51 protein-coding genes and 1 other RNA gene (2 of these 52 only partly in view) are annotated in these 57,671 nt (G+C 56.8%); 30 read left to right on the top strand and 22 right to left on the bottom strand.

The genetic code is table 11. The annotated features are described in order from the left end of the window. On the top strand, positions 1–184 hold the end of the coding sequence (locus V6L79_RS12015; protein WP_261741724.1) for an MATE family efflux transporter. Its footprint begins 1,217 nt before the window's first position; the window shows 184 of its 1,401 coding nt (coding positions 1,218–1,401); the start codon falls outside the window, past its left edge; its stop codon occupies positions 182–184. A 155-nt stretch (positions 185–339) separates the two neighbouring features. Here the strand turns inward: V6L79_RS12015 and tusA are convergent, their stop codons facing one another. Together tusA and rlmM are read right to left on the bottom strand one after the other, a co-directional pair. Beyond that, positions 340–588 carry a sulfurtransferase TusA gene (tusA, locus tag V6L79_RS12010; RefSeq protein WP_261741723.1) on the bottom strand — a complete coding sequence of 83 codons (249 nt, stop codon included), beginning with the start codon at positions 586–588 and terminating at the stop codon, positions 340–342. Between the two features lie 14 nt (positions 589–602). Further along, the gene (rlmM, locus tag V6L79_RS12005; protein WP_261741722.1) at positions 603–1,679 is read right to left on the bottom strand and encodes a 23S rRNA (cytidine(2498)-2'-O)-methyltransferase RlmM; all 1,077 of its coding nucleotides are present in this window, start codon (positions 1,677–1,679) and stop codon (positions 603–605) included. A 204-nt stretch (positions 1,680–1,883) separates the two neighbouring features. Here rlmM and acnA point away from each other — a divergent pair, with 204 nt between their 5' ends. The 3 genes from acnA to V6L79_RS11990 all read left to right on the top strand — a co-directional run bounded on the left by acnA (position 1,884) and on the right by V6L79_RS11990 (position 7,348). Next, positions 1,884–4,628, top strand: a complete 2,745-nt coding sequence (gene acnA / locus V6L79_RS12000) for an aconitate hydratase AcnA (protein WP_321836773.1) — start codon at positions 1,884–1,886, stop codon at positions 4,626–4,628. Between the two features lie 249 nt (positions 4,629–4,877). Then, positions 4,878–5,669, top strand: coding sequence for a type II CAAX endopeptidase family protein (locus V6L79_RS11995; protein WP_321836117.1), 792 nt, complete (start codon positions 4,878–4,880; stop codon positions 5,667–5,669). Positions 5,670–5,782: 113 nt separating this feature from the next. Then, on the top strand, positions 5,783–7,348 hold the full coding sequence (locus V6L79_RS11990; RefSeq protein ID WP_261741719.1) for a methyl-accepting chemotaxis protein: 1,566 nt from the start codon (positions 5,783–5,785) through the stop codon (positions 7,346–7,348). A 46-nt stretch (positions 7,349–7,394) separates the two neighbouring features. On the opposite strand, the gene V6L79_RS11985 is transcribed toward V6L79_RS11990, so the two are convergent. From V6L79_RS11985 to V6L79_RS11975, 3 genes are all read right to left on the bottom strand, one after another. Continuing rightward, a complete protein-coding gene (locus tag V6L79_RS11985; RefSeq protein WP_338580312.1) occupies positions 7,395–8,711 on the bottom strand; it encodes an autotransporter outer membrane beta-barrel domain-containing protein in 1,317 nt (438 codons plus the stop codon). A 139-nt stretch (positions 8,712–8,850) separates the two neighbouring features. After that, positions 8,851–9,807 (bottom strand): hypothetical protein, encoded by a 957-nt coding sequence (locus V6L79_RS11980; protein ID WP_338580275.1) that lies wholly within the window; start codon positions 9,805–9,807, stop codon positions 8,851–8,853. Positions 9,808–10,094: 287 nt separating this feature from the next. After that, positions 10,095–10,790: an alpha/beta family hydrolase gene (locus V6L79_RS11975; protein ID WP_338580274.1), complete on the bottom strand. Its 696-nt coding sequence runs from the start codon at positions 10,788–10,790 to the stop codon at positions 10,095–10,097. 73 nt (positions 10,791–10,863) lie between these two features. On the opposite strand from V6L79_RS11975, the gene ccoN (V6L79_RS11970) reads away from it, so the two are divergent. The 18 genes from ccoN (V6L79_RS11970) to V6L79_RS11885 all read left to right on the top strand — a co-directional run bounded on the left by ccoN (V6L79_RS11970) (position 10,864) and on the right by V6L79_RS11885 (position 27,225). Continuing rightward, a complete protein-coding gene (gene ccoN / locus V6L79_RS11970; protein WP_019826669.1) occupies positions 10,864–12,288 on the top strand; it encodes a cytochrome-c oxidase, cbb3-type subunit I in 1,425 nt (474 codons plus the stop codon). Between the two features lie 10 nt (positions 12,289–12,298). Then, on the top strand, positions 12,299–12,907 hold the full coding sequence (gene ccoO / locus V6L79_RS11965) for a cytochrome-c oxidase, cbb3-type subunit II (RefSeq protein ID WP_261741716.1): 609 nt from the start codon (positions 12,299–12,301) through the stop codon (positions 12,905–12,907). Between the two features lie 15 nt (positions 12,908–12,922). Continuing rightward, the gene (locus tag V6L79_RS11960) at positions 12,923–13,114 is read left to right on the top strand and encodes a cbb3-type cytochrome c oxidase subunit 3 (protein WP_019826673.1); all 192 of its coding nucleotides are present in this window, start codon (positions 12,923–12,925) and stop codon (positions 13,112–13,114) included. Continuing rightward, positions 13,111–14,049, top strand: a complete 939-nt coding sequence (gene ccoP, locus V6L79_RS11955; protein ID WP_338580273.1) for a cytochrome-c oxidase, cbb3-type subunit III — start codon at positions 13,111–13,113, stop codon at positions 14,047–14,049. Before V6L79_RS11960 ends, ccoP (V6L79_RS11955) begins: the two co-directional genes overlap by 4 nt. 479 nt (positions 14,050–14,528) lie before the next feature. Then, a complete protein-coding gene (ccoN, locus tag V6L79_RS11950; protein ID WP_261741714.1) occupies positions 14,529–15,971 on the top strand; it encodes a cytochrome-c oxidase, cbb3-type subunit I in 1,443 nt (480 codons plus the stop codon). Further along, the gene (gene ccoO / locus V6L79_RS11945; RefSeq protein ID WP_261741713.1) at positions 15,971–16,582 is read left to right on the top strand and encodes a cytochrome-c oxidase, cbb3-type subunit II; all 612 of its coding nucleotides are present in this window, start codon (positions 15,971–15,973) and stop codon (positions 16,580–16,582) included. The genes ccoN (V6L79_RS11950) and ccoO (V6L79_RS11945) overlap by 1 nt, the downstream gene beginning before the upstream one ends. Positions 16,583–16,587: 5 nt before the next feature. Then, positions 16,588–16,779, top strand: coding sequence for a CcoQ/FixQ family Cbb3-type cytochrome c oxidase assembly chaperone (locus V6L79_RS11940; protein WP_003447209.1), 192 nt, complete (start codon positions 16,588–16,590; stop codon positions 16,777–16,779). Further along, the gene (ccoP, locus tag V6L79_RS11935) at positions 16,776–17,753 is read left to right on the top strand and encodes a cytochrome-c oxidase, cbb3-type subunit III (protein WP_261741712.1); all 978 of its coding nucleotides are present in this window, start codon (positions 16,776–16,778) and stop codon (positions 17,751–17,753) included. The genes V6L79_RS11940 and ccoP (V6L79_RS11935) overlap by 4 nt, the downstream gene beginning before the upstream one ends. A gap of 141 nt (positions 17,754–17,894) precedes the next feature. Next, positions 17,895–18,146, top strand: coding sequence for a type II toxin-antitoxin system Phd/YefM family antitoxin (locus tag V6L79_RS11930; protein ID WP_261741711.1), 252 nt, complete (start codon positions 17,895–17,897; stop codon positions 18,144–18,146). After that, a complete protein-coding gene (locus tag V6L79_RS11925) occupies positions 18,146–18,556 on the top strand; it encodes a type II toxin-antitoxin system VapC family toxin (protein ID WP_338580272.1) in 411 nt (136 codons plus the stop codon). The genes V6L79_RS11930 and V6L79_RS11925 overlap by 1 nt, the downstream gene beginning before the upstream one ends. A 215-nt stretch (positions 18,557–18,771) precedes the next feature. Beyond that, positions 18,772–20,187 carry a cytochrome c oxidase accessory protein CcoG gene (ccoG, locus tag V6L79_RS11920; RefSeq protein WP_261741709.1) on the top strand — a complete coding sequence of 472 codons (1,416 nt, stop codon included), beginning with the start codon at positions 18,772–18,774 and terminating at the stop codon, positions 20,185–20,187. Positions 20,188–20,198: 11 nt separating this feature from the next. Then, complete coding sequence (locus V6L79_RS11915) at positions 20,199–20,741, top strand: FixH family protein (RefSeq protein WP_261741708.1); 543 nt, start codon at positions 20,199–20,201, stop codon at positions 20,739–20,741. Between the two features lie 80 nt (positions 20,742–20,821). Further along, on the top strand, positions 20,822–23,272 hold the full coding sequence (locus tag V6L79_RS11910; RefSeq protein ID WP_261741707.1) for a heavy metal translocating P-type ATPase: 2,451 nt from the start codon (positions 20,822–20,824) through the stop codon (positions 23,270–23,272). Positions 23,273–23,292: 20 nt separating this feature from the next. After that, positions 23,293–23,523 carry a cbb3-type cytochrome oxidase assembly protein CcoS gene (gene ccoS, locus V6L79_RS11905; protein WP_261741706.1) on the top strand — a complete coding sequence of 77 codons (231 nt, stop codon included), beginning with the start codon at positions 23,293–23,295 and terminating at the stop codon, positions 23,521–23,523. Next, the gene (locus V6L79_RS11900; RefSeq protein WP_261741705.1) at positions 23,516–24,199 is read left to right on the top strand and encodes a sulfite exporter TauE/SafE family protein; all 684 of its coding nucleotides are present in this window, start codon (positions 23,516–23,518) and stop codon (positions 24,197–24,199) included. Before ccoS ends, V6L79_RS11900 begins: the two co-directional genes overlap by 8 nt. Before the next feature lie 190 nt (positions 24,200–24,389). After that, entirely contained in the window at positions 24,390–25,772 is a 1,383-nt protein-coding gene (gene hemN, locus V6L79_RS11895; RefSeq protein ID WP_261741704.1) for an oxygen-independent coproporphyrinogen III oxidase, read from the top strand. 119 nt (positions 25,773–25,891) lie between these two features. Beyond that, on the top strand, positions 25,892–26,626 hold the full coding sequence (gene fnr, locus V6L79_RS11890) for a fumarate/nitrate reduction transcriptional regulator Fnr (RefSeq protein ID WP_261741703.1): 735 nt from the start codon (positions 25,892–25,894) through the stop codon (positions 26,624–26,626). Between the two features lie 53 nt (positions 26,627–26,679). Continuing rightward, positions 26,680–27,225 (top strand): adenine phosphoribosyltransferase, encoded by a 546-nt coding sequence (locus V6L79_RS11885; protein WP_261741702.1) that lies wholly within the window; start codon positions 26,680–26,682, stop codon positions 27,223–27,225. 94 nt (positions 27,226–27,319) lie between these two features. Here the strand turns inward: V6L79_RS11885 and recR are convergent, their stop codons facing one another. From recR to V6L79_RS11845, 8 genes are all read right to left on the bottom strand, one after another. Then, entirely contained in the window at positions 27,320–27,922 is a 603-nt protein-coding gene (gene recR, locus V6L79_RS11880) for a recombination mediator RecR (RefSeq protein ID WP_261741701.1), read from the bottom strand. Positions 27,923–28,040: 118 nt separating this feature from the next. Beyond that, positions 28,041–28,379 carry a YbaB/EbfC family nucleoid-associated protein gene (locus V6L79_RS11875; RefSeq protein ID WP_019826710.1) on the bottom strand — a complete coding sequence of 113 codons (339 nt, stop codon included), beginning with the start codon at positions 28,377–28,379 and terminating at the stop codon, positions 28,041–28,043. Between the two features lie 80 nt (positions 28,380–28,459). Continuing rightward, positions 28,460–30,511 carry a DNA polymerase III subunit gamma/tau gene (dnaX, locus tag V6L79_RS11870; protein ID WP_338580271.1) on the bottom strand — a complete coding sequence of 684 codons (2,052 nt, stop codon included), beginning with the start codon at positions 30,509–30,511 and terminating at the stop codon, positions 28,460–28,462. A gap of 225 nt (positions 30,512–30,736) precedes the next feature. Then, positions 30,737–30,833: signal recognition particle sRNA small type (gene ffs / locus V6L79_RS11865), an RNA gene on the bottom strand. A 257-nt stretch (positions 30,834–31,090) separates the two neighbouring features. Then, entirely contained in the window at positions 31,091–33,448 is a 2,358-nt protein-coding gene (ligA, locus tag V6L79_RS11860; RefSeq protein WP_338580270.1) for an NAD-dependent DNA ligase LigA, read from the bottom strand. A 94-nt stretch (positions 33,449–33,542) separates the two neighbouring features. After that, complete coding sequence (gene zipA / locus V6L79_RS11855; RefSeq protein ID WP_261741698.1) at positions 33,543–34,421, bottom strand: cell division protein ZipA; 879 nt, start codon at positions 34,419–34,421, stop codon at positions 33,543–33,545. A 258-nt stretch (positions 34,422–34,679) separates the two neighbouring features. Beyond that, positions 34,680–38,168, bottom strand: a complete 3,489-nt coding sequence (gene smc / locus V6L79_RS11850) for a chromosome segregation protein SMC (RefSeq protein ID WP_321836110.1) — start codon at positions 38,166–38,168, stop codon at positions 34,680–34,682. Positions 38,169–38,170: 2 nt separating this feature from the next. After that, positions 38,171–38,830, bottom strand: coding sequence for a GntR family transcriptional regulator (locus V6L79_RS11845; RefSeq protein ID WP_261741696.1), 660 nt, complete (start codon positions 38,828–38,830; stop codon positions 38,171–38,173). Positions 38,831–39,054: 224 nt separating this feature from the next. Between V6L79_RS11845 and xdhA the strand changes: the two genes are divergently transcribed. From xdhA to guaD, 4 genes are read left to right on the top strand one after another with little or no spacing between them, the layout of a single operon-like run. Continuing rightward, entirely contained in the window at positions 39,055–40,512 is a 1,458-nt protein-coding gene (xdhA, locus tag V6L79_RS11840) for a xanthine dehydrogenase small subunit (RefSeq protein WP_338580269.1), read from the top strand. Next, complete coding sequence (gene xdhB, locus V6L79_RS11835) at positions 40,505–42,955, top strand: xanthine dehydrogenase molybdopterin binding subunit (protein ID WP_338580268.1); 2,451 nt, start codon at positions 40,505–40,507, stop codon at positions 42,953–42,955. Before xdhA ends, xdhB begins: the two co-directional genes overlap by 8 nt. Next, positions 42,948–43,805 carry a xanthine dehydrogenase accessory protein XdhC gene (gene xdhC, locus V6L79_RS11830; protein ID WP_261741693.1) on the top strand — a complete coding sequence of 286 codons (858 nt, stop codon included), beginning with the start codon at positions 42,948–42,950 and terminating at the stop codon, positions 43,803–43,805. Before xdhB ends, xdhC begins: the two co-directional genes overlap by 8 nt. Before the next feature lie 8 nt (positions 43,806–43,813). After that, positions 43,814–45,112 carry a guanine deaminase gene (guaD, locus tag V6L79_RS11825; protein WP_261741692.1) on the top strand — a complete coding sequence of 433 codons (1,299 nt, stop codon included), beginning with the start codon at positions 43,814–43,816 and terminating at the stop codon, positions 45,110–45,112. Positions 45,113–45,308: 196 nt separating this feature from the next. Here the strand turns inward: guaD and V6L79_RS11820 are convergent, their stop codons facing one another. Continuing rightward, entirely contained in the window at positions 45,309–46,076 is a 768-nt protein-coding gene (locus tag V6L79_RS11820; protein ID WP_261741691.1) for a GntR family transcriptional regulator, read from the bottom strand. Between the two features lie 228 nt (positions 46,077–46,304). Here V6L79_RS11820 and V6L79_RS11815 point away from each other — a divergent pair, with 228 nt between their 5' ends. After that, positions 46,305–47,495, top strand: a complete 1,191-nt coding sequence (locus V6L79_RS11815; RefSeq protein ID WP_261741690.1) for a benzoate/H(+) symporter BenE family transporter — start codon at positions 46,305–46,307, stop codon at positions 47,493–47,495. Between the two features lie 4 nt (positions 47,496–47,499). On the opposite strand, the gene V6L79_RS11810 is transcribed toward V6L79_RS11815, so the two are convergent. Next, positions 47,500–48,261, bottom strand: a complete 762-nt coding sequence (locus V6L79_RS11810; protein ID WP_261741689.1) for an SDR family oxidoreductase — start codon at positions 48,259–48,261, stop codon at positions 47,500–47,502. A gap of 195 nt (positions 48,262–48,456) precedes the next feature. On the opposite strand from V6L79_RS11810, the gene V6L79_RS11805 reads away from it, so the two are divergent. Then, positions 48,457–49,461 carry an NADP-dependent oxidoreductase gene (locus V6L79_RS11805; protein WP_338580267.1) on the top strand — a complete coding sequence of 335 codons (1,005 nt, stop codon included), beginning with the start codon at positions 48,457–48,459 and terminating at the stop codon, positions 49,459–49,461. Between the two features lie 48 nt (positions 49,462–49,509). Here the strand turns inward: V6L79_RS11805 and pyrF are convergent, their stop codons facing one another. Next, positions 49,510–50,208 (bottom strand): orotidine-5'-phosphate decarboxylase, encoded by a 699-nt coding sequence (gene pyrF / locus V6L79_RS11800; RefSeq protein WP_261742401.1) that lies wholly within the window; start codon positions 50,206–50,208, stop codon positions 49,510–49,512. A gap of 228 nt (positions 50,209–50,436) precedes the next feature. On the opposite strand from pyrF, the gene V6L79_RS11795 reads away from it, so the two are divergent. Together V6L79_RS11795 and V6L79_RS11790 are read left to right on the top strand one after the other, a co-directional pair. Beyond that, positions 50,437–50,604, top strand: coding sequence for a DUF2897 family protein (locus V6L79_RS11795; RefSeq protein WP_019826736.1), 168 nt, complete (start codon positions 50,437–50,439; stop codon positions 50,602–50,604). A gap of 139 nt (positions 50,605–50,743) precedes the next feature. Then, positions 50,744–51,307: a TetR/AcrR family transcriptional regulator gene (locus tag V6L79_RS11790; protein ID WP_261741687.1), complete on the top strand. Its 564-nt coding sequence runs from the start codon at positions 50,744–50,746 to the stop codon at positions 51,305–51,307. A gap of 66 nt (positions 51,308–51,373) precedes the next feature. On the opposite strand, the gene V6L79_RS11785 is transcribed toward V6L79_RS11790, so the two are convergent. From V6L79_RS11785 to V6L79_RS11760, 6 genes are all read right to left on the bottom strand, one after another. Beyond that, positions 51,374–51,703, bottom strand: coding sequence for a helix-hairpin-helix domain-containing protein (locus V6L79_RS11785; protein ID WP_321836107.1), 330 nt, complete (start codon positions 51,701–51,703; stop codon positions 51,374–51,376). Positions 51,704–51,812: 109 nt separating this feature from the next. Beyond that, the gene (locus tag V6L79_RS11780; RefSeq protein WP_338580266.1) at positions 51,813–53,810 is read right to left on the bottom strand and encodes a nucleoside-diphosphate sugar epimerase/dehydratase; all 1,998 of its coding nucleotides are present in this window, start codon (positions 53,808–53,810) and stop codon (positions 51,813–51,815) included. A 112-nt stretch (positions 53,811–53,922) separates the two neighbouring features. Continuing rightward, complete coding sequence (locus V6L79_RS11775) at positions 53,923–54,942, bottom strand: glycosyltransferase family 4 protein (protein WP_338580265.1); 1,020 nt, start codon at positions 54,940–54,942, stop codon at positions 53,923–53,925. Positions 54,943–54,980: 38 nt separating this feature from the next. Then, positions 54,981–55,973 carry an SDR family oxidoreductase gene (locus V6L79_RS11770; RefSeq protein WP_321836759.1) on the bottom strand — a complete coding sequence of 331 codons (993 nt, stop codon included), beginning with the start codon at positions 55,971–55,973 and terminating at the stop codon, positions 54,981–54,983. A 41-nt stretch (positions 55,974–56,014) separates the two neighbouring features. Further along, the gene (locus tag V6L79_RS11765; protein ID WP_338580264.1) at positions 56,015–57,142 is read right to left on the bottom strand and encodes a glycosyltransferase family 4 protein; all 1,128 of its coding nucleotides are present in this window, start codon (positions 57,140–57,142) and stop codon (positions 56,015–56,017) included. 311 nt (positions 57,143–57,453) lie between these two features. Beyond that, positions 57,454–57,671 carry the 3' portion of a glycosyltransferase gene (locus V6L79_RS11760; RefSeq protein WP_338580263.1) on the bottom strand. It continues 880 nt past the right edge of the window, so only the last 218 of its 1,098 coding nucleotides appear in the window; its start codon lies off the right edge, out of view; it ends in the stop codon at positions 57,454–57,456.

The following is a 57,671-nucleotide window of genomic DNA, read 5'->3' as shown; positions in this document are numbered from 1 at the left end:
GTTTGCTTACTGGGGGATTGGTTTGCCGGTGGGTTATGCCTTGGGGCTGACCGACTGGTTCGGCGCAGCCAATGGCCCGAGCGGGCTATGGCAAGGTTTGATCGTGGGCTTGACCTGCGCCGCGCTGATGCTCGGCGTACGGCTGGCGCGTAGTGCGAAAAAGCATATTCGCCGCGCCGGGTAACCTGTAGCAGCTGCCGAAGGAACGAGGCTGCGTTCGGCGGCGCAGCCGTCGTAAAACCTGAGTCCGCAGTTTAACTGACAGACCGTGGACTCAGGTTTTACGATCGCTTCGCAATCGAACGCAGCCTCGCTCCTTCGGCAGCGGCTACACAAATTTCAATCCAGCTTTTTACGGATCCAGTACAGGTACTTGCCCGCCTCTTCCTGCTGCCCCACCAGTTCATGGTCCAGAAACACGCAGAACTTGGGAATGTCGCGGCGGGTCGAAGGGTCTGTGGCAATGACTTTCAGCAAGCCGCCCGGCGCCAGGTCGCGAATGTGCTGGTGCAACATCATCACCGGCTCAGGGCAGTTGAGGCCGGTGGCGTCCAGAGTGCCGTCAACCGGCAGGTCAGTAAAACTCATCAGTAACTCCCGAATCAGCGAGATTTAGGTTTTTTAACGTCCAGTCGACGCAGATGACAGGTCACTTCTTCACGGTCGTGGTACAGCTGCTTACAGCCGATTTCAACCTGGATGCCCCGCGCCTTGAAGCCGTCAGCGATGCGATCAAGCAAACGTCGCACTTCGGCATAGCGCTGTTTCATCGGCAATTTCAAGTTAACCACCGCTTCACGGCAATGGCCTTCGCCGATCCACTCTTCCAGCATCGCCGCATTGCGCGCCGGTTTCTCGACGATATCGCAGACCATCCAGTCCACTGGCTGCTTGGGCTTGAAGGTAAAGCCGTCGGCCATCAAGTGCTGCACCAGACCAGTATCCATCAGGCTTTCAGCCATCGGGCCGTTGTCGATGGCGGTCACGATCATGCCGCGATTGACCAACTGCCAGGTCCAGCCACCCGGGGCGGCGCCCAGGTCAACGCCGGTCATGTCACTGTGCAAGCGCTCATCCCATTGATCACGGGGGATAAAGTGATGCCAGGCTTCTTCGAGCTTGAGGGTCGAGCGGCTCGGCGCTTCGCGCGGGAACTTCAGGCGCGGGATGCCCATGGGCCACATGGCACAGTTATCGGACTCCGCCAGGCCGAGGAACACTTCGCGGCCGCTTTTAAAGGTCAGCAGCAGACGCGGCTTGTGCGCGTCGTCTTCAACCAGTTTGCCAGCCTTGATCAACGCCTTGCGCAAATGCGCTTCGAACTTCTTGCAGAAGTTGGACAGCTCTTTGCCATCGTTGGTGTCGACGATTTCCAGCCACAGACTGCCACACACCGGAAAATCGGCCATGTGCTCAAGGATGACGCTGATCCGGTCGGTTTCCGGCAGATCGACAAAGCTGCCCCGGGCCCATTGGCGCGGAAAGATCAGCTCGGCAAATCGCAAATTGTTCATAAGGCGTGCAGTGCCGCCTTCTTCGGTGCACACAAACTCGGCGCAGGCAGTGCTCGGCTTGGCCTTGGCATAGCCAGACACGTTAAGGCGAGCGGCATGCTCGGCGATTTCCGAGCAGACTTCGCCTTCAAAACCGGGGCGGCAGTGCATAAAAAGGGTGTTCATTGAATTACTCCTGGGCAACTGGCGGGAATTGGCCTGCTGCGCAACCTTGCTTTGGAGCAAGGCGTGTCACGAAAAGGCGGGCATGATAACTGACTTCGGAACCTTGAACCCGCATAGACAGTCCAGTTATTAGCCACAGCCCGGAATCAGAGCTAGGTTAGAAGCTCTGCTTTAACCCCGTGATCCGTCTAAAGGAGTCATTTCATGTCCTCCCTCGATAGCCTGAACACCCTGGCCACACTAAAAGTCGACGATAAGACTTATCACTATTTCAGCCTGCCGCTCGCCGCCAAGTCACTGGGCGATTTGAGCAAGTTGCCGATGTCGCTCAAAGTACTGCTGGAAAACCTGCTGCGCTGGGAGGACGGTAAAACGGTCACCGAGCCCGACCTAAAGGCCCTGGCCGCTTGGCTCAAGGAACGGAGCAGCGACCGGGAAATCCAGTACCGCCCGGCCCGGGTACTGATGCAGGATTTTACCGGAGTACCGGCCGTGGTCGACCTGGCGGCCATGCGCGCCGCGATGGCCAAGGCAGGCGGCGACCCGCAGCGGATTAACCCGCTGTCCCCCGTGGATCTGGTGATTGACCACTCGGTGATGGTCGACCGGTTCGGCAGCGCCAGCGCTTTTGAACAAAACGTCGATATCGAGATGGAACGCAACGGCGAACGCTATGCGTTCTTGCGTTGGGGGCAGAATGCCTTCGACAACTTCAGCGTCGTACCGCCCGGCACCGGGATTTGCCATCAGGTAAACCTGGAATACCTGGGCCGTACAGTCTGGACCAAGGATGAAGACGGCCGCACCTATGCCTTCCCCGACACTCTGGTAGGCACCGACTCCCACACCACCATGATCAATGGTCTTGGTGTATTGGGCTGGGGCGTGGGTGGGATTGAAGCCGAAGCCGCAATGCTCGGCCAGCCGGTGTCGATGCTGATCCCGGAAGTAGTGGGGTTCAAACTCAGCGGCAAGCTTAAAGAAGGCATTACCGCCACAGACCTGGTGCTGACGGTCACGCAAATGCTGCGCAGCAAGGGGGTAGTCGGCAAGTTCGTTGAGTTTTATGGCGATGGCCTCGCGGATTTGCCGCTGGCAGACCGTGCCACGATTGCCAACATGGCTCCGGAATATGGCGCGACCTGCGGCTTTTTCCCAGTTGATGACATCACCCTGGACTACCTGCGTTTGTCCGGGCGCCCTGACGCCACCGTGAAACTGGTCGAGGCCTATTGCAAAGCCCAGGGCCTGTGGCGCAACGCAGGCCAGGAGCCGATCTTTACTGAAACCCTGGCACTCGACATGGGCACGGTCGAAGCCAGTCTGGCCGGACCAAAACGTCCGCAGGACCGAGTTTCGCTGCCCAACGTGGCGCAAGCCTTCGAAGACTTTCTCAGTTTGCAGTTCCAGCCGAGCAACAAGAAAGAAGTAGGCCGACTTGAGAGTGAAGGCGGTGGCGGCGTGGCCGTGGGCAATGCGGACTTGATCGGCGAAGCGGACTACAGTTTTGAAGGCCATACCTATCGCCTGAAAAACGGCGCTGTGGTCATTGCTGCCATCACCTCGTGCACCAACACTTCCAACCCCAGCGTGATGATGGCCGCCGGACTGGTGGCAAAAAAAGCCGTCGAGAAGGGCCTGACGCGCCAGCCTTGGGTCAAGACCTCACTGGCACCGGGCTCCAAGGTGGTGACTGATTACTACAAGGCCGCAGGTCTGACCCAGTACCTCGACCAATTGGGCTTTGCCCTGGTGGGCTACGGTTGCACCACGTGCATCGGTAACTCGGGGCCACTGCCTGAGCCGATTGAAAAGGCCATAACCCAATCCGACCTGACCGTGGCTTCAGTGCTGTCGGGCAACCGCAACTTTGAAGGTCGCGTACACCCCCTGGTGAAAACCAACTGGCTGGCCTCCCCGCCGCTGGTGGTGGCCTATGCCTTGGCTGGCACGGTACGCATTGATATCAGCCGAGATCCGCTGGGCACAGGTAAAGACGGACAGCCGGTATACCTGCGTGATATCTGGCCAAGCCAGAAAGAGATCGCCGACGCCGTGGCACAAGTCACCACCGGAATGTTCCACAAGGAATACGCCGAAGTGTTTGCCGGTGACGAACAGTGGCAAGCCATCGAGGTGCCGCAAGCTGCAACCTATGTCTGGCAGGAAGACTCGACCTACATCCAGCATCCGCCGTTCTTTGATCAAATCAGCGGGCCGCTGCCGGTGATTGCTGACGTTAAAGGCGCGAATATTCTGGCGCTGTTGGGCGACTCGGTGACCACAGACCACATCTCCCCGGCCGGCAACATCAAGGCCGACAGCCCTGCCGGGCGCTACCTGCGCGAGAAAGGCGTCGAACCACGGGATTTCAACTCTTACGGCTCACGTCGCGGCAACCATGAAGTAATGATGCGGGGCACCTTTGCCAATATCCGCATTCGCAACGAAATGCTCGGCGGCGAAGAAGGCGGCAATACGATCTACATCCCTAGTGGCGAAAAACTGCCGATTTACGATGCGGCCATGCGCTATCAGGCATCCGGTACGCCACTGGTGGTGATTGCCGGTCAGGAATACGGCACCGGTTCAAGCCGTGACTGGGCGGCCAAAGGCACCAATCTGCTGGGGGTCAAGGCAGTGATTGCCGAGAGCTTCGAGCGCATCCACCGTTCAAACCTGGTGGGCATGGGCGTTCTGCCATTGCAGTTCAAGCTGGATCAGAACCGCAAAAGCCTGAACCTTACAGGCAAGGAAACCCTGGATATCCTCGGGTTAACGGATGCCGAGCTGCAACCACGGATGAATCTGACACTGGTGATCACTCGCGAGAATGGCAGCCAGGAGAAAGTAGAGGTGCTGTGCAGGATCGACACTCTCAACGAGGTGGAATACTTCAAGGCGGGGGGAATTTTGCACTATGTGTTGCGTCAGCTGATTGCTTCTTAGCCATAAGCTGTTTTTTGTAGCCGCTGCCGCAGGCTGCGATGGGGTGCGAAGCAGCCCCGAACCTTGACCGGGAGCGAAGGTCCTGCGGCCCTTATCGCAGCCTTCGGCAGCGGCTACAGGTTGCAGGTTGCAGGTTGCAGGATGAAGACAACCGTCGTTCCCACAAGAACCCGTGGATTCATTCGAATCGTTATACTTGCGCACCCTGGACTGAATCCGGGGTGCTTTTTAACGATTCAAAGGATTTTCATGATTGCTTTGCCATGGCCTTATCTGGCACTTCTGACCCTCGGCTACGGCCTTGCCCTAAGTTACGGGCAATTGGGCCTGCAAACCCTGATCGCGCTCGCCCTGCTGACTGTCAGCGGGCTCGCCGTACTCCAGCGTAAAAACCATTACCTGCGTTATGCCGGCCACGGATTGTTTGTACTGTTGGCCCTCGCGCTTGCACTGCATTGGCTACCCGGTTTCCATAACGGTCGAGCCATCAGTCCTACCTGGCTGACACCGGATGCCGTGCCATTCTCTATGTACTTCAACCTGGACAAACCGCTGATTGGTTTTTGGCTGCTGCTGGTGTGCCCGTGGATTGCCCCCCGGTTTGCCTGGCGCGCATCGCTTGGTGCCACTGTAATGGGGCTGGGACTGGCCGCCATTGTGGCGCTGGGCGGGGCGATGCTGCTGGGCATGATTGCCTGGGCGCCGAAATGGCCGCACCAGAGCACAATCTGGTTGTTGAATAATCTGCTGCTGGTGACCCTGGTTGAAGAAGCACTGTTTCGCGGCTATATCCAGGGCGGCCTGAGTCGCAGGCTCAAGTTATTGCCCTATGGCCAGACCATTGCGCTGGTGACCGCCTCGCTGCTGTTCGGCCTGGCCCATGCCGCAGCGGGCTGGCAATGGATGTTGCTGGCCGGGTTGGCGGGGGTCGGCTATGGCCTGGCGTACCGCTTTGGCGGTCTAGGTGCGGCAATTGCCACACACTTTGGGCTCAACGTGCTGCACTTCGTGTTCTTCACCTATCCGATGCTCGCCCCCTAAAGCGCTACATCTCTTCGCCGGGCTGTGCAGTGCCAGCCCGGCATCTGAAATATAAATTAAACAATTCCTTACGTGTGCCGAAAGCCTGTCAAAGTCTTGCGGATTGAAACGACATGCGTAATAACCAGCCCATCACTCAACGCGAACGCACATTTCCTGCGCAACAACGGTTGATTTCCACAACCGATGCCAAAGGCGTTATTTCCTACTGCAACGATGCTTTTATCGAAATCAGCGGGTTCTCGGGTGAGGAGCTGATACGCGCACCGCACAACCTTGTGCGCCATCCTGATGTGCCGTCCGCAGTGTTTGAGCACATGTGGAGCACCCTGAAAAAGGGCGCGCCATGGATGGGTATCGTGAAAAACCGCTGCAAGAACGGCGACCATTATTGGGTCAATGCGTACGTAACCCCGATCTTCGAGAACGAGCGCGTGGTGGGGTATGAGTCGGTACGGGTCAAACCGACCGCTGAACAAATCCGCCGTGCCGAAGCCCTGTACTCACGCATCAATAGCGGCAAATCGCCAGTGCCTCAGCGGGACAAGTGGCTGCCGGTGATGCAGGATTGGCTGCCCTTTATTCTGGTCAGCCAGTTGAGCTTCACCATTGGCGCCCTGCTCAATTCCAGCTGGGGTTTTGCCCTCGCCGCCTTGCTGTCGGTTCCGCTGGGGCTGCTTGGCTTGAGCTGGCAACAACGCGGAATCAAGCGCCTGTTGCGCCTGGCCGAGCAAACCACCTCCGACCCGTTGATCGCACAGATGTACACCGACAGTCGTGGCCCGCAAGCGCGTCTGGAAATGTCCATCCTCAGTCAGGAAGCCCGCCTGAAAACCTGCCTGACACGCCTGCAGGACACCGCTGAGCACCTGAGCGAACAGGCTCGTCAATCGGACATCCTGGCGCACAAGAGTTCTACCGGGCTGGAACGCCAGCGCGTCGAAACCGAGCAGGTGGCAACTGCGGTCAACCAGATGGCCGCGACCACTCAAGAAGTTGCCAGCCATGTGCAACGCACTGCGGACGCCACCCAAGAGGCCAATCGCCTGACCAGCCGTGGTCGCGATATTGCCGGGGAAACCCGTGAAGCCATTGAACGCCTGTCGGTGGTGGTAGGAGAAACCGGGGCCACGGTCACGCAACTGGCCAAGGACAGTGATGAGATCGGCGGCGTGGTTGATGTGATCAAGGGCATTGCCGATCAGACCAACCTTCTGGCCCTGAACGCGGCGATCGAAGCGGCGCGGGCCGGTGAAATGGGCCGTGGCTTCGCCGTGGTGGCTGATGAAGTGCGCCAACTGGCACAACGCACCAGCACCTCGACCGGGCAGATTCACAGCCTGATTGCCAAGCTGCAACAGACTGCCGCCACTGCCGTGCAGACCATGAACGCCGGGCACCGTCAGGCCGAAGAAGGTGTGGCGCGCGTACTGGAAGCCGATCAGGCGCTGGTGGGCATCAGCGAAGCGGTGGCCAACATCACCGACATGACCACCCAGATCGCAGCGGCAACCGAAGAGCAAAGTGCGGTGGCAGAAGAAGTCAGCCGTAACATCAGCACCATCGCCGACCTGGCGGACCAAACCTCGGAACAGGCGCAGCACTCCGCGCAGTTGAGCGAAGAACTGACCCAGACCGTGAATATCCAGTACTCGCTGGTGGAGCGGTTTAACCGCTGATGTAAAAAAGCCAGCGAGTAACTCGCTGGCTTTTTAGTTTTATCCTTCAGTCAAACGCGTATCGAAGACCAACGTTCGCGCCCCAAGGCTGTTCAATACTTTGACCATTCATGTATTCGAAGTCAGCGTGTAATTGCAAATTACTAGCAACTGACAGGGCCAGGCCAACACCCAACTCACCCCGAGTACCATGCAGGTCATTCTTGAAGCGGTTGCCATTGACCTTGATTTCATTGTCACGGGCAAATTCCTGGGCCAGCGCAACCTTGATGTAAGGGCTCGCCCATTCGTTACGATGCTCAAGGGTCATGCCCACTTTGCCGAGCAAAGAGCGGGTCATCGCATTCTCGGCCTGCAGTTCGGAGTCCAGACTGAAAGACTTGCCTTGCACCGCGACTACGGAAGCTTGAGCGAAAGGCTCGACGAACAGGTGTTCTGTCAGCTGAATAGTGCGACCCACCTCCAGCGAAGCACCCACACCATAATTGCGATAATTGCCTTTGGCCTTGCTGAAGTCGCTCATCACGACGTGCGCCCGGTTCTGGAATTGGTTAAGTTTGAGCACGCCATCGACGTAGTAGCCGTCGTCACGCATCCAGGTGCCGTAAGTCCCGACATAAAAGCTATCGACAGTGCCCGACGAACCTCGCGACTGCGACAAGTCAGATTTGCTGTAGCCCGCGAGCAGGCCGACCAAAAGCACGCCATCGGCACTCACCAGCGGCGCATCAACGCCCAGTGACAGACCTGTTTGATTTTGCCGATAGCCCAGCCCGTCGCTGCCCGAAACCTGATATTTGTTACCGTAACTGCGCATCCAGCTTCCGCCCTGCCCACTGCTACGTACCTCGCCCATTCGGCTGCGCAACGTGCTCATCTCGCCATACCATACGGTCGGCGCACTATTGAACAAAGCTTGAACGCTTCGGGTTGCCGGGCTTACTTCACGGTTTGAGCTGGTCAGGAACCAGTCGTCGCCCTCGCGTTCCATCGCATAAGAAAACGCACCAAGGTCAACACGCCCTCCCAACAGGGCAAAGTTCGCATTGCCACCTTCGGTATGGATAACCTGCAAAGGATCAAAACCCGGCGCTGGCTCAGCGCCTGTATTTTGAACACGAACAATATGGCTGCCACTGGCTTGACCATTTACATCCAGGAAGTCGATCTGGCGGTTGTTTATATCGAGCTTCAAACCAAACGAACCATTGCCCGACAACTCGCCCATGGCTAGCCGATGAAAGCCTTCGGAACCAGCGAAATCGACCGTGCCACCATTGAGCACCAGTGAGCCGGCACTGCTGTCGCCAGTGATGTTCCAGTTAACGTCCGAATCGAGCTGCAATTTCTCGATATCAGTCATCTGGCCAGTAAAGGAAGTGCCATTTTGCAAGCGGACATTTACCAGACCGCCCTCAGGAACAGTCAGGCTACCGTGCAGAAAACTGCCATCAATCACCAGATCCAGCACGCTGTCAGACTGCACATCAAGCAACTCGCCCTTACCGTCGCCAGCTGACAGGGTAAAGCCGTTGCTCACGGCAATGATTGCCTCGGCACCGGCATCTACCTTGATCGCGGGTCCATTGGTGCTCCCGATGTAAGCGCCGTCGATGTCGACTGTGTTGCCTGAGCCACTGATACTCAATGCCGCCGCATCGTGATGATTGTATTGAGCCGCCAGTGATAGCCAGGCTACCGCCGCTAAGCAGCGCCCCGACAGCACCCGCGCCATGGGCTTTTACGTGGGAATCCTTAAGCTCGATTTGGCCCTTGCCTCCGGCCTGTATCCCCGCCGCCCCTACCCCGTAAGTGTTAATCGAGCTGGCGCGCAGATCAATCGCCGAGCCACTGACGGCCAAGATACCAATAGCGCCTGCGCCCTCGGTCCGAATCGCCAGATCATGGCCGTTGACAATGCCATTCCAACCTCGAATGCCATAGCTTTTATCTCCCGTGGTGGTGATTGATCCTCCACCCAGGTTGATCGTTACCAGGCTATCCGCGTCGACCCCATGGGCCGTTTGACCACTCGTGGCAATCTTGACTTTTTCCACACTGGCCTTGCCATCAATATGCACCTTGAGTCCGGCCGCGCCTTCGCCTGATGTCGTCACAGTTAGCTCATCGGTACCGTTGAACTGCGAACCGAAACCGTAGACCAACACCCCGTGGGCAAGTTTACCGGAGGTCGTTGCACTCACCCCCGAGGCCTCGATTTTACCGCCGGAATCAGCATTCATTGCCGCTACACCGTCACCGGTGGTTTCGATATGTCTGTCACTGATCGTGATATTTGCGCTCTGTGCGATCACGGCATCTGCGTCTGCCGCTTGTACTTGCACGCACGAGAAGAGCAACGCCTGACTGACAGCCAGCATAAGAGCTGACTGACGCAATAAAGGGAAATGTGGCATCAAGATGAGAACTCTGCTGTTGAATTCTGAAGCTGAACTCAACCCTATTGCTGAGCCCATCTACGGAAAATGGCACTCATCTTGAAAGTAACCATCACAGGAAAATATCGAAAAAGTCATCCGTATATGTAGGAATAAACTTACGTTGACGCCAGAAAAATTACCGGTGCTTTCTGGTGACGAACAGTGCAGTTAAGCGAAGAACTGACCCAGACCGTGAATATCCAGTACTCGCTGTTGGAGCGGTTTAACCGCTAGGCGCATAGTCGTCGCCGGGGCCGCTGCGCTGCCCATCGCAGCCTTCGTGCCTCGGCAGCGGCTACAAGGAGTTAGCGCTCTGACAACCACCCCGCCACTTTGTCCGCCGCCGCCTCCAGATGCTGCTCATGGGTAAACCCCGATACCTTGAGCGGCTTGAGGTCATGATCCCCTGATACCAGCCAGAACACCTCAATGCCCGGCGCCAGCGTGTAGGCTCCTACCGCTTCGCGGTTGCCCAGAGCATCTCGTTCGCCTTGCACGATCAAGGTCGGCGCTTGCAGTTCAGCCAAGTGCGCCACACGGGGCTTTTCCGGTTTACCGGACGCGTAGAACGGATAACCCAGGCACACCAGTGCATCAGCGCCCAGTTCATCAGCCAGCAAGCTGGCCATGCGCCCACCCATTGATTTGCCACCAATGGCCAAGGGTCCAGCGACATAGCGTCGCACCTCAGTAAACACTTCACCCCAGCAATCGAGCAATTTGGCCTGCTGATTTGGCGGCCTTTTGCCACCATCCAGTCGCCGTTGAGCCATGTACGGGAACTCGAAGCGCAACACGCTCACCCCGCGTGCCGCAAGGCGCTCAGCCATGCCTGTCATCCAGTGACTGTCCATGGGAGCACCGGCACCGTGGGCCAATATCAGGGTGCACGCTTGATCGCCCTGGGCCCCGCTGGTGGCAGGATTCCACAGCCAGCCCCGTGCCTGCACGCACTGCGCCCATTGATCCCTGTCAATACCGACACTGCCTGTTACACCCATGCTTGCCTCGCTTTTAGTCTGCCTATAACTCCAGGCGTGCATGTGTATGCGCCTGAACCGTGGATGGGGAACCATGAACACTTCTACAAGTACCGCCTACAACTACAAGGTGGTCCGCCAATTTGCCATTATGACGGTGGTTTGGGGCATCGTCGGCATGGGGCTCGGCGTTTTTCTCGCCGCGCAGTTGGTCTGGCCAGAACTCAACTTCAATTTGCCTTGGACCAGTTTCGGGCGCCTGCGCCCATTGCACACCAACGCCGTGATTTTCGCCTTCGGCGGCTGCGCTCTGTTCGCCGCCTCGTTCTACTCGGTGCAACGCACCTGCCAGGCCACACTGTTTTCGCCGAAAATCGCGGCGTTTACCTTCTGGGGCTGGCAACTGGTGATTGTGCTGGCGGCCATCAGCCTGCCGCTGGGGTACACCAGCTCCAAGGAGTACGCCGAGCTGGAATGGCCGATCGACATTTTGATCACCATCGTCTGGGTCGCATACGCCATCGTGTTCTTCGGCACGATCATGAAGCGCAAGACCAAGCACATTTACGTGGGCAACTGGTTCTTCGGCGCATTTATCGTGACCGTGGCCATTTTGCACATCGTCAACAACCTGGAAATCCCGGTCAGCTTCACCAAGTCGTACTCACTCTACGGTGGCGCCACTGACGCCATGGTCCAGTGGTGGTACGGACATAACGCTGTGGGCTTTTTCCTGACGGCGGGCTTTTTGGGGATGATGTACTACTTCGTGCCGAAACAGGCCGAACGTCCGATCTACTCCTATCGCCTGTCCATCGTGCACTTCTGGGCGCTGATCACCCTGTACATCTGGGCCGGCCCTCACCACTTGCACTACACCGCACTGCCGGACTGGGCTCAGTCGCTGGGCATGGTGATGTCACTGATTCTGCTGGCGCCAAGCTGGGGCGGCATGATCAACGGCATGATGACGCTCTCGGGCGCCTGGCATAAGTTGCGCAGCGACCCGATTCTGCGCTTCCTCGTGGTGTCCCTGGCTTTCTACGGCATGTCGACCTTCGAAGGCCCGATGATGGCGATCAAGACCGTGAACGCCCTCTCCCACTACACCGACTGGACCATCGGCCACGTACACGCCGGGGCGCTGGGTTGGGTAGCGATGATTTCGATTGGTGCGCTGTACCACATGATCCCGAAAATTTTCGGCCGCCCGCAGATGTACAGCCTGGGCCTGATCAACGCGCACTTCTGGCTGGCCACCATTGGCACCGTGCTTTACATCGCCTCGATGTGGGTCAACGGCATCGCTCAAGGCCTGATGTGGCGCGCAGTCAACGAAGACGGCACGCTGACCTACTCCTTCGTCGAAACCTTGGTGGCTAGCCATCCAGGCTATGTCGTGCGACTGGTTGGTGGTGCGATCTTCTTCAGCGGCATGTTGCTGATGGCTTACAACACTTGGCGCACCGTGCGTAACGCCGAGCCCGCTGAAGTCGTAGCCGCCGCGCAGATGGCCTGAGGAGTTGGCAATGAAACACGAAGTCGTTGAAAAAAATATCGGCCTGATGCTGTTGCTGATGATTCTGTGCGTGAGTGTTGGCGGCCTGACGCAAATCGTCCCGCTGTTCTTTGAAGACGTGACCAACACTCCGGTGGAGGGCATGAAGCCTTACACCGCGCTGCAACTGGAAGGCCGCGACATCTACATTCGCGAAGGCTGCGTGCAGTGTCACTCGCAGATGATCCGCCCATTCCGCGCCGAGACCGAGCGTTATGGTCACTACTCGGTAGCCGGTGAAAGCGTGTGGGATCACCCGTTTCTGTGGGGTTCCAAGCGTACCGGGCCAGACCTGGCCCGCGTCGGTGGTCGCTACTCGGATGACTGGCACCGTGCGCACTTGTACAACCCGCGCAACGTAGTGCCCGAGTCAAAAATGCCAGCGTATCCATGGCTGGTTGCAACCCCGGTAGATGACAGCCACACCGTGAAAAAACTCGAGGTGATGCGCACCCTGGGCGTGCCGTACACCGACGAAGACATCGCCAACGCCAAGCAGTCGGTACAAGGCAAGACCGAAATGGACGCGCTGGTGGCCTACCTGCAAGTGCTGGGCACTGCCATCAAGAGCAAGAGGTGAGTCATGGTCTTCGAGATGAGTAGTGGAATGATTCGCGGCCTGGGCACCGTGGTGGTGGCCGTGGCGTTTATCGGTCTGGCGCTGTGGGTGTTCAGCCCACGGCGCAAGTCGGAATTTGAAGACGCGACCTTACTGCCATTCAAGGACGATCCAGAGGCGATTCAACACGTCGAGCAAGAACAAGCGTCTAGGAGTAACAAAGCATGACCACCTTCTGGAGTCTCTATATATGTGTGCTGACCATTGGCACGCTGATCGGCCTGACCTGGCTGCTGGTCGGTACGCGCAAGGGTGAAACCAAGAGCGACACCGTCGAGACCATGGGCCACAGCTTCGATGGCATCGAGGAGTACGACAACCCGCTGCCGCAGTGGTGGTTCATGCTGTTCGTTGGCACGCTGGTGTTTTCGGTGGGGTACTTGATCCTTTACCCGGGTTTGGGCAACTGGAAAGGCCTGCTGCCCGGCTATGAAAATGGCTGGACCGGGGTTCATGAGTGGGAAAAGGAGATGGACAAGGCTGACGCCAAGTTCGGACCGATCTTCGCCAAATATGCCGCCATGCCTGTGGAACAAGTAGCGCAAGACCCGGCCGCACTGAAAATGGGCGGTCGCCTGTTTGCATCCAACTGCTCGGTGTGCCACGGCTCGGATGCCAAGGGTGCTTTCGGCTTCCCGAACCTCGCCGACAACACCTGGCGTTGGGGCGGTGATGCCGACACCATCAAGACCACCATCATGGGCGGCCGCATCGCGGCAATGCCAGCCTGGGGTGAGGTGCTGGGCGAAGCCGGGGTCAAAAACGTCGCAGCTTATGTGCGTCATGGCCTAGCGGGACTGCCATTGCCACAGGACACCACGGTGGATCTGGCTGCTGGCAAGCAAGCCTTTGATACCACCTGCGTGGCGTGCCACGGCGCAGAAGGTAAAGGCATGCCCATGATGGGCGCGCCGGATCTGACGCAACCTGCCGGTTTTATCTACGGCACCAGCCTGGCCCAATTGCAGCAAACCATCCGCCATGGTCGCCAGGGCCATATGCCTGCGCAAAACGAGTTGCTGGGCAACGACAAGGTGCAACTGCTTGCGGCCTACGTGTTCAGCTTGTCGCACGGTAAGCAAGAGGAAAACACAACCGAATAATTACCGGACATTTCCTGCCGCATCATTTTGGTGCGGCAGTTCCCGCCTCAAAGCGCGACCAAGTGTCGCACCTCTTTTTAGTCCCTCATTGCTCTCCCGCTATTCAGGGCTAAGCTCTTCTCTTGCGCGATCCGGATTTTCCCGGGCTCACGTCAAGTGAAATTAATCGGTAAGTTGAAGGGCACTGTTACGGGCCACACTAGTGGGTTTACACCGGCTATCGTCCATTGCGATCTTCGCCATGCTCTTGCCACGCCTTGCCCCCACCTGAATTTGCCCGCATCACCCCCTCCGGTTTTGCCCCCCATGCGGCATTTTTGTCGAGGTCACTTTGACCTTACTTCCCGCATGGAAAGGCCGCAGAATAAGCCTTGGAAAGCATTGACCGGGGTCATGCTTCGTTGCAATAGCCCTACGCTTTATACATACTTGCGACCGATTTTTATCCTAATAAAACACCTAAACCGTGGAACCTTAGAATGAGCACAGCAATCAGTCCGACTGCTTATAACTATAAGGTAGTCCGCCAGTTCGCCATCATGACGGTGGTCTGGGGGATCCTTGGCATGGGGCTCGGGGTTTTCATCGCGTCACAGCTTGTGTGGCCTGAATTGAACCTTGGCCTTGAATGGACGACCTTCGGCCGTCTGCGCCCCTTGCATACCAACCTTGTGATCTTTGCCTTTGGTGGCTGTGCATTGTTTGGCACCTCTTATTACGTCGTACAGCGCACCTGCCAAACGCGACTGATCTCCGACACGTTGGCCTCGTTTACCTTTTGGGGTTGGCAGGCCGTCATCGTCGGCGCGATCATCACGTTGCCGCTGGGCTACACCACGACCAAAGAATACGCAGAGCTGGAATGGCCTTTGGCTATTCTGCTGGCCATTGTCTGGGTGACCTACGGCATTGTGTTCTTCGGGACCATTACCAAGCGTAAAACCAAGCACATCTATGTAGGTAACTGGTTCTACGGTGCGTTCATTGTCGTGACGGCAATGCTGCACATCGTCAACCACGCGTCCCTGCCGGTGAGCTTCTTCAAGTCCTACTCGGCTTACGCCGGTGCGACAGATGCCATGATTCAGTGGTGGTACGGCCACAACGCGGTAGGTTTCTTCCTGACTACTGGCTTCCTGGGCATGATGTACTACTTCGTGCCCAAGCAGGCCGAGCGTCCGATCTACTCGTATCGCCTGTCTATCGTGCACTTCTGGGCGCTGATCACCCTGTATATCTGGGCCGGTCCGCACCACTTGCACTACACCGCTCTGCCGGACTGGGCTCAGTCGCTGGGCATGGCAATGTCGATCATCCTGCTGGCTCCAAGCTGGGGCGGCATGATCAACGGCATGATGACCCTGTCGGGCGCCTGGCATAAATTGCGCACCGACCCGATCCTGCGCTTCCTCGTTGTGTCTCTGGCCTTCTACGGCATGTCGACCTTCGAAGGCCCGATGATGGCAATCAAGACCGTCAACTCGCTGTCGCACTACACCGACTGGACCATCGGCCACGTACACGCCGGTGCACTGGGTTGGGTTGCGATGATTTCGATCGGCGCCATGTACCACATGATCCCGAAAGTCTATGGCCAAAAGCAGATGTACAGCACCAGCCTGATCAACGTGCACTTCTGGCTGGCGACTATTGGTACTGTGCTTTATATCGCTTCGATGTGGGTCAACGGCATCACCCAGGGCCTGATGTGGCGTGCAATCAACGACGACGGCACTCTGACCTACTCGTTCGTGGAAGCTCTGCAAGCCAGCCACCCGGGCTTTATCGTTCGCGCCCTTGGCGGTGCAATTTTCGCCAGCGGCATGCTGTTCATGGCCTACAACGTGTTCCGCACCGTGCGTGCCTCGAACCCGGTAGAAGCTGAAGCGGCGACCAAGATCGCTGTAGTTGGAGCCCACTGATGATCAAGCACGAAACAATCGAGAAGAATATTGGCCTCATGGCCTTCTTCATGGTGATCGCCGTCAGTATTGGCGGCCTGACTCAAATCGTTCCGCTGTTCTTCCAGGACGTGACCAACACCCCGGTCGAAGGCATGAAGCCGCGTAACGCGCTGGAACTGGAAGGCCGTGACATCTACATCGCCAATGGCTGTGTGCAATGCCACTCGCAGATGATCCGTCCGTTCCGCGCCGAAACCGAACGCTATGGCCACTACTCGGTCGCCGGTGAAAGCGTGTGGGACCACCCGTTCCTGTGGGGTTCCAAGCGTACCGGCCCGGATCTGGCCCGTGTTGGCGGCCGTTACTCCGATGACTGGCACCGTGCGCACCTATACAACCCGCGCAACGTGGTTCCCGAGTCGATCATGCCAGCGTACCCGTTCCTCGTAGAGCGCAAGCTGGACGGCAAGGACACCGCGAAAAAAATGGAAGTCTTGCGCGTGCTCGGCGTCCCTTATACCGACGAAGACATCGCCGGTGCCAAGGATGCTGTGAAGGGCAAAACTGAAATGGACGCACTGGTGGCTTACCTCCAGGGCTTGGGCACCATCATCAAAAGCAAACGGTGATCTGGATGGATATCGGGATGATTCGCGGCCTGGGCACTGTCGTCGTGATGGTGGCTTTTATCGGTTTGGCATTGTGGGTATTCAGCCCGCGACGCAAGTCAGAATTTGACGACGCTACCTTGTTGCCATTCAAGGATGATCCCGAAGCCATCAAGCACGTCGAGCAAGAGCAAGCTTCTAGGAGTAACAAAGAATGACTACGTTCTGGAGTCTGTACGTTACAGTCCTCACTCTGGGTACCATCTTCGCCTTGACCTGGCTGTTGCTGGCCACCCGCAAGGGCCAGCGCAGCGAGCAGACCGACCAAACAGTCGGTCACGCTTTCGACGGGATCGAAGAGTACGACAACCCAATGCCGAAATGGTGGTTCATGCTGTTTGTGGGCACCGTCATTTTCGCCCTCGGCTACCTGGTTCTGTACCCGGGCCTGGGTAACTGGAAAGGCCTGCTGCCGGGCTACCAGTACCTGGACACCAAAGAGCAAACCCCGTTTGCCAATGGCCAGACAGGCTGGACCGGGGTTCACGAGTGGGAAAAGGAAATGGCCAAATCGGACGCCAAGTTTGGTCCGATCTTCGCCAAATTCGCAGCCATGCCGATTGAAGAAGTAGCCAAGGACCCGCAAGCACTGAAAATGGGTGGCCGTCTGTTCGCGTCCAACTGTTCGGTGTGCCACGGTTCCGACGCCAAGGGCGCTTACGGCTTCCCGAACCTGACCGACGCCGACTGGCGCTGGGGTGGTACGCCAGCAGACATCAAGACCACCATCATGGCCGGCCGTCACGCCGTCATGCCGGGCTGGTCTGAAGTGATCGGCGAGCAAGGTGTCAGCGACGTAGCTGCCTACGTACTGACCAGTCTCGATGGCCGTAAATTGCCGGAAGGCGCAAAGGCCGACCCTGCCAAGGGCAAGGAGCTTTTCGCTACCAACTGTGCGGTTTGCCACGGGCCTGAAGGTAAGGGTAACCCGCTGATGGGCGCACCGAACCTGACTCACCCGGGAGCGTTCATCTACGGATCGAGCTTCGCTCAACTGCAGCAGACCATCCGCTACGGCCGTCAGGGCCAGATGCCTGCACAGGCCGACCTGCAAGGGAACGACAAGGTTCACTTGCTGGCCGCCTACGTTTACAGCCTGTCCCATGGCGATGACGCCAAGGCAGACGAGTAACGCAGTCGTCTGAAAGCTACAAAAAATGGCCCCGCCAACGAAAGTTGGCGGGGCCATTTTGTTTCAGTCGGTGTTTTAAATTGCCGGGAGTCCGCCAAAAGTAGTAACGTTTCTACATTAAATATCGGGAGGATCATCCCTATGACCATCACCACTATTTCCAGCCGTGAATTCAACCAGGACACAAGCGGTGCCAAAAAAGCATCGCAACAAGGGCCTGTTTACATCACTGACCGTGGCCGCCCAGCCCATGTACTGCTATGCATGGAGGAGTACCAACGGCTGACCGGCCTGAACACCAGCATTGTCGACCTGCTCGTCATGCCCGAAACAACGCCGGTTGAATTCGAACCCGAACGCGCAGTCATCACACCGCGCCCAGTGGATTTCTAATGTTCCTGCTCGATACCAACGTGGTTTCAGAACTGCGCAAAGCCCAGGCCGACCCTGCAGTGGTAGCCTGGGCCCGCAGCGTCCCCGCCTACAGGCTGTATATCTCGGCCATTACCCTGCTTGAAATCGAAACCGGGATCCTGCGCCTTGAGCGCCGCGACCCCGAGCAAGACTCACCACTGCGCAACTGGCTCGAAGCCCATGTGATACCCGCCTTTGCCGGGCGCGTCCTGTCAATTGACGGCGCTGTTGCCAGGCGCTGTGCACGCCTGCATGTGCCTGACCGCAGCAATGAATGCGACGCGCTGATCGCAGCCACCGCACTGGTGCATGACATGACCGTGGTTACCCGCAATACCCGGGACTTTGCCTTTAGCGGCGCCCCTGTGCTCAATCCCTGGGAGCTTTGACTCAGGCAGAACACAACTGACCTGAGCGCTTAAGTCAATTGATCCATGTCATGAGTTGTTACAACTCTTATACCAACTTCTTCTTTTCCGGAACGCGACCAAAGGTCGCACCCTTGAGCTAGAGTCACAGGCGTATCATTACGCCACTGCTACACCTTCTGACCGCGGTCGGCATGTACTGACCGAGGCATTTTCCACTGCCGTGGGACGCACTAATGAGCAATCAGATTCCTGTACACAACGTTACGCCACCTGCCAAAAAACCCACTGAAAGTACCGATTTGTACGCAGCCCGGGAAAAAATCTACACCCGTGCCTTTACCGGACTTTTCCGCAACCTGCGTATCGCAGGCGGCGCTGTGTTGTTCCTGCTGTATTTCGGTACGGTGTGGCTCAACTGGGGCGGGCACCAGGCCGTCTGGTGGAATCTTCCCGAGCGTAAATTCTTTATTTTTGGCGCCACCTTCTGGCCACAGGACTTCATCCTGCTGTCCGGGCTGCTGATCGTCGCCGCTTTTGGCCTGTTCTTTATTACGGTGTATGCCGGGCGCGTGTGGTGCGGCTACACCTGCCCGCAAAGCGTCTGGACCTGGGTGTTCATGTGGTGCGAAAAAGTCACCGAAGGTGATCGCAACCAGCGCATCAAGCTCGACAAGGCGCCAATGAGCGCCAACAAGTTCCTGCGCAAACTCAGTAAGCACTCCTTGTGGCTATTGATCGGCTTTGTCACCGGCATGACCTTTGTCGGCTACTTTTCACCGATTCGAGAACTGGTCATCGACTTCTTTACCGGCCAGGCTGATGGCTGGGCCTATTTCTGGGTCGGCTTCTTCACCCTCGCCACTTACGGTAACGCTGGCTGGCTGCGCGAACAGGTATGCATTTACATGTGTCCGTATGCGCGCTTCCAGAGCGTGATGTTTGATAAAGACACCCTGATCGTGTCGTACGACCCGCGCCGCGGCGAAGTCCGTGGCCCGCGTAAAAAAGATGCAGACTACAAGGCTCAAGGCCTGGGCGACTGCATTGACTGCACCATGTGCGTACAAGTGTGCCCGACCGGCATTGATATCCGCGACGGCCTGCAGATCGAGTGCATTGGCTGCGCCGCATGTATCGATGCCTGCGACAGCATCATGGACAAGATGAACTACCCTCGCGGCCTGATCAGCTACACCACCGAGCACAACCTCTCGGGCCAGGTCACCCACAAACTGCGCCCGCGCCTGATTGGCTATGCGCTGGTGTTGCTGACCATGATGGGACTGCTGGCAGCCGCATTCTTTACCCGCCCCCTGGTCGGTTTCGACGTCAGCAAAGACCGCGTGCTCTACCGCGAAAACGCTGAGGGCCGGATTGAAAACGTCTACAGCCTGAAGATCATGAACAAGGACCAGCAAGACCACACCTACGTGCTGGACGCCACTGGCCTGCCGGACCTCAAGCTGCAGGGCAAACGCGAAATCAAGGTTGCAGCAGGCGATATCGTCAGCCTGCCGGTCGAGCTGTCGATTGCCCCCGAGAAGCTGCCGTCGAGCACCAACGAGGTGTTCTTTATCCTCAAGGATGCCGACAACAACGACATTAATGTTAAAGCCAAGAGCCGATTCATCGGCCCACAAATCAGATAAGAGAGCCAGCCATGCCCGCAGCAAACGCCTCCAGCCCTTGGTACAAGCATCTTTGGCCATGGATCATCATTGCTATCCTGGCCTGCTCGGTGACCTTGACCCTGTCCATGGTCACCATTGCCGTAAAGAACCCGGACAACCTGGTTAACGACAACTACTACGAGGCTGGCAAAGGTATCAACCGCGCGCTGGACCGTGAGCTGCTGGGCCAGACTCTGCAATTGAAAGCCAAGCTGCGTCTGGACGAGATGACCGGCGAAGTTGTGCTGCTGCTCGAGGGCAACAGCAAGCCGCAAGCTTTGGAGCTCAACCTGATCTCCCCGACCCAACCTGAAAAAGACCGTAAAGTCAGCCTGAGCCAAAGCGCATCGGAACCAGGGCGCTACATCGGCCAACTGGATGACAAGATCGAAGGCCGCCGCTTTGTCGAATTGCTGGGCGTTGAAGACGGCAAGACCTGGCGCCTTTTCGAAGAGGAACTGGTCGGCCACGACAAGGACCTGCTACTGGGCGACGAGCCGATTCAAGGCGCTGAAGACCACAACAAGAAGTAACCTTGTCGCGAGCAAGCCCGCTCCTCATTCGTGGGAGCGGGCTTGCTCGCGATGGCGTACTTCCATCGCGATAGATCTCCATGACCTCTCCCGTACCCTGCTATCACTGCGCCCTGCCCGTCCCGCCTGGCAGCCGGTTCACCGCCGTTGTTCTGGGCGAGGTTCGCGAGTTCTGCTGCCCGGGCTGCCAGGCGGTGGCCGAAGCCATCGTGGCCGGCGGCCTCGAAAGCTATTACCAGCATCGCAGTGAACCTTGTGCCAACCCTGAAGCACTGCCCGTGCAACTGGTTGAGGAGTTGGCGCTGTATGACCGCCCCGACGTACAAAAACCCTTTGTCCGACACGAAGGCGAACAAGCCGAAACCACCCTGTTGATCGAAGGCATCAGTTGCGCGGCCTGTGGCTGGCTGATTGAGAAAGACCTGCGCCGCCTGCCTGCCGTGAGCGAAGCACGGCTCAACCTGTCCAACCATCGCTTGCACGTGCGTTGGGACGACAGCCAGTTGCCGTTAAGCGAAATCCTCAGTGAGCTGCGCCACATCGGTTATGCCGCGCACCCCTACCAGGCCGATCGCGCCACCGAACAACTGGCCAGCGAAAACCGTCTGGCCTTGCGCCAGCTTGGAGTTGCCGGGCTGTTGTGGTTTCAGGCAATGATGGCAACCATGGCCACCTGGCCCGAATTCAATATCGACCTCAGCCCCGAGATGCACACCATCCTGCGCTGGGTCGCGCTGTTCCTGACCACCCCAATCGTGTTCTACAGTTGCGCACCCTTTTTCAAGGGCGCCATGCGCGACCTGCGCACCCGCCACCTGACCATGGACGTGTCGGTGTCTCTGGCCATCGGCGGCGCTTATATTGCCGGGATCTGGACTGCTATCACCGGGATCGGCGAGCTGTACTTCGATGCTGTCGGCATGTTTGCCCTGTTTTTGCTGGCCGGGCGCTACCTCGAACGCCGCGCCCGCGAGCGCACGGCTGCCGCTACCGCGCAGTTGGTCAATCTGCTGCCTGCCTCCTGCCTGCGCCTGAGTGCCGACGGCCAAAGCGAACGTATCCTGCTGACCGAGCTTAAAGTCGGCGACCACGTGTTGGTCCACCCCGGTGCAATCCTTCCGGCGGACGGCAAGATACTTGATGGCCAGTCAAGCATCGATGAGTCCCTTTTGACCGGCGAGTATCTGCCACAACCACGCCGCATCGGCGACGCAGTAACGGCAGGCACCCTGAATGTCGAAGGCGCGCTGACCATTGAAGTCATGGCGCTGGGCCAGGATACCCGCCTGTCCGCCATCGTACGCTTGCTCGACCGCGCGCAAACTGAAAAGCCACGCTTGGCGGAAATTGCCGACAAGGCCGCGCAATGGTTCTTGCTGTTCTCGCTGATCGCGGCCGCCGGGATCGGCTTGTTGTGGTGGCAACTTGACCCATCACGGGCGTTCTGGATTGTCCTGGCGATGTTGGTGGCCACCTGCCCTTGCGCACTGTCTCTGGCGACGCCTACCGCACTCACCGCCGCCACCGGCACCCTGCACAAGCTGGGCTTGCTTCTGACTCGCGGCCACGTGATCGAGGGCCTGAACCAGATCGACACGGTGATCTTCGACAAGACCGGCACCTTGACCGAAGGTCGTCTGGCCCTGCGCGCCATTCGCCCGTTGCGCGACCTGGACAGCGATCAGTGCCTGGCCCTCGCCGCGGCGCTCGAAAACCGCTCCGAGCACCCGATCGCCCGCGCCTTTGGTCGCGCCCCACAAGCCGCAGAGGAAGTCCACAGTACTCCGGGGCTGGGCCTTGAAGGCCTGGTCGGCACGCAACGTGTGCGCATTGGTCAGCCGGGATTTGTCTGCGAGCTGAGCCAGTGTCAAATCCCCCACATGCCGGACGAACCCGGCCAATGGCTGCTATTGGGCGACACCACGGGCGTACTGGCCTGGTTTGTTCTGGATGACCGCCTTCGCGACGATGCTCCCGCGTTGCTCGCCGCCTGCAGGGCTCGCGGCTGGCGCACTCTGCTGCTCTCGGGCGACAGCTCGCCAATGGTTGCCAGCGTGGCCGCCGAACTGGGAATTGATGAAGCTCAGGGTGGCTTGCGCCCGGATGACAAACTGCGGGTATTGCAACAATTGCACGCACAGGGGCGCAAGGTGCTGATGCTGGGTGACGGGGTCAACGATGTCCCGGTACTCGCCGCCGCCGATATCAGCGTGGCAATGGGCTCGGCCACTGACCTGGCGAAAACCAGTGCCGATGCCGTGCTGCTGTCCAATCGCCTGGATGCCCTGGTACAAGCCTTTGGCCTGGCACGCCGAACCCGGCGAGTGATCATCGAAAATCTGCTGTGGGCCGGTCTGTACAATGGCCTTATGCTGCCATTTGCCGCGCTGGGCTGGATCACGCCGATCTGGGCCGCCATCGGCATGTCGATCAGCTCATTGACTGTGGTGCTCAATGCCTTGCGCCTGACTCGCATGCCCCATCAGGCGCATACTCCAGTCATGCCACACACCCGCCCGCTGCCGGTCTGAACCGGTCGCCTGGAGCCCATATGCCAGCGCTATACGTCATGATTCCTGCGGCCCTGCTGATTGTCGCCATCTGCATTTTCATTTTCTTTTGGGCGGTCGACAGTGGCCAGTACGACGACCTGGACAGCCCTGCCCACAGCATCCTGTTCGACGATCAAGACCCACAGCACACCGCTGCCGTCGAAGAAGCCAAGAGCCAACACCCGGAGTCGATTACCGACACCGACACCAAAAACCCTCCCCATGCTTGAGCTAGCGCCACTGCTGGTTTCCGCCGTGATTTTAGGCCTGCTCGGAGGCGGGCATTGCCTGGGCATGTGTGGTGGCCTGATGGGCGCGCTGACTCTGGCCATCCCAAAAGAGCAACGCAGCCGACGCTTCAGGCTGCTGCTGGCTTACAACCTCGGCAGAATACTCAGCTATGCCACGGCGGGATTACTGCTGGGGCTGGCAGGCTGGGCCGTGGCCAACAGCCCCGGCGCCATGTACATGCGCATTCTGGCCGGGTTATTGCTGATTTGCATGGGCCTGTACCTGGCGGGCTGGTGGAGCGGCCTGACCCGTATTGAAAGCCTGGGCCGCGGCCTGTGGCGGCATATCCAGCCCGTAGCCAACCGCCTGCTGCCGGTGTCGAGCCTGCCCCGCGCCTTGCTGCTGGGCGCGCTCTGGGGCTGGCTGCCATGCGGGTTGGTGTACAGCACGCTGATCTGGTCCGCCAGCCAGGGCAGCGCCATCGACAGCGCATTGCTGATGCTGGCGTTTGGTCTTGGCACCTGGCCCGTATTGCTGGCTACCGGCCTCGCTGCCGAACGTGTCACTGCACTGCTGCGCAAACGTAGCGTGCGCATGGCCGGAGGACTGCTGGTGATCCTGTTCGGCATCTGGACCCTGCCCGGCCCGCATCAGCATTGGCTGATGGGGCATTAGACTTAATACTTCGTAGCAGCTGCCGAAGGAACGAGGCTGCTGCTACGAGGATTTGCGGACCCCGCTTGAGCGGGAACAGTGTATCTACCAAAAATGCTGCCAATCATAGCCGTTGATGCAAATCAAGATGCCACAACGCCCCACCCCCTAGACTCCTGCGCATTGCCAGCCATCCCAGGGGAATGCCCGCATGCTCGACGCCATTCGTTGGGACCCAGACTTGATCCGCCGCTACGACTTGGCCGGACCACGCTACACCTCGTATCCCACAGCGATGCAGTTCAACAGTCAGGTCAGCCCGTTCGACCTGTTGCACGCCCTGCGCGAAAGCCGCAAGGCGCAGCGTCCGTTGTCGCTATACGTCCACGTGCCGTTCTGCGCAAATATTTGCTACTACTGCGCCTGCAACAAAGTCATCACCAAAGACCGTGGCCGAGCACAGCCTTATTTGCAAAAGCTCGAGCAGGAAATCCAGATGATTGCCTGCCACCTCGATCCGAAGCAAAAGGTCGAGCAACTGCACTTCGGGGGCGGCACACCGACTTTTCTCAGTCACGATGAACTGCGCCAATTGATGGCCAAGCTGCGCCAGCACTTCAACCTGTTGGACGACGACTCAGGCGATTACGGGATCGAAATCGACCCGCGGGAAGCCGACTGGTCGACTATGGGCCTATTACGTGAACTGGGTTTCAACCGTGTCAGCATAGGCCTGCAGGACCTCGACCCAGACGTACAGCGGGCGGTCAATCGGATGCAAAGCCTGGAGGAAACTCGGGCGGTGATCGACGCGGCACGCACCCTGCAATTTCGCTCGATCAATATCGACCTGATCTACGGCTTGCCCAAGCAAACCCCGGAGGCCTTTGCGCGCACCATTGACGAAGTGATCAGCTTGCAGCCGGACCGGTTGTCAGTGTTCAACTACGCCCACTTGCCTGAACGCTTTATGCCTCAACGCCGGATCAACACCAACGAACTCCCCTCGCCTGCCGCCAAATTGCAGATGCTGGAGCGCACCATCGAACAACTGACCGGCGCGGGCTATCGCTATATCGGCATGGACCACTTCGCACTGCCGGACGACGAACTGGCGATCGCCCAGGAAGAATCCACCCTGCAACGCAATTTTCAGGGCTACACCACCCACGGCCATTGCGACCTGATCGGTCTTGGCGTCTCGGCCATCAGCCAGATTGGCGACCTGTACTGCCAGAACGACAGCGACCTGGCGAGCTACCAGCGCACCCTGGCCAGCGGCCAGCTCGCCACCGGCCGCGGCCTGTTGTGCAATCAGGACGATCGTATCCGCCGCGAGGTTATCCAGCAGATCATTTGCAATTTACATGTGCCGTTTGCATGCATAGAGCAGGCGTTCAATATCGACTTCTGCGGGTATTTTGCCCCGCAGTGGCCAATGCTCAAGACCATGGCCGCCGACGGCCTGATTGCCCTGGACGACCAGCAGTTGACCGTACTGCCTGCCGGACGGTTACTGGTGCGCTCTGTGTGCATGGTGTTCGATGCCTATCTGGAGCAACAAACCCGCCAGCGTTATTCGCGGGTAATTTAAGGCCTCAGACACGGCCTCTAGAGCATGAGATGCGTGCACTGGCGTGGTGCGGCTGGCCTAGCCCTCCGCGCTGGGTTACCCTTGCATCTTATGTGTGTTTTCTCACAAGGATTTAAGAAATGTCCGAGCCAGTAAAAGTGCGCGCTCACAATCAGGCGCAGTGCAAGGATTGCAGTCTGGCGCCTCTCTGTTTGCCACTTTCGTTGAACCTGGAAGACATGGATGCGCTGGAAGAAATCGTCAAGCGCGGTCGCCCACTGAAAAAAGGCGAGTTCCTGTTCCGTCAGGGCGACACCTTTGGCTCGGTTTACGCCGTACGCTCTGGCGCGCTGAAAACGTTCAGCCTAAGCGACAACGGTGAAGAGCAAATTACCGGTTTCCATCTGCCGAGCGAACTGGTCGGCCTCTCCGGGATGGACACAGAGACTTACCCGGTGTCAGCCCAAGCGCTGGAAACTACACCTGTGTGCGAAATTCCTTTCGAGCGTCTCGACGAACTCTCTGTGCAACTGCCACAGCTTCGCCGCCAGCTGATGCGCGTGATGAGCCGTGAAATTCGTGACGACCAACAAATGATGCTGCTGCTGTCGAAAAAAACGGCTGACGAGCGTATTGCAACTTTTCTGGTCAACCTGTCTGCACGCTTTCGCGCTCGCGGTTTTTCGGCCAATCAATACCGCCTGAGCATGTCGCGCAACGAGATCGGTAATTATCTGGGCCTGGCCGTTGAGACGGTGTCCAGAGTCTTTACCCGCCTGCAGGAAAACCAGTTGATCACAGCTGAAGGCAAGGAAGTGCATATCCTTGACCCCATCAAGTTGTGCGCCCTGGCCGGTGGTTCGCTGGAAGTCTAAGACGGCTTACCGGGTTATACTGGCGCGCTTAACGCACGCCAGGACAGCCCGATATGGTCTCCGACAATTTTTGCCTCAAATCCCTGATCCGCCCGGTCATTGACTTCCCCAAGCCGGGAGTCATCTTTCGCGATATCACCCCCCTGTATCAATCGCCCCGCGCCATGCGCGTGATCGCCGACAGCTTTATCGAGCGCTATGTCGAGGCCGACTTCAGCCACATCGGTGCCATGGATGCCCGGGGCTTTTTGATTGGCTCGGTACTGGCACATCAGCTAAACAAACCACTGATCCTGTTTCGCAAACAAGGCAAATTGCCCGCTGACGTTTTGGCCGAAGGCTATCAGACGGAATATGGCGAAGCGTTTCTGGAAGTTCACGCCGACAGCCTGTGTGAAGGCGATTCATTGCTGATCGTCGATGACTTGATCGCCACCGGCGGCACGCTGATCGCCGCGGCCAACCTGGTACGACGCATGGGCGCCCAGGTATTTGAAGCGGCTGCGATCATTGACCTGCCCGAGCTGGGTGGCTCAAAGCGCTTGCAAGACTTGGGGGTGCCTACCTTCTGCCTGACCGAGTTTTCGCTGACAGAGTAATCATCTCATTGTGTAGCCGCTGCCGCAGGCTGCGATGGACTGCGCAGCAGGCCCGCCACTTTGAAAGACCTGCGGCAGCGACTACAGACTGGGCTTACAAAATAATCGGCCGACGCCCAGAGAACGAATGAGCCAGAGTGCCACCATCGACCAGCTCCAGCTCACCCCCCAGCGGCACACCATGAGCGATCCGTGAAGCGATCAGGCCTTTATTGCTGAGCAGTTGAGCAATGTAATGCGCAGTGGCCTCACCCTCAACCGTAGGATTGGTCGCCAGAATCACCTCTGTAAAAGTGCCCTGTTCGGCAATACGCGTCATCAATTGCGGAATGCCAATCGCCTCCGGCCCCAGACCATCAAGCGGCGACAAGTGCCCCTTGAGCACGAAATAACGCCCGCGATAGCCCGTCTGCTCGACGGCATACACATCCATCGGCCCCTCGACCACACAGAGCAAGGTGTCATCACGGCGCACGTCAGCACACTGCGGGCACAAGTCGTCTTCCGTCAGGGTTCTGCACAGACGGCAATGTCCCACGCCCTCCATCGCCTGAGTCAAGGCCAAAGCCAAGCGCGAACCGCCACTGCGATCACGTTCAAGCAGTTGCAGAGCCATGCGCTGCGCGGTCTTTTGACCCACACCCGGCAAGGTACGCAAGGCATCGATCAGTTGGCGAATCAGGGGGCTGAAGCTCATAGGGAAAGGTCCGACAAAACAACGAGACGCGGTTTATACCCGCGGTGTGGGATGGCGTCAAATGCCCGTAAAACAGGCAAAAAAATGCCAGGCTCAAGGCCTGGCATTTTTGAGCGCCTTAGAACGGCAGCTTCATGCCCGGCGGCAGTTGCATGCCGGCAGTCACGCCCGACATTTTGTCCTGGCTGTTGGCTTCGATCTTGCGAACGGCGTCGTTGACAGCAGCGGCAAACAGATCTTCCAGCACTTCGCGGTCATCTTCACTGACGCCTTCAAGCAGAGCCGGATCAATGCTCACACGCTTGATGTCGTGACGGCCAGTCATGACCACGGTGACCATATCGCCACCCGCCTTGCCGGTGACTTCTGCATTGGCCAGTTCTTCCTGCATCTTGGCCATTTTTTCCTGCATCTGCTGCGCCTGCTTCATCAGGCCGGCCATGCCACCTTTCATCATGGGAATCACCTCAAACGTTATTTGGACAATGCTCCCGGGATCAAAACGGCCCCGGGCTGTAAGTTTCTATCCTGGCGCTGCTAAGCCTGAGCTTCAACAACGTCTACAGGTTGAATCGAATCTTCGCGGACTGCCGCGCCGAACTGCTCGATCATGTGCTGGATCAGCGGATCAGCATGGATCGACTCCTCGGCCAGCCGCTGGCGCTCTGCACGAAAGCGCGAAGCAGCCTGGGCCGGGGTTTCCTGTTCCGGCTTGACCAGCTCAATGGTTACTTTGAGTGTGCGCTGAGTGTACTGGTTCAGTGCATCGTTGAGTCGGCGCTGCTGGGTCAGGTTAAACAGTGCGCTGTGCGCCGGGTCCAGGTGCAACAGCCAGTCATCACCGTCAACCGCAATCAAGGTGCAGTTGGCACCAATACTGGCGGTCATGCCCGATACCGGTAATTTGGGGAACATGTTCAGCCATTCAAGGGCCAACCCGGTCGCCGGCATTGCAGCAGGCAACGGCTCGGGTTCCGGAGCAGGCTCGGCCGCATGCTCACTGGCCAGCTCGTCGAGGTAGCTGTAGGCCGCCGAGTCCATGTCCGGTTCGATGTAGTCTTCATCCAGCGGCGGCTCGTCATCGCGATCCATGCCCGACAAAGCCGCATCCACCTGTTCAACGGTAGGCTCGGGGATTGGCGCCGCTGCCCACTGCGGTGCATCCGGCACAACGCTGTCTGGCGTCGGCAAAGGCATCGGCGGCAGCTCGGGCGGCTCGCCAACGGTATCCAGCACCGGCTCAGGTACAGCCTCGTCCTCGATTACCGGGACAGACGGCGCATTCCAGGGCAAGTCCTTTTCTGGCACTGCAGGCGCCTTGGGGGCCTCTACAGGCGCAGGAACGGCCTCGACTACCGGTTCTTCAACAACCGGAACCGGTACGGCAACAGGTGCAACTACTACTGGCGCTACAGGAGCAGCGTCAGCCACGGTTGGGGCGGAATCAACTGTGGCCTGGCTGATCCCCACTGGCTTTAGCGGCTGACTCGGCGCGTTAACGGTATCTGCCGGGCGGAAGGCCAGCATTCGCAACATGACCATTTCAAAGCCACCACGCGGGTCTGGCGCCAGCGGCAAGTCGCGCCGGCCAATCAGGCCCATCTGGTAATAAAACTGTACGTCTTCGGCGGGCAACGCCTTGGCCAGGGCCAACACGCGGTCGCGGTCACCGTGACCGTTGTCGACGCCATCCGGCAACGCCTGGGCAATGGCAACCCGGTGAAACACATTGAGGATCTCGGACAGCACGCCGCTCCAGTCCGGACCTTGCTCGGCCAGATGGCGCACCGCTTCAAGCAGCGCACGGGCATCGCCTTCGATCAAGGCGTGCAACAGGTCAAACACCTGGCCATGGTCGAGGGTGCCGAGCATCGCCCGCACGTCGCCAGCCAGCACCTTGCCTTCGCCGAAAGCGATCGCCTGATCGGTGAGGCTCATGGCATCACGCATCGAACCATCGGCCGCACGGCCCAACAGCCACAGTGCGTCGTCTTCAAACGGCACGTTCTCGACACTGAGCACATGGCTCAAATGCTCGACCACACGCTCAGGCGTCATGTTTTTCAGCGAAAACTGCAGGCAGCGCGACAAGATCGTGGCCGGCAATTTCTGCGGATCAGTGGTTGCCAGGATGAATTTGACGTAGGGCGGCGGCTCTTCGAGGGTCTTGAGCAGCGCATTGAACGAATGGCTGGAGAGCATGTGCACTTCGTCGATCAGGTAGACCTTGAAGCGCCCACGGCTCGGGGCGTACTGCACGTTGTCGAGCAGTTCACGGGTGTCCTCGACCTTGGTACGGCTGGCGGCGTCGATCTCGATCAGGTCGACAAAACGCCCTTCATCGATTTCGCGACACACCGAACACTCGCCGCACGGGGTCGAGGTGATACCTGTTTCACAGTTCAGGCATTTGGCGATGATCCGCGCGATGGTGGTCTTGCCGACGCCACGAGTACCGGTAAACAGGTAGGCGTGGTGCAGGCGCTGACTGTCCAGGGCATTGATCAGAGCCTTGAGCACATGGGTCTGGCCGACCATTTCGCGGAACGAGCGCGGACGCCATTTACGTGCAAGAACCTGATAACTCATTGATAACCGTCGCGTCTGAAAAGCGGAAGGGGCTAATGCTAGCGGAGCAAGGCCAAAATTGCATCCGATGCGCACTTTAAACTGCTCGGCACCGCTGCAATCCAGGTTTTATCCAGGCACGGCGATACGCCGACAGTTCAGTTGAACGTCGAAAAACGATTTGAACACTGGATTTTTGATTTTGACTAAACCCGACAGAACTGCGGGTTTTAAAAATGGAGGCAACCCCACCAGCCACACCCCGGCACACAATGTTCCCGCTGTGGCTGCTTCCTTCCGGATCTGACCAGGTTAACGGGTAATCGTTGCGGAGGGACCGATAGGGTCACCATAACAACATCCGCCTAGCAGCGAACGGCGCCATTGTACCTGTCTGAGAAAAACTTACAACCGCTGTTGCAAGAATAAAAAAATGAATGGGCTCAAGCACTTGGATTGAGAAGAACAATAACGCCCGCTAGCCGCTACCGCGGGCTGCAGAGATACTTCAGCCGTGGGAGCGAGCCTGCTCGCGAAGATTATTCGCGAGTAGGCTCGCTCCCACCAGGGGCTGACCTGGAACAGAGTATCTACAGGGAACTAGATCAAAATGCCCTGCTCTTTCAAAAACACCACAAAGGCTTCTTCATCCAGCACCTTGAGCCCCAGCTCATTGGCCTTGGCCAACTTGGAACCCGCTCCCGGCCCCGCCACCACGCAATGGGTCTTGCCGGAAACCGAGCCCGAGACCTTGGCTCCCAGGCTCTCCAGCTTGTCCTTGGCGACGTCGCGGCTCATCAACTCCAGCGACCCGGTCAGCACCCAGGTCTGACCAGCCAGTGGCAAGCCTTCGACAGCCTTTTTCTCGCTCTGCCAGTGCATGCCGAAGTCGCGTAGCTGGGCTTCGATTTCCAGCGCTATACGGGCATTTTCAGAACTGTCGAAAAATTCGCGCACCGCCTTGGCCTGCTTCTCGGGCAAGGCCTGGCGCATATCGAGCCAGTCTGCATCGATCACGCCTGCAAGCGAGCCAAATTTCTCGGCCAGCTTCTGCGCCCCGCCCGGCCCTACCGACGGGATGTGCAACTTGTCGATCAGCCCGCCCAATGTGGTGCTGGCCGCAAACTCGGCACCCAGCTCGCCCTGATCCTGCAACTCCAGGCCACGCTCCAGCAGTTGTGCAATCACCTGCTGGTTGTGCGCATCACTAAAGAAGCTGTGAATCTCGTGCGCCACTTCCAGCCCGACGTCAGGCAAGTAGGTGAGCACTTGCGGCAAGGCACGCTGCACGCGCTCCAGCGAGGCCAGGGAACGCGCCAGCACCTTGGCAGTCTCTTCGCCTACATCAGGAATCCCCAATGCATAGATAAAACGGGCCAAGGTCGGACGCTTGCTGTCGGCAATGGCCTGCAGCAGGTTCTTGCTCGACAGTTCGGCAAAGCCTTCGAGGTCGACGATCTGCTCAAACGCCAGGGTATAAAGATCGGCTGGTGAACTCACCAGGCCCTCGTCCACCAGCTGTTCGACGCTTTTCTCGCCCAGGCCTTCAATGTCCATCGCTCGGCGCGACACAAAATGAATAATCGCCTGTTTAAGCTGGGCTCCGCAGGCCAAACGCCCGACACAGCGATACACCGCGCCTTCGGTGATGGTTTCGCGGCCCTTGCTGCGCTTGATCAGTTGTGTGCGCTCGACATGAGAGCCGCACACCGGACAGTTTTGCGGGATCTGCACCGGGCGCGCATCTGCAGGACGACGCTCCAGCACTACTTGCACCACTTGCGGAATTACATCGCCAGCACGACGAATAATCACCGTATCGCCAATCATCAGGCCCAGACGCGCCACTTCGTCCATGTTGTGCAAGGTCGCGTTGGACACGGTCACACCAGCTACCTTGACCGGCTTAAGGCGCGCCACAGGGGTTACTGCACCGGTACGTCCGACCTGAAACTCGACATCCAGCAGCTCGGTCAGCTCTTCCATCGCCGGAAACTTGTGAGCGATGGCCCAGCGCGGCTCGCGAGCCCGAAAGCCCAACTCGCGCTGCGAAGCCAGGTTATTGACCTTGAACACTACGCCGTCGATTTCATACGGCAGCGAGGCTCGGCGCTCGCCAATATCACGGTAGTAGTCCAGGCATTCGGCAATCCCCTTGGCCAGTTTCAGCTCGTGACTGATCGGCATGCCCCATTGCTGCAGCTGCTTGAGATTGCCGATATGGGTATCCGAGAATTCCTCGGATACCTGCCCCAGGCCGTAGCAGCAAAACTCCAGCGGGCGGCTGGCGGTAATCTTCGAATCCAGCTGGCGTAAGCTGCCCGCAGCCGCGTTTCGCGGATTTGCAAAGGTCTTGCCACCGGCGGCAAGCTGAGTCTCATTGAGACGCTCAAAACCGGCCTTGGACATAAACACCTCGCCGCGCACTTCCAGCACGGCGGGCCAGCCGCTGCCATGCAGCTTGAGCGGGATATTGCGCACGGTGCGCACGTTGACGCTGATGTCTTCGCCCGTGGTGCCATCACCTCGGGTAGCGCCACGCACCAAATTACCGTCCTGATACAGCAAACTCACCGCCAGCCCATCGAGCTTGGGCTCGCAGCTGTATTCAACTTCGGCGCCGCCACCGAACAGATCACCTGCGGGCAAATCCAGACCCTCACTGACACGGCGATCAAACTCGCGCATATCGGTTTCGTCGAAAGCATTACCCAGGCTCAGCATGGGTACTTCGTGACGCACCTGGGTGAAGGCTGACAACGCCGCGCTACCAACGCGCTGGGTCGGTGAATCAGCAGTAACCAGCTCTGGATGTTCGGCTTCGAGCGCTTTCAACTCGTGAAACAGGCGGTCGTACTCGGCGTCCGGAATACTCGGCTCGTCGAGTACGTGGTAGCGATAGTTATGCTGATCCAGTTCAGCGCGCAGCTCTAGAATGCGGGTATTGGCGGCGGTCATGGGGTGTTCTCTCACAAAGCAAAAGAGCAGCCGTGGCTGCTCAATGTGTTAAATCGTTTTGCACTGCACGGGAGCAAGCCTGCTCCCGGCATTTTTAACGTTTTTGGGTCAGGGCACGACGCTCGAACTCAACGATGCGCTGACGGTAGTGTTCGATGGTCTGGGCCGTCAAAACACTGCGCTGATCATCCTTGAGCTCGCCATTGAGTTCCTGGGACAGCTTGCGTGCAGCGGCAACCATCACATCGAAAGCCTGCTTGGGATAACGCGGGCCCGGCAAACCAAGGAAGAAGCTGACGGCAGGTGTACTGAACAGGTCAATATCGTCCAGATCAAACACACCCGGCTTGACCGCGTTGGCCATGGAAAACAGGACTTCGCCATTGCCGGCCATGCTTTCGTGGCGATGGAAAATATCCATCTCGCCAAAACGCAAACCGCTTTCCAGAATGTTCTGCAACAGTGCCGGGCCTTTGAACCCGGCCGGGTCACGACAAATTACGCTGATCACCAGGACTTCTTCAGCGGCCGGCTGTGGTTGCTGCTCTTTCACCTCAACAGCAGCCACGCTCGCAGCTGAACGCCCACGCGGCTTGGCTTGCGCTACAAAATCATCATCACGGGCGCTGATGCTCGGGCCGTCATCCAGATCAAGATTGAGATTCAGGTCGCCCTGACTTGGCTCACCACCACGCTTGCCGCGCTTGGAGCCCTTGTCACGTGCCGGCATGCTCACGGATGGCAGGTCCTGCTCATCAAGCTGGGGCTCTTTATGGGTTGGCGTATCCAGTACCCGTGAAGGGCCCAGCAACTCAGGACTGCTTTCGTCGTCAGGGGCGTTGGAAAAGCTGCGATCAAGACGAAACTTGAGCTTGCCTTTACCACCGCGCATGCGGCGCCAGCCATCAAAAAGAATACCGGCGATGACCACTATGCCGATGACGATCAGCCACTCGCGCAGACCGATTTCCATGTAATCCCGTGCCCCTAAAAAATGATTCTATGAAGAAGAGCCTAAAGCCCTTTAAAACGTGGCGCCAACTCTATGTTCTGAATGGCGTTTTACCCACGTACAAAAAAATTAGACGTTAAATTAACACGACCAAAGATAACTTTACACCGTCTGTCGCATTGAGTTATGCCCATGTAGCCTTCGACCTACGTGTGATATCGGTCAAATCCTAGATATTTTTCTTACAAGAAGAAAAAACTAGCCCTACATGCTTATAGCTCAAGCATCGACCATTGCCATTGCCTCCTCAACATCAACCGCCACCAGACGTGAACAACCGGGCTCATGCATCGTCACGCCCATCAACTGATCCGCCATCTCCATGGCGATTTTGTTGTGGGTGATGTAGATAAACTGCACAGTTTGCGACATCTCTTTAACCAAGCGCGCATAGCGGCCTACGTTGGCATCATCCAGCGGCGCATCGACTTCATCGAGCATGCAAAACGGCGCAGGATTGAGTTTGAAAATGGCAAAAACCAATGCCAGAGCCGTCAATGCTTTCTCGCCACCGGACAGCAAATGAATGGTGCTGTTCTTCTTGCCCGGCGGCCGCGCCATAATTGTTACTCCTGTATCGAGTAAATCTTCGCCCGTCAGTTCCAGGTAAGCGCTGCCTCCACCGAAAACTTTTGGGAAAAGTGCCTGTAATCCACCATTTATCTGATCAAAGGTGTCTTTAAAGCGGCTGCGGGTCTCTTTGTCGATCTTGCGAATAACGTTTTCCAGGGTATCGAGCGCTTCGACCAGATCAGCATCCTGAGCATCCAGATAACGCTTGCGCTCAGATTGCTGCTGATACTCATCGATAGCCGCGAGGTTGATCGCGCCCAGACGTTGAATCCGCGCCGCAATACGCTCCAGCTCCTCTTCGGCCTGCTGCTCATTGACCTCGGTGCTCAAGGTGGCAAGCACCCCGTGCAAGTCATAGCCGTCTGCCAGCAATTGATCCTGTAATGCCGTACGACGCACGGTCAGCGCTTGCCACTCCATGCGCTGCTGTTCCAGTTGACCGCGAATCAGCTGCGATTGTTGCTCAGCCTGATTACGCCGCTTTTCAGCCTCACGCAATTCGCGATCTGCATCTTCAAGTGCGGTCTGGGCAATCTTGAGCTCCTCGTCCACGCTCAGGCGCTTGTCGAGCAGCTCTTCGAGCTTCAGGCGCAGCTCTTCAAGAGGGGCTTCACCCTCCTCCAGATTGAGATTCAATTGCTCGCGTTTTTCAGCCAGCCGCTCGGCCTGCATTTCAAGACGCTCAAGCGCCTGACGAGTCGAGTCGTGCTGCGCTTTAAGCGAGCCCAGACGAACCGCCAACTGGTGTGCGTGATCCTTGTGCTGGCGAGCATCCTGGCGGACCCGGTCCAGTTGCTCACGCAAATTGTCGCGCCGAGCCAATAGCAACTCACGCTGCTCGGTGTCGGTGGCCATGGTGTCCAGCGCATCTTGCAAGAGCAGGCGTGCTTCGCCCACTTGCTCATGCTCAAGCGCACGCTGTTCGCCCAACTCGGCCAGCTCTTCATCCAGGCGCCGACGGCGCAGGGTCAATTGCTCGACCTTGGCCTTGCTGGCAGATAGTTTGGCCTTGATCTCGCCCTGCTGACGGGCTTCGTCTTGCAAGCGACGTCGAACCTGCTCACGCGAGTCTTCTTGGGTAAGCTGTTGCTCGCGCAGACGTTGCAGTTGTTCTTCCAGCGTCGCAAGGGTGGCCTCACGCTCTTCGCGCTCAAGCCCAAGGCGCTGGATTTCCTGACCACGGGCCAGAACGCCACTTTCAGCTTCACTGGCGCGGCGAACACGCAAGAAGTTGCGCCCGACCCAATAGCCATCACGGCTGATCAGGCTTTGGCCATCCACCAGTTGCCCGCGCAAGGCCAGCGCCTGCTCCAGAGTCTCTACCGGCTTGACCTGACCCAGCCAGGGCGCCAGGTCAAAGTCGGCCTCGACCTTGTCGAGCAGGCTGCCCGCCAAACGGGATCCCTGGGCTGCGCCACTGAACAGGCGCAAATCGCCCTGGGCAAAACCGGCCAGGTCCAGCTGTGAAAAATCGTCGACCAATACCGCCTGTAAATCGGCGCCCAGCACGGTCTCGACGGCCAACTCCCAGCCTGCTTCAACGCGCAGGCCTTCGGCCAGCCGCGGCTGCTCGGCAAGTTGCTGTTCGCGTAACCATTCGCCTGCACCGGTGCCAGGATCGAGCGCAGCCTGTTGCAAGGCCTCAAGCGAGGCCAGACGACCGTTAAGTCGCTGCAGTTCACCCTGAGCCTGCTGCTGGTTCTGCGTCGCCTGTTGCAAGTCATGACGCACCTGCTCCAGGCGCTCGACCAGTAGTTCTTCGCTGGCCTGCAGTTCTTCCTGGGTCAACTCGCTGGTGGCCAACTGCTCACTCAGCTCGAGAATGGCCGCGTCTTCAGGGTCCGCCGCCAACAAGGCGCGCTCTTCAGCCAAACGCCGCTGACGCTCGGCCACGCGTTCCATGCTGGTTTCCAGCTGTTGGATACGGGCCTGCAAGACTTCGGATTGGCGCTGCGGCTCGGCCGAGCGCTGGTTGAAACTGTCCCACTGCTCTTGCCAGCCGTGCATGGTGTGCTCGGAAGTCTCAAGCGCGGCGCCCGCCTCCTCGGCCGAGGCGCTGGCCAGCTCCTGCTCTGGCTCAAGCATTTGCAGCTCTTCGCCCAAGGTCGCAAGCATGGTGCGGTCATGACCCAGGTGCGACTCGGTTTCGAGACGCGAGCGCTCGGCCTCGCGCAGGTCATCCTGCAACTGCCGCAAACGCTGCTGGCCGTGCTGAATGCTCTGCTCGACGCGGGCAATATCACCGCCTACGGAGTAGAAACGACCTTGCACCAAATTGAAGCGCTCTGACAGATCATGGTGCCCGTCACGCAAGCGTTCGATGCTGGCATCGGCGTTTCGCTGCTCGGCCACCAGGGCTTCGAAGCTGACTTCCTGGTTGCCAATGACCGCTTCGCGCTGGCCCACCTGTTCGTTCAGCGCCTGCCAGCGCAAGGCCGACAGCTGGGCCTTGAGCTGACGCTCCTCAGCCTTGTATTCCTGATACTTTTCAGCGGCCTGAGCCTGGCGGTGCAAGCGTTCAAGCTGGCGCCCCAACTCGTCTCGCAAGTCCGTCAGGCGGGCGAGGTTTTCGTGAGTCCGGCGAATTCGGTTTTCGGTCTCGCGGCGCCGCTCCTTGTACTTGGAGATGCCCGCCGCTTCCTCGATAAAGTTACGCAGGTCTTCAGGCTTGGATTCAATCAGCTTGGAGATCATGCCCTGCTCGATAATCGAGTAGCTGCGTGGTCCAAGGCCAGTGCCGAGGAAGATATCGGTAATGTCACGCCGACGGCACTTGGTGCCGTTGAGGTAATAGGTGGTCTGGCTGTCACGGGTGACTTTACGGCGGATGGAGATCTCGGCGTAAGCCGCGTACTCACCCAGCAGCGTGCCGTCAGAGTTGTCGAAAACCAGCTCGATGCTGGCCTGGCTCACTGGCTTGCGCGTGGTGGAGCCATTAAAGATGACGTCTGTCATCGATTCGCCGCGCAGGTTTTTCGCCGAACTTTCGCCCATTACCCAGCGCACAGCGTCGATGATATTGGACTTTCCGCAGCCGTTAGGGCCTACAACCGCCGCCATATTGCTCGGAAAGTTAACCGTGGTCGGATCGACGAAAGACTTGAAGCCAGCCAGCTTGATGCACGTCAGGCGCACGCTCAGGCAACCGTCAAGGCAGATAGCACCAGAGCACAACTGCGCTGGGCATAACTGCTCAGCACTACACGAATTTGCGCCAGGTCTCGCGCCAGCACGGCTTCGAGCAACTGCGCAAACAGGGCCAGAAATTCGCTCATCTCAGTCTTGCGCTGATCCAGTGCCAGGTAATAGGCACGGCTCATGGACGGATGCAGGTTCTCGACGGTTTCCTGCAAATACGGATTGTCGGCAAACGGGTACGCCGCACGCATCACATTGAAGCTGTCTTCAACGAAGGTGCTGATGTCCTGTCGCTCGAAGCTTGCGATCAGGCGCTGCTGGATTTGCAGGAACGGCCCCAGATCGGCCGGCACAGCCCAACGCTGCGCAACCGCATTGCCAAGCAGGATGTACATCTCGCTCATCAGCGTGCACAGGCTCTGCACCTTGTGCGGCGTGAGCTCGGTCACATGGGCGCCACGGCGCGGCAGGATGGCGATCAGATGTCGGCGCTCAAGGATCAACAACGCTTCGCGCACAGAGCCGCGACTGACATTTAGCGCCAGCGTCACTTTCTGTTCTTGAATGCGTTCCCCAGGCTTTAGCTCGCCGCGAATGATGCGTTCGGCGAGGTGGTGAGCGATTTGCTCGGCGAGGCTGTCCGGCGCCTTGAACGTCATGTTTTACCTTCAAAATCTTTGATCAGTACAAGCGACGCAGTGTAACGCACTTGATGTGCGCTCGCGCAGAGCCCAGAGAGCTGAATATGGCACGAAATAAGCAAATAAATCCCTCGAAGATCAATCACAGGGATGGCTGATCTCTATTTCTTGACCCCAAGGTCAGCTTTAGCTAAATTCAGTACATCCCGCGTTACAACAATAATGATTATGCGAGGCCTTCCGTGATCCAGTTTCTACTCAATCAGACGCTACGCAGCGAGCACACGCTGGACCCGAATTTGACTGTGCTCAATTATTTGCGCGAACACCTGCACAAACCCGGCACCAAAGAAGGTTGCGCCAGTGGCGACTGTGGCGCCTGCACGGTGGTGGTCGGTGAACTGCACACGGACGATCAAGGCGTTGAACGCCTGCGCTATCGCAGCATCAACTCGTGCCTGACCTTTGTTTCTGCGCTGCACGGCAAACAGCTGATCAGTATCGAAGACTTGAAGCACCAGGGCCAATTGCACAGCGTGCAGCGCGCAATGGTCGATTGCCACGGCTCACAGTGTGGCTTCTGCACCCCGGGTTTTGTGATGTCGCTGTTTGCCTTGCAAAAAAACAGCACAGGGTCGCATAACGGCCATCAGGCCCATGAAGCGCTGGCGGGCAACCTGTGTCGTTGCACCGGTTACCGACCGATTCTGGCCGCCGCCGAACAAGCTTGCGGCGCCCCCCGGCAAGATCAGTTTGATGCGCTCCAGGGTGAGACCATCGCCCTGCTCAAAGCTATCGCTCCAACGCAGACCGGTGAACTCAACAGCGGCGACAAGCGTTGCTTGCTGCCCTTGACCATCAGCGATCTGGCCGAAATATATGAGTCCCATCCCCAAGCCCGCCTGCTGGCTGGCGGCACCGACCTGGCGCTGGAAGTCACCCAGTTTCACCGCCCATTGCCGGTCATGATCTACGTCGGCAACGTGGCCGAAATGAAGCGTATAGAACACTTCGATGATCGACTTGAAATAGGCGCAGCGGTTTCGCTGACAGACGCCTACGGCACACTCAAGGCTGAGTACCCGGACTTCGGCGAATTGCTGCAACGCTTCGCCTCGCTGCAAATCCGCAATCAGGGAACCCTGGGCGGCAATATTGGCAATGCATCGCCAATCGGTGACTCGCCGCCGCTGCTGATTGCCCTCGGCGCACAGCTGGTCCTGCGTAAGGGCGAAGCCCGCCGTACGTTGGCGATTGAGGACTACTTCATCGATTACCGGGTGACGGCGCGCCAGGAAGGCGAATTTATCGAAAAGATCCTTATCCCCCGCGCGGACGCCAGGCATTTATTTCGCGCCTATAAAATCTCCAAGCGCCTGGATGACGACATCAGCGCCGTATGCGCGGCGTTCAATCTGCGCATCGACAACGCCGTAGTGACCGAGGCACGTGTGGCATTCGGCGGCATGGCAGCTACCTCCAAACGCGCCAAGGCGTGCGAAACCGCCCTGCTCGGCGCCGACTGGAACAGCGCCAGCATTGAGCGTGCCTGTGCGGCATTGGCGGCAGACTTCACGCCGCTCTCGGATTTTCGTGCCAGCAAGGAATACCGCCTGCTGAGTGCGCAAAACCTGCTGCGTAAATATTTCATTGAACTGCAAACGCCACACCTTGAGACGCGGGTAACTGCTTATGTCTAACCATCACAAGATTGAGCCGACCCAGGCCGAGCTGACCGCCCTCTTCCAGCAAGACCTGAAGACCGGAGTGGGTCGCAGCGTCAAGCATGACAGTGCCGAAAAGCACGTCTCGGGCGAAGCGCAGTACATCGATGACCGACTGGAATTCCCCAACCAGCTGCATCTTTATGCACGCCTGTCCGACCGCGCCCATGCCAAAATCATCCGGGTCGACACCGCGCCCTGCTACGCCTTTGAGGGCGTGCGTCTGGTCATCACCCACGAAGACATTCCTGGCCTCAAGGATATCGGCCCATTGCTGCCCGGCGACCCGCTGCTGGCCATCGACAAGGTCGAGTTTGTCGGCCAACCGGTGCTGGCCGTTGCCGCCCGTGACCTGGACACCGCGCGCAAGGCGGCGATGGCCGCTATTATCGAATACGAAGATCTGGAGCCGGTGCTGGACGTGGTTCAGGCACTGCGTCAAAAACACTTTGTGCTCGACACCCATACCCATCAACGCGGCGACTCGATCGGCGCGCTGGCCAGCGCCGAGCATCGCCTGCAAGGCAGCCTGCATATCGGCGGCCAAGAGCACTTCTATCTGGAAACCCAGATTTCATCGGTAATGCCCACCGAAGATGGCGGGATGATCGTTTACTGCTCCACGCAGAACCCCACCGAAGTGCAGAAACTGGTGGCTGAAGTGCTCGATGTGTCGATGAACAAAATCGTCGTCGATATGCGTCGCATGGGGGGGGGCTTTGGCGGCAAGGAGACCCAGGCCGCAAGCCCCGCGTGCATGTGTGCAGTGGTGGCGCGCCTGACCGGGCAACCGACCAAGATGCGCCTGCCACGGGTCGAAGACATGCTGATGACCGGCAAGCGCCACCCGTTTTACATCGAGTACGACGTCGGCTTCGATGCAAGTGGCCGACTGCAGGGCATCCAGTTGGATCTGGCGGGCAACTGCGGCTGCTCGCCGGACTTGTCCAACTCCATCGTCGACCGAGCCATGTTCCATGCCGACAACGCCTATTACCTGGGCGATGCAACGATCAATGGCTATCGCTGCAAAACCAACACCGCGTCGAATACCGCCTATCGCGGTTTCGGCGGCCCGCAAGGCATGGTCGCCATCGAAGAAGTCATGGACCATATCGCCCGCCACTTGGGCCTCGACCCGCTGGCTGTGCGCAAGGCCAACTACTACGGCAAAACCGAACGCAACGTGACCCACTATTACCAGACCGTGGAGCACAACCTGCTGGAAGAAATGACTGCCGACCTGGAACTCAGCAGCCAGTACGCCGAGCGCCGCGAAGCGATCAAGGTGTTCAACGCCACGAGCCCGATCCTGAAGAAAGGCCTGGCGCTGACCCCGGTCAAATTCGGTATTTCCTTTACCGCCAGCTTCCTCAATCAGGCCGGAGCACTGATTCACATCTACACCGATGGCAGCATCCACCTTAACCACGGCGGCACCGAGATGGGCCAGGGCTTGAACATCAAGGTCGCGCAAGTGGTGGCCGAAGTGTTTCAGGTTGAAATCAGCCGGGTACAGATCACTGCCACCAACACCGACAAGGTGCCCAACACCTCACCTACCGCGGCCTCCAGCGGAGCGGATCTGAATGGCAAGGCGGCACAAAACGCAGCTGAAACCATCAAGCAACGACTTGTGGAGTTCGCTGCCGACAAGTACCAGGTCGAACCACAGAACGTGGTTTTCCATAACGGCCAAGTGCGGGTGGGCGAACAGATCATCAGTTTTGAAAGCCTGATCCAGCAGGCGTATTTTGGCCAGGTTTCACTGTCGAGTACCGGTTACTACAAAACCCCGAAAATCTTTTATGACCGCACTCAGGCACGCGGACGGCCGTTCTACTACTTTGCCTTTGGCGCTGCTTGCGCCGAGGTCATCGTCGACACCTTGACCGGTGAATACAAGATGCTGCGCACAGACATCCTCCATGACGTCGGCGCCTCATTGAACCCGGCCATTGATATCGGACAGGTCGAGGGCGGTTATATCCAAGGTGCCGGGTGGCTGACCATGGAAGAACTGGTGTGGAATGCCAAAGGCAAGCTGATGACCAACGGCCCGGCCAGCTACAAAATTCCGGCGGTGGCTGACATGCCACTGGATCTGCGCGTGACCTTGGTGGAAAACCGCAAAAACCCCGAAGACACCGTGTTCCACTCCAAGGCAGTCGGCGAGCCACCGTTTATGCTCGGCATTGCCGCCTGGTGCGCGATCAAGGACGCTGTGGCGAGTTTGGCCGACTACCGCGTGCAACCTGCCATCGACGCACCGGCCACTCCGGAACGAGTGCTGTGGGGCTGTGAGCAAATGCGCAAACTCTCTGTAGCCGTTGCCACAGACTGCGATGAATTGCGCAGCAACCCGTTATTTGAAGGCCTGGCCGCGGTTACAAAAAACCTGGGGCACAGCCATGAATAACTGGATCAGCGCCCTGGCCGAGTTGCAGCAACAAGGACAACCTTGCGTGCTGGTCACCATCATCGAAGAGCAAGGTTCAACTCCACGCAATGCTGGCTCAAAGATGGTGATCTGCGCCGACCAAATATTCGACACTATCGGCGGCGGTCACCTGGAATACAAAGCGATGGAGATTGCCCGACAGATGCTCAGCAGCGGCAAACACGACACTCATCTGCAACGCTTCAGCCTCGGCGCCAGCCTGGGCCAGTGCTGCGGCGGCGTGGCCGTGTTGCTGTTTGAACCCATGGGCCAGGTGCAGGCGCAAATCGCCGTATTTGGCGCCGGGCATGTGGCCCGGGCCCTGGTGCCGCTGCTCGCCAGCCTGCCGTGTCGCGTGCGCTGGATCGACTCACGGGAACAGGAGTTTCCCGCGCTCATGCCCCAAGGCGTGCAAAAAATCGTCACCGATGAACCCGTCGACGAGGTAGATGCACTGCCCGTGGGTTGCTACTGCATCGTCATGACGCATAATCACGCCCTGGACCTTGAACTCAGCGCTGCCCTGCTCAAACGCAACGACTTCACTTACTTCGGCTTGATTGGCTCAAAAACCAAACGCGTGAAGTTCGAACATCGTCTGCGTGAGCGGGGTATCAGTGCGTCACATTTACAGCGCATGCGCTGCCCGATGGGCTTGAGCGAAGTCAAAGGCAAACTGCCTGTCGAAATCGCGATTTCCATCGCAGGCGAAATTATCGCCACTTACAACACCCACTTCGGCCAGCACATCGCCGGTGCCGAAAGCGCCTCATCTGACACCATTAAACAATTGCTGCCGTCTTCACGACGCAGCCATGCCACACATTGAGAATTGCCATGACCTGTAAAGCCTATCGCGCCGCCATTTTGCACAGCATCGCCGACCCCGCCGAAGTCGGGATCGAGGCTTCCTATGAGTATTTCGAAGACGGCTTGCTGGTCGTCGACAACGGCCAGATCAAAGCCGTGGGGCCTGCCAGCGAACTGCTCGCAACACTGGCCACCGACATTGAAGTCACCGAGTACCAGAATGCGCTGATCACCCCCGGGTTTATCGATACGCACATCCACTTTCCGCAAACCGGGATGATTGGTGCCTACGGCGAGCAACTGCTCGACTGGCTCAACACCTACACCTTCCCGTGTGAAAACCAGTTCGCCGACAAGGCCCATGCGGACGAAGTCGCCGATATTTTCCTGAAAGAACTGCTACGCAATGGCACCACCACTGCCCTGGTGTTTGGCAGCGTGCACCCGCAATCGGTTGATGCCTTGTTCGAAGCCGCACAGCGCCTGGACCTGCGCCTGATCGCCGGCAAGGTAATGATGGACCGCAACGCACCCGATTATCTGACAGACACCGCCGAAACCGGCTACAGCGAGAGCAAGGCGCTGATTGAACGCTGGCACGGCAAAGGTCGCTTGCATTACGCCGTCACCCCGCGCTTCGCACCGACCAGCACCCCGGAGCAATTGACTCTGGCGGGCAAGTTGCTGGGCGAATACCCGGATGTGTATCTGCATACCCATATCAGCGAGAACCTTCAGGAAATCGAGTGGGTCAAGTCGCTGTTCCCAGAGCGCAAAGGCTATCTGGATGTGTACGACCACTACCAGTTACTGGGCGAACGCTCAGTGTTTGCCCACGGTGTGCATCTGTGTGACGAGGAATGTGCGCGACTGGCTGAGACAGGCTCGGCAGTAGCATTCTGCCCGACTTCCAACCTGTTCCTGGGTAGCGGCCTGTTTAACCTGCCGATGGCCGAGAAACACAAACTCAATGTCGGTCTGGGAACGGACGTTGGCGCGGGGACCAGCTTCTCGCTGCTTAATACCCTGAACGAAGCCTACAAGGTCATGCAGTTGCAAGGCGCACGCCTTGATCCGTTCAAGTCGTTGTATCTGGCCACATTGGGCGGCGCGCGGGCACTGCGTCTGGAAGACAAAATCGGCAATCTGCAGCCGGGCAGCGACGCAGACTTCCTGGTGCTTGATTACAACGCTACACCGCTGATGAGCTATCGCCTCAAACAGTCAAAAAACATCGCCGAAACGTTGTTTGTCTTGATGACTCTGGGCGATGACCGCACCGTTCAGCAGACCTATGCGGCGGGCAATCTGGTGCACCAGCGCTGAGAAAATCTCGTAGCAGCTGCCGAAGGAACGAGGCTGTGTTCGACGATGCAATCGTCGTAAACCCGGTAAGCGTGTTGTATCTGAAACACCCAGGCTGAATGGTTTTACGACTGCTGCGCAGCCGGACGCAGCCTCGCGCTGCTCCTCAGCTGCTACAGGGATTTGGCTCGCCTTGCAGCCACATGCCACGCAAATGTTAAAGCTTGGCTGAAGGCCGAGTGCTTTTGCCTTTGGTTTGCAGCAAGTGCGAAAACACTGCGTGCAAATCATCTGAAGCGCTTTCTTCGTCGAGGTTGAGCTTGCTGTCGATGTGATCCATGTGATGCATCATCAAGTGCACCGCCTGGGTCGCATCACGCGCTTCAATGGCATCGATCAACTGCATGTGTTCGTCATAGGAGCAATGCGAACGGTTGCCGCTCTCGTACTGGGCAATGATCAACGAAGTTTGCGACACCAGACTGCGCTGAAAACTGATCAACGGCGCATTTTTTGCCGCCTCAGCCAGCTTCAGGTGGAACTCGCCTGATAGCCGGATCCCGGCACCACGATCACCGCGCGAAAAGCTGTCGCGCTCGTCCTGCACCATCTTGCGCAACTGCAGCAAGTCTTCAGCCGTGGCATGCACCACCGCCAACTCGGTAATGGCTTTTTCAACCAATCGCCGGGCCAGGAATACCTGACGCGCTTCTTCTACGCTCGGACTCGCAACCACGGCACCACGATTGGGGCGCAACAGCACAACCCCTTCGTGGGCCAGGCGCGACAATGCACGACGAATGATGGTGCGACTCACACCGAAAATTTCGCCCAGAGCCTCTTCACTCAACTTTGTGCCCGGCGCCAGACGCTGTTCGAGGATCGCCTCAAAAATATGCGCGTAGACGATATCGTCCTGGGTCCCACTGCGGCCGGCCTTGCCTGCGCGGGTTTGTTTCTTGAGAGGCTGCAACTGTTCGTTCATGGGCACTCGTGTGGGAAGCGGCGGCGAATAAGGCGTTACGCAAATACGTAAACGGGCGTCGCTGACTGGGAATTAAAGCAAAAAAACAGGTCGCATTGTACACAAGCCAGAGTGCCAGTACGACTGTACGGTCATATACGAGCCCGTCTGTATCGCAATGAAATGTAACCTTTACGTTTAGGCTTGCGCCTTGCTCGAACTCTTATCAAAACCAAGGAAGACCATTCCATGACCGACGCCACGCAGACGCGCTTGCACCCACTGGCAGACACCTCTCCCTCAGCTGTAGTCGCAGGCTTTATCGCCATGATGACCGGCTATACCAGCTCCCTGGTCCTGATGTTTCAGGCGGGCCAGGCTGCAGGGCTTACCAACGGGCAGATTTCTTCGTGGATTTGGGCGCTGTCGATCGGCATGGCTGTTTGCAGCATAGGCTTGTCTTTACGTTACCGCACACCGATTACCATCGCCTGGTCAACACCTGGCGCCGCGCTGCTGATTACAAGCCTGGGCGGTGTCAGCTACGGCGAGGCCATTGGTGCCTATATCACCTGTGCGGTACTGGTGATTATCTGCGGCGTGACCGGCAGTTTTGAACGTCTGGTCAAACGCATCCCCTCGTCACTGGCTGCCGCCTTGCTGGCGGGCATCCTGTTCAAGATCGGCAGCGAAATCTTCGTCGCCGCGCAGCATCGTACCGGCTTGGTCCTCGGGATGTTTTTCACCTACCTGATCGTCAAACGCCTGTTGCCACGCTATGCCGTACTGGCGGCGTTACTGATTGGCACTCTGCTTTCAGGCATGCTCGGGTTATTGGACTTCAGCGGTTTCGCCCTTGAACTGGCCGTCCCGGTGTGGACTACGCCTTCATTCTCACTGGCTGCGACCATCAGCATCGGCATCCCTCTGTTTGTGGTCGCCATGACCTCGCAGAACATGCCGGGAATCGCCGTACTGCGCGCCGATGGCTATAACGTCCCGGCTTCGCCACTGATCACCACCACCGGCGTGGCCTCATTGCTGCTGGCCCCTTTCGGATCCCACGGGATTAACCTTGCCGCGATCAGTGCCGCCATCTGCACCGGCCCGCATGCTCACGAAGATCCGAAGAAACGCTACACCGCAGCTATGTGGTGCGGGATTTTCTATGGCATTGCCGGGGTTTTTGGCGCCACCTTGGCCGCGTTGTTTGCAGCCTTACCCAAAGAACTGGTGCTGTCGATTGCGGCACTGGCACTGTTCGGCTCGATCATGAACGGCTTGAGCATTGCCATGAGCGAAGCCAAGGAGCGTGAAGCAGCCTTGGTCACCTTTATGGTCACCGCATCGGGCATGACCCTGTTCTCGATTGGCTCGGCCTTTTGGGGAATTGTGGCCGGCGTGCTCACCTTGATGATCTTGAATTTCAAAGCACGCTAACCGATCAAATCGCCAGCGCCCCTCCATCCACAGCCAGCGCATGGCCGGTGGTAAACGCGGCGCCGTCCGAGCACAGGTACAGGACGGCGCTGGCTACTTCTTCGACCTTACCGATACGCCCCACAGGGTGCATCGCTGCGGCAAACTCGGCCTTGCGCGGATCGGCCTCATAGGCTCGGCGAAACATATCGGTATCGATCACCCCAGGGCATACGGCATTCACCCGAATATGCTTCTTGGCATATTCAATGGCAGCAGATTTAGTCAGTCCAATCACCGCATGCTTGGACGCCGAATAAATACTCATCTTCGGCGCGGCGCCCAGCCCCGCTACGGACGCCGTATTGACGATCGCCCCGCCACCCTGGGCCAGCATCAATGGCAACTGATACTTCATACATAACCAGACGCCTTTGACGTTTACCCCCATGATCGCGTCAAACTCGTCTTGCGTGCCGTCAGCCAGTCGACCTTGTTCGATTTCTATCCCTGCATTATTGAAGGCATAGTCCAGACGACCGTAGGTGCTGATCGTCATCTCCATCAGATGTTTTACCTGAGTTTCAATAGTGACATCGCAGCGTACGAAAACTGCGGATCCACCTGCTGCTTCAATTTGTTCAACGGTGCCTTCGCCGCTTGTCACATCCAGATCAGCCACCACCACTTTCAAGCCCTCGCCAGCAAACGCCAGAGCCGTGGCCCGGCCGATCCCTGCTCCAGCACCCGTGACCACTGCCACTTGCCCAGCAAACGTGATGCCCATTGTTGTAATCCTCAGGTGAGTGCAACTGCGCCCGGAACAGTTCAGGCACGGCATTCTGCTTATTTATCGTAGTGATAAAAGACTGCCTACAACCATCACCAAAAATGATAAAAGCCTATTCGTGAAGGCTCATTCACTTGCTCTAAAACGCAAGAAGGACTATCAACAGTCATCCATTTGAAAAGAGTTACTGCAATGACTGACCAGACAAACCGCCAATTCCTGCTCGCTAAACGTCCAGTCGGCGCAGCAACCCGCGACGCCTTTACCTTTCAGCAAGTCCCGGTCGTACAACCGGAAGACGGCCAAATCCTGGTCAAGAACGAGTACCTGTCCCTCGACCCGGCTATGCGTGGCTGGATGAATGAAGGCAAATCCTACATCCCGCCAGTGGCGCTTGGCGAGGTGATGCGCGCCTTGGGTGTCGGCAAAGTCATAGCGTCTGCTCACCCAGGCTTTGCTGTCGGTGATTACGTGAACGGTGCACTGGGTGTACAGGATTACTTCGTCGGTAAACCACGAGGTTTCTACAAGGTAGACCCGAAACTGGTGCCTTTGCCTGTGTATTTATCCGCGCTGGGCATGACCGGCATGACCGCCTACTTCGCATTGCTGGAAGTAGGCGCACCGAAAGCCGGTGATACCGTAGTGATTTCGGGTGCAGCCGGAGCGGTGGGCAGCATTGCCGGTCAAATTGCCAAGCTTAAAGGTTGTCGTGTTGTCGGTATTGCAGGCGGGAAAGAGAAGTGCGCATTGCTCACCGAAGAGCTGGGCTTTGACGGCGCGATTGACTACAAGAGCGAGGATGTAATCGCAGGGCTTAAACGTGAATGCCCTAAAGGCGTGGATGTGTTTTTCGACAACGTTGGCGGCGATATTCTCGACACAGTCCTCAGCCGTCTAAATTTTAAGGCCCGGGTCATAATTTGCGGTGCAATTAGCCAGTACAACAACAAGGAAGCCGTGAAAGGCCCATCCAACTACTTGTCACTGCTGGTCAATCGCGCACGTATGGAAGGTTTTGTAGTGATGGACTATGCCGATCGCTATGCAGCGGCAGGTCAAGAAATGGCGGGATGGCTGGCCAAAGGCCAACTCAAAAGCAAAGAGCATATTGTCGAAGGGCTTGAAACTTTCCCGGAAAGCTTGATGAAACTGTTTAACGGGGAAAACCACGGCAAGCTGGTTTTGAAGGTCTAACACTTGAACATTCTGTGGGAGCTGACAGAGCAGCTCCCACAGATCGCTTTAAGCCAGCTCAGCGACCACCGCAGCCAGGGCTTTGGCCGGATCAGCCGCTTGGCTGATTGGACGACCGATCACCAGATAATCAGAACCCGCATCCAACGCCTGGCGCGGAGTCAAAATACGGCGCTGGTCATCCAGAGCGCTGCCGGCTGGACGAATACCCGGGGTTACCAATTTCAGAGTCGGGTGGGCCGCTTTCAGCGCTTGCGCCTCCAGAGCGGAACACACTAACCCATCCATCCCGGCCTTCTGCGCCAAGGCTGCCAGGCGCAACACCTGCTCCTGAGGCTCGATATCCAGGCCAATGGCGGCAAGGTCTTCACGCTCCATGCTGGTCAACACAGTGACGCCAATCAGCAGCGGCTGCGGGCCACTACGCTTGTCGAGCACTTCGCGGCAGGCAGCCATCATGCGCAAACCGCCCGAACAGTGAACGTTAACCATCCACACGCCCATTTCAGCAGCAGCTTTAACCGCCATTGCTGTGGTATTGGGAATATCGTGGAACTTGAGATCCAGGAACACCTCGAAGCCTTTGTCACGCAGAGTGCCGACAATTTCCGAAGCACAGCTGGTGAACAGCTCTTTGCCCACTTTCACGCGGCACAACTTGGGGTCCAACTGATCAGCCAGTTTCAGTGCGGCGTCACGCGTTGGGAAATCCAGGGCGACGATAATAGGAGTCTGGCAGTCGGACATTAGCGGGTTCTCAGGCTGGTCGAAATCGGCGCGCATTGTAGCGGAACCAGCCGCTCACCGGCACCCGATGATCGTAAATTCACGTTTTTAGTCAATCCCAAGGGAATAACGCGCGCTACGGGATAACCGTCCTACAATGGAAACAATGCAAACAGACTCACTCAATATGATTCACGGCAACCCACTACGCAAATCTGCCCCGTGAGTTTCCAAGTTCAGGAGAACACTATGCCCTGGTATGCCTGGTTAATTCTTATCGTCGCTATTGGCGCCATCGTGGGTGGGCTGATGACCCTGCGCGACACGGCTAACAAGGTTGAGCTGACCGACGAGCAACGTAAACGCGTAGCCGAGCGCAACGCAGAAATGGACGCCAAGGAATCCAAGGACAGGTAATCAGCTCAGCAGTTGGGGCCAGCGTTCCGAAAGGATGAGTTCCCAAGGGTAAATGCCTACACGTTTTTGAACAAATCACCCCATGCATATCCTTGGAACTCACCGTTATGATGGCCCATTACACATAGAGACACCTGCCATGCGCTACTCACAAGATCATAAAGCCAATACCCATCAGCGCATCGTTAAAGAAGCATCCGGGCTGTTTAGACGGGATGGCATTGGCGCAACGGGCCTACAGCCCCTGATGAAATCCCTGGGCCTGACACACGGTGGTTTCTACGCTCATTTCTCATCCAAGAACGACTTGGTAGAAAAGGCACTGCAACACGCCGCAGGCGAAGTTGACGGCCTCTGCGCAGAACTGTTCAGTCAGCCACAACCGCTGCATGCCTTTATTGACGCCTACTTATCTGACTGGCACCTCAATTCTCCCCATGAAGGTTGTCCCTTGCCGACCATGTCTAGCGAGATGGCGCAACAAGGGCAAGCCAGCGCGACCACTGACTACGTAATCGATGCCAGGCTCAAACAGATCCAGGCCACACTAGAAGGGCCAGACGCAGACGACCAAAGTGTTGTGATATTCGCAACCTTGGTTGGGGCACTGGTTCTTGCGCGTGCAGCAGAAAGCACAGAGCTCAAAGAAAAAATACTCAACGCAACGCGTGACGTTTTAAAGCAAGCGGCAGTAGAGGCTTGAATATTCCCGCTGGATAAAAACAAAAAAGCCAGTCAAAGACTGGCTTTTTGCGCTCAACTGCTCGGCTTAGTTAACCGCTAACTTATTCCGATTTTTCTCAAAAATAACTTTCCCTATGCCTTTGACCTCAAGCAGTTCATCGGCCGAAGTGAAGCTACCATTGGCTTCACGGTACGCCACAATGGCCTTGGCTTTAGCCGCACCGACTCCAGAGAGTTCACGCTGAAGCGTCGCCTCATCTGCAGTATTGAGGTTGATTGTCATCACCGGCACATCTGGCGCAACCTGCGCAGCCACCACCGGTGCAACTGCTGTGGTTGAGGGCGCAGCGTGAGCCACGCTGGAAACACCTGCCATCAAAGCCAAAAAAATCGAAGAAAGAAAGGCAATACGCATAAGTGACACTCCAATACATCGTTAAGTGGAAACAGCTTTCCTGAGCTGTATTCCAAACGTAGGCGATGGGTATCGAGTGTCAAAAATGAGTACATTGCAGCGTGTGTAGTCAAGATGGCTCAGCACGACGTTGTTGATAGATCCAGTCCACAATTTCGCCCTCGGGGGCATAGCCACTGACCGTCTCGCGTAGCAATTGGCGAACCCGGACGTAATCGTCCTTATCAACGGCATCAAGCAGTTGCGACAACCGCTGCTTAAGTTCATCCCAAGACAACATGTCTTCATTCGCACACATGATCATCGGGTGTTGCGTAGCCACTACGTTGTCACCAATCAGCAACTCTTCGTAAAGCTTTTCGCCGGGCCGCAAGCCCGTAAATTCGATCTCAATATCACCATGCAGGTTTTTTTCGGAGCGAACACTCAAGCCGGAGAGGTGGATCATCTTCTCTGCCAACTCGACAATGCGCACAGGCTCCCCCATATCGAGAACAAACACATCGCCGCCCTGCCCCATCGACCCGGCCTGAATCACTAGCTGAGCCGCCTCAGGAATAGTCATGAAGTAACGAGTGATCTTGGGATGAGTCACTGTCAGCGGCCCACCGGCCTTGATCTGTTTGTGAAACAACGGAATCACAGACCCGGAAGAACCCAGTACATTGCCAAAACGAACCATGGTGAATCGGGTTTTATTAACCCGCGACACATTGGCTGCATCATCAAACAGTACTGGCGCTACTTCGCGACTGAGAGCTTGAAGCGTCATCTCGGCCAGACGTTTAGTGCTGCCCATTACATTGGTCGGCCGCACAGCCTTGTCGGTGGAAATCAGAACGAAGTTTGCGACACCCGCCTGCAACGCGGCCTGAGCGGTATTGAGCGTGCCTATAACGTTGTTCAGCACACCCTCGGCAACATTGTGCTCAACCATGGGGACGTGCTTATAGGCTGCCGCGTGGTACACCGTGTTGACATGCCAGGTCTTCATCACATCCAGCAATTTGTGTGAATTACGCACCGAACCCAAAATCGGCAAGACCTTCACCGAAAGCGACTCGCGATTAACCCGCTGCTCCAGCTCACCAAGAATGTTGTAAAGATTAAATTCGCTATGTTCGAACAGCAGTAACGTAGTCGGTCTCAGAGCCAGGATCTGACGGCACAGTTCTGAACCAATAGACCCACCTGCCCCCGTCACCAGCACACACTGGCCTTTAATGCAGTGCTCCAGCAACTCACCTTGCGCAGGTACCGGATCACGGCCTAACAAATCGGCAATATCCACTTCCTGAATATCGTCAACCTTGACCCGGCCACTGGCCAAATCCATAAAGCCTGGAACACTGCGAACGTGGAGCGGATAACCTTCAAGCAAACCCAGGATTTCACGACGACGGCCACGGGACGAGGAAGGAATCGCCAACAGTACTTCCTGCGCGCCCGTACGACCAATCATCTGCTGAATGTGTTCGGGCTTGAATACCTGCAAGCCAGAGATGATGCGATCAGAAATGTTTTCATCATCATCAATAAACGCCACTGGCCGCATGACGCGCCCCATGCGCAAGGCTGCGACCAACTGATTACCTGCGGCGCCGGCACCGTATATGGCAACGCGCGGCAAGCCATCGTCGCGACTGGTAAAGGGCACATGCTGAACGGCGGTAAACCAGTCGCCCAAAAAGTATTGACGCATGGCAAGCCGCAAACCACCGAGCATGACTAGGCTCAACCACCAGTAATTGAAAATGATCGAGCGCGGGACGACATTCGCAGGCGTGCTGTACCAGTACATCACCACGGCCAAAACCAACGAAGAAAGGCTAACGGCCTTGATAATTGCGATCAGCGCATCGTTGCCAAAATACCGCATCACCGCGCGGTACATGCCGAAACGGATGAAAAAGGGGATGGCTACTATTGGAGCTGCTACAAATAGCCAAAAGTGCTGTTTAACGAGGCCCAGCACATCGTCAATGCCCAGGCGCACCACGAACGCCAGCCACAGGGCGAGCCAAACAAGTACTACGTCAGTGGTCACTTGAATTAATCGCTTTTTCTTGCGCGATAGACTCAACAGAAATGACCGAATACTATCCATGAAGATATTGCCCCCTTACAACTAAAAAACATGATAACTGCGATCTGCACAAAACCAGTACGTATATCACCAGACAAAACCAAAAACGAGCCTTCGCCCAAGACTTCAAATTTCACACACCTTCTTTTTCACCTGCTTGATATTTTACTGCCAGCACCACGAGAGGAATGTAAGCGATAGCTAAACCAATTAAGCCATTAAGCCCTAACAGGGCGACACACAGAGCAATTGGCAACAACCAAAAAATATTGATTGCCAAGACCGCAAGTGTCACGGGCAAGTGAGAACCCATGCGACGGGATGCGAATTGATAAGCATGGCTACGATGAGCTTCATATACCTTGCATCCTTTTATCAGACGCCGGATGAGAGTGACCGTCGCATCGACGATAAATACCCCTAGCAAGATCAACCACGTCCACAATAAAAACTCTGAATGCCATGCCGCTTGCAATGAAAGCACACCAAGAGTAACACCCAGAAAACCGCTACCTGCATCGCCCATAAAGATTTTTGCAGGGGGGAAATTCCAGAAAAGAAACCCTGACACTGCTGTGCTTAATAGCAATGGTAACCATATAAGTTCTTTGGCGTCGACAAACCAGTAGATCAGACAACTCCCCAAGCACACGCAAAGCGCTTCAACACTGGCAAGCCCATCAATTCCATCCATGAAATTGTAAAGATTGAGGAGCCAGACAAGATAAAAAGCTGTAAAAATATACCCCATCCACTCCAGATCTATGTGCATACCGAATAGCGTTATAGTTGGAAGCCCCCCTATCCAATAGAGAGCCCATCCAGCAGCACTGAAATGCCCAAGTAGACGCCAACGTGCAGCGATGTGACCGTGATCATCAAGAAAACCAAGTATAGCGGTTACTAATCCCGCACCTGACAATGCAAAAAAAATATTATCGGCAATTACGTTTTCAACCCATAAAAACGGCAAGGAGACAAGAAAACTAATAACGATAGCTAACCCGCCACCCCTCGGAGTAGGCACAGAATGAGAGCTGCGCATATTCGGTATATCTATCATATTTTGAGCAAGTGCGTACCGTCGCAACAACCACGTCAACATGAGTGCTAAGACTGCAACAGTAAGGGCAAGCCACAACAGAATGCTCATCAACAACTCCGAATTAGTTCAAAAAAGAGCTCATCACTTTACACGGATTCCTTCTGAAAACTTTCAGCAGTCTTTAGCAAAGAATCTTCGACAGACGATGGCGGCGACCAACCTAGCAAGTTATGTGCTTTACTAATATCTACTTGTAAAGAGCCACATAAACGTTGCGCCACTGCTCGTTGCCCTAACAATGCAGCACACGCGAACAAAATAGACGCAGGCACCGGAAGTAATCGCGCTTTCTTAGATAGAGCCACGCCCATGCGCGTTAATAATTTAGTGGTCGACATATCCTCACCATCACTAACCAAAAAAGTTTGATTAGCTGCAGCAGGATGGCTAATACAAGTGGCAATCAAATCCACTAAATTATCTAATGCTACGAGACTGCGCTGGTTACGAATTGCACCCAATGGCAAGGGTACACCTCTACTAAGCCACTTCATCATACTATTAAAATTTGCCTTTACGCCTGGGCCATACACTAAGACAGGACGAATAATAACGACTTCTAGACTGGACGCATCTGCTATCAACTTGAGTTGTTGCTCAGCCTCCATCTTGGATACCCCGTAAGGATCGGAGGGAGCTGGCACATCTTCAGCGGTGTAAGGCTTCCCTAGCACAGTAACTTCGCCGTTGACTTTAATTGAGCTAATAAAAACAAACCGCTTCACGCCGGCCAGTACAGCTTGCTTGGCCAGCTCAACTGTCGCGTCAACATTAACTTTGCGATATTGCGCTAAAGGATCATCTGAGTTATCCCCCATTACATGAACCCGCGCAGCGCAGTGCACAATAACATCAACCCCTGCTAGGGGCAGAGGTCGCTGCGAAAGGTTATCAAGATCTGCGCATACCCGTTCTACAGGATGAGCAAACATAGTGCTTTCACTACGCACCATCGCCAAAACATTATGACCATCACGTGTAGCTAAACGTTCAACAACTGCAGACCCTAAAAAACCACTTGCACCCGTAACAAGCACCTTGCTTGGTTTCAGAGGCTTAAATTGACTATTACCAACCATGTCTACACCTTGGGATTTTAAATATCATATGAACTTTCAGATCACCTTAAAAACCCATAAATCTTTTCGTTAATAGTGTTTACATCAAAATCGCGCAGGGCAATTTCACGGCTTTCGACCCCCAAACTTATAATCAAACTGCGATCTTCCATGAAGAATGCCATTTTTTTATAAAGATCTGATACAGACCAAGGAGTTGTCAAAAAACCATTTACACCGTCGACGACGGTGTCCCGACATCCAGGAACATCAGTAGTAATAACTGCACGGCCTATGGCCATGGCTTCCTGAGTACTTCTAGGCACTCCTTCCCTGTAAGAAGGCAGAACAAAGACGCTGGACGCATGCAACCACTCAACCACATTATTCACATGCCCAGGGTATGTTATCAAACCACTTTTAATGGCGTGATCGAGAGCCCCCTCCGTCAGCGCTCCAGGGTTAGCTTTATCTACACCACCGAGAACAAGAAAACGGGAGTCTTCATATTTATTTTTTATCCGTTCAGCTGCCGATAAAAATTCATGTATACCTTTCTCGGCGAGTAAACGACCAACAAAAACAAAAGTGACCGGTGACTGTGGCGGAACAGAGTAATTATATTCAGACAAATCCAGCCCGATACCACCCAGAATATCAACAGACTTCACAGTGATATTGTATCGATCAACAAGATCCTTTTCATCATCCGAGTTAAGCAATATCAATCGCTCTAATAATGGCATGGTCAATTGATACAGGACAACCTGAATACGTCTTAACACTTTGGTTTTAAATCGCTCAGCGGACGGCTGTTCTGTAAAAGCATAGCCTAGACCTTCCAGCATCCCAATGCGCCTTTTTACACCTGCCATTTTCGCTGCCAACGTACCAAAAATAACGGGCTTGGAAAAATAACAGAAAACAAGATCCGGGTTAATTGAGCGAAGAGTTCTTGATAACTTAATCGTATCTGAGATATCTCTGAAAGGATTTAGACCGGAACGAGTCAAGGAATAATCCATAGGCCGCGCACCTAACGCTTCTACCTCAGCCCTGCTGACATCATCATAATCCAGTGCAAACGCATACACCGTGATTCCTTTTGCTACTAAGAACTCAATCAACTCTTTGCGAAAACCTGTTACGCAAGATGCAACGGTACCTATAAGAGCAATACTATTAATCATACCATTCGCCAAAATTTATAATCATCAGCATCCTCGAAAACCCCCGACCTTATAATTGCATACAATGCTCGTAAGACGCAGACATCAAAACAACCTCAAAATCGTCAATGAACACACTAAAAACATGACCATGACAACTGCAAATAACAAAGACTTGAATGCGTAACCAATCTTTCTATGGGTACCCCTCAAAAAAAGATTCATACGTTAACGAGTGATGCATGCACCTCAAAACCAATGCAACCACTATCACGTGCCTTACAAGCCAAGTATTACATTAAAAATTTTCAACCAACATAAAAAATGAGTGCTTATGTGGAATAAACACGAGTCCAAATGCTTACAATTTTATCAATAGAGTAATTATCAATTACTCTAACTCTAGCCGAACTTGACATATCGCTTTTATCACTGGACGCCATATCCAGGGCGGTACACATAGCCTGCGCGAGTCCTTGTGAGTCTTTCGTAGGCACCAAGAAACCGCACCCACCTACCACTTCTTTAACACCACCACAGTCGGTCGCAA

This window comes from Pseudomonas sp. ML2-2023-6 (assembly GCF_037055265.1).
In the GTDB taxonomy this organism is placed as follows: domain Bacteria; phylum Pseudomonadota; class Gammaproteobacteria; order Pseudomonadales; family Pseudomonadaceae; genus Aquipseudomonas; species Aquipseudomonas kulmbachensis.
The sequence above is the reverse complement of the archived record's forward strand: the minus strand, read 5'-3'. Positions and strand labels throughout refer to the sequence as shown.

What these genes read in the sequence shown, in the direction of transcription:
- tusA (WP_261741723.1), bottom strand. Translation starts at nt 588, where the DNA reads ATGAGTTTTACTGACCTGCCGGTTGACGGCACTCTGGACGCCACCGGC.
- rlmM (WP_261741722.1), bottom strand. Translation starts at nt 1,679, where the DNA reads ATGAACACCCTTTTTATGCACTGCCGCCCCGGTTTTGAAGGCGAAGTC.
- acnA (WP_321836773.1), top strand. Translation starts at nt 1,884, where the DNA reads ATGTCCTCCCTCGATAGCCTGAACACCCTGGCCACACTAAAAGTCGAC.
- V6L79_RS11995 (WP_321836117.1), top strand. Translation starts at nt 4,878, where the DNA reads ATGATTGCTTTGCCATGGCCTTATCTGGCACTTCTGACCCTCGGCTAC.
- V6L79_RS11990 (WP_261741719.1), top strand. Translation starts at nt 5,783, where the DNA reads ATGCGTAATAACCAGCCCATCACTCAACGCGAACGCACATTTCCTGCG.
- V6L79_RS11985 (WP_338580312.1), bottom strand. Translation starts at nt 8,711, where the DNA reads ATGACTGATATCGAGAAATTGCAGCTCGATTCGGACGTTAACTGGAAC.
- V6L79_RS11975 (WP_338580274.1), bottom strand. Translation starts at nt 10,790, where the DNA reads ATGGGTGTAACAGGCAGTGTCGGTATTGACAGGGATCAATGGGCGCAG.
- ccoN (WP_019826669.1), top strand. Translation starts at nt 10,864, where the DNA reads ATGAACACTTCTACAAGTACCGCCTACAACTACAAGGTGGTCCGCCAA.
- ccoO (WP_261741716.1), top strand. Translation starts at nt 12,299, where the DNA reads ATGAAACACGAAGTCGTTGAAAAAAATATCGGCCTGATGCTGTTGCTG.
- V6L79_RS11960 (WP_019826673.1), top strand. Translation starts at nt 12,923, where the DNA reads ATGAGTAGTGGAATGATTCGCGGCCTGGGCACCGTGGTGGTGGCCGTG.
- ccoP (WP_338580273.1), top strand. Translation starts at nt 13,111, where the DNA reads ATGACCACCTTCTGGAGTCTCTATATATGTGTGCTGACCATTGGCACG.
- ccoN (WP_261741714.1), top strand. Translation starts at nt 14,529, where the DNA reads ATGAGCACAGCAATCAGTCCGACTGCTTATAACTATAAGGTAGTCCGC.
- ccoO (WP_261741713.1), top strand. Translation starts at nt 15,971, where the DNA reads ATGATCAAGCACGAAACAATCGAGAAGAATATTGGCCTCATGGCCTTC.
- V6L79_RS11940 (WP_003447209.1), top strand. Translation starts at nt 16,588, where the DNA reads ATGGATATCGGGATGATTCGCGGCCTGGGCACTGTCGTCGTGATGGTG.
- ccoP (WP_261741712.1), top strand. Translation starts at nt 16,776, where the DNA reads ATGACTACGTTCTGGAGTCTGTACGTTACAGTCCTCACTCTGGGTACC.
- V6L79_RS11930 (WP_261741711.1), top strand. Translation starts at nt 17,895, where the DNA reads ATGACCATCACCACTATTTCCAGCCGTGAATTCAACCAGGACACAAGC.
- V6L79_RS11925 (WP_338580272.1), top strand. Translation starts at nt 18,146, where the DNA reads ATGTTCCTGCTCGATACCAACGTGGTTTCAGAACTGCGCAAAGCCCAG.
- ccoG (WP_261741709.1), top strand. Translation starts at nt 18,772, where the DNA reads ATGAGCAATCAGATTCCTGTACACAACGTTACGCCACCTGCCAAAAAA.
- V6L79_RS11915 (WP_261741708.1), top strand. Translation starts at nt 20,199, where the DNA reads ATGCCCGCAGCAAACGCCTCCAGCCCTTGGTACAAGCATCTTTGGCCA.
- V6L79_RS11910 (WP_261741707.1), top strand. Translation starts at nt 20,822, where the DNA reads ATGACCTCTCCCGTACCCTGCTATCACTGCGCCCTGCCCGTCCCGCCT.
- ccoS (WP_261741706.1), top strand. Translation starts at nt 23,293, where the DNA reads ATGCCAGCGCTATACGTCATGATTCCTGCGGCCCTGCTGATTGTCGCC.
- V6L79_RS11900 (WP_261741705.1), top strand. Translation starts at nt 23,516, where the DNA reads ATGCTTGAGCTAGCGCCACTGCTGGTTTCCGCCGTGATTTTAGGCCTG.
- hemN (WP_261741704.1), top strand. Translation starts at nt 24,390, where the DNA reads ATGCTCGACGCCATTCGTTGGGACCCAGACTTGATCCGCCGCTACGAC.
- fnr (WP_261741703.1), top strand. Translation starts at nt 25,892, where the DNA reads ATGTCCGAGCCAGTAAAAGTGCGCGCTCACAATCAGGCGCAGTGCAAG.
- V6L79_RS11885 (WP_261741702.1), top strand. Translation starts at nt 26,680, where the DNA reads ATGGTCTCCGACAATTTTTGCCTCAAATCCCTGATCCGCCCGGTCATT.
- recR (WP_261741701.1), bottom strand. Translation starts at nt 27,922, where the DNA reads ATGAGCTTCAGCCCCCTGATTCGCCAACTGATCGATGCCTTGCGTACC.
- V6L79_RS11875 (WP_019826710.1), bottom strand. Translation starts at nt 28,379, where the DNA reads ATGATGAAAGGTGGCATGGCCGGCCTGATGAAGCAGGCGCAGCAGATG.
- dnaX (WP_338580271.1), bottom strand. Translation starts at nt 30,511, where the DNA reads ATGAGTTATCAGGTTCTTGCACGTAAATGGCGTCCGCGCTCGTTCCGC.
- ligA (WP_338580270.1), bottom strand. Translation starts at nt 33,448, where the DNA reads ATGACCGCCGCCAATACCCGCATTCTAGAGCTGCGCGCTGAACTGGAT.
- zipA (WP_261741698.1), bottom strand. Translation starts at nt 34,421, where the DNA reads ATGGAAATCGGTCTGCGCGAGTGGCTGATCGTCATCGGCATAGTGGTC.
- V6L79_RS11845 (WP_261741696.1), bottom strand. Translation starts at nt 38,830, where the DNA reads ATGACGTTCAAGGCGCCGGACAGCCTCGCCGAGCAAATCGCTCACCAC.
- xdhB (WP_338580268.1), top strand. Translation starts at nt 40,505, where the DNA reads ATGTCTAACCATCACAAGATTGAGCCGACCCAGGCCGAGCTGACCGCC.
- xdhC (WP_261741693.1), top strand. Translation starts at nt 42,948, where the DNA reads ATGAATAACTGGATCAGCGCCCTGGCCGAGTTGCAGCAACAAGGACAA.
- guaD (WP_261741692.1), top strand. Translation starts at nt 43,814, where the DNA reads ATGACCTGTAAAGCCTATCGCGCCGCCATTTTGCACAGCATCGCCGAC.
- V6L79_RS11820 (WP_261741691.1), bottom strand. Translation starts at nt 46,076, where the DNA reads ATGAACGAACAGTTGCAGCCTCTCAAGAAACAAACCCGCGCAGGCAAG.
- V6L79_RS11815 (WP_261741690.1), top strand. Translation starts at nt 46,305, where the DNA reads ATGACCGACGCCACGCAGACGCGCTTGCACCCACTGGCAGACACCTCT.
- V6L79_RS11810 (WP_261741689.1), bottom strand. Translation starts at nt 48,261, where the DNA reads ATGGGCATCACGTTTGCTGGGCAAGTGGCAGTGGTCACGGGTGCTGGA.
- V6L79_RS11805 (WP_338580267.1), top strand. Translation starts at nt 48,457, where the DNA reads ATGACTGACCAGACAAACCGCCAATTCCTGCTCGCTAAACGTCCAGTC.
- pyrF (WP_261742401.1), bottom strand. Translation starts at nt 50,208, where the DNA reads ATGTCCGACTGCCAGACTCCTATTATCGTCGCCCTGGATTTCCCAACG.
- V6L79_RS11795 (WP_019826736.1), top strand. Translation starts at nt 50,437, where the DNA reads ATGCCCTGGTATGCCTGGTTAATTCTTATCGTCGCTATTGGCGCCATC.
- V6L79_RS11790 (WP_261741687.1), top strand. Translation starts at nt 50,744, where the DNA reads ATGCGCTACTCACAAGATCATAAAGCCAATACCCATCAGCGCATCGTT.
- V6L79_RS11785 (WP_321836107.1), bottom strand. Translation starts at nt 51,703, where the DNA reads ATGCGTATTGCCTTTCTTTCTTCGATTTTTTTGGCTTTGATGGCAGGT.
- V6L79_RS11780 (WP_338580266.1), bottom strand. Translation starts at nt 53,810, where the DNA reads ATGGATAGTATTCGGTCATTTCTGTTGAGTCTATCGCGCAAGAAAAAG.
- V6L79_RS11775 (WP_338580265.1), bottom strand. Translation starts at nt 54,942, where the DNA reads ATGAGCATTCTGTTGTGGCTTGCCCTTACTGTTGCAGTCTTAGCACTC.
- V6L79_RS11770 (WP_321836759.1), bottom strand. Translation starts at nt 55,973, where the DNA reads ATGGTTGGTAATAGTCAATTTAAGCCTCTGAAACCAAGCAAGGTGCTT.
- V6L79_RS11765 (WP_338580264.1), bottom strand. Translation starts at nt 57,142, where the DNA reads ATGATTAATAGTATTGCTCTTATAGGTACCGTTGCATCTTGCGTAACA.